Here is a 56,456-nt window from a genome sequence, read left to right as displayed (position 1 = left end):
TCTACGGCGCGCTCTACGGGGTGCTCCTTATTGCCGCCCTAGTGCCGGGCGTGGTGCCCGAATTCTTTCGGCAAGTAAGTAACTATCGGTTTTAAAATATTGATTATCAGAAACTTAATCTTAAAATCAGACTAATATTATTTCTTTTCGTAAAGGCTTGAACACCACACTCTTCACCACCGCCTTTATGCGATTCTTCACCACTCTCACCCGCCGCCTTTCACCGGTCGCTCTGCTTCCACTGCTGTTGCTGTTCGTCAGCAGCTGTAGCCGTTATAACAACAGCGGCTCGCTCAGCATTGCGGGAATTGTTTACCTCGTCCTGGCCATTTACGCCGTGGTTAGCTTACTGAAGCAGGATTGGTCGCTGACAAAGAAGCTTATTTGGGGCGCTATCATCTGGTTCTTCCCCATCGGCGGCTCTATCATCTACCTCCTTTTCTCAGGTCGCAGCAGCTAGCATCTACCTCAGCTTACCCCAACAAAAAACCCTGAGCCACTGGCTCAGGGTTTTTTGTTGGGGTAAGGGCCGGCACCCACTGACCTACTTCAGCGCTCGTTGCTTTTCCAGTCGGGCCACGCCCCGCACCAGTTCTCCGGCATTGGTAATCTGCTTGGCCTGCCAGTGGCCATCGGGCTGCTTGAGCAGCTTAACTTCTACTACCATGGTGGTGTCGTAGTGTGGCTGCGAAAATTCCAGCCCTACCAGCGCTTCCTGGCCCTTGTCGGTCGAGTATTTTATACCCTCAAATTTGCTGTCTGGCCCCACTACCCGGCCGGCTAATCCCAGCAATGAGATGTTCACCAGGTGCTTGGGTGCGGCGGCCTGGGCTTCTTCCAATGAGCCGGTAGCCACGAGGCGCTGCACCTCGGCACGGGCTGCGCGGGCCAGCTGCGGCTTTAGCAGCCCCAGGCTGCTGCGCAGCATCAGGCCGCCGCCCGGCACCAGCGCCGACAACACGCCGCCCTGGCTGGCTACGTCATCCACTAAGTGGCCCGTTAGCGCATCAACATCCACGTAGCGCTCAAAGGTGGCCAGGTCGTGCGTTTGGGTAGCCGCAGCTGCCTGCACCAGGGCATACTCCGGTCCTTTTTGCAAAGACTTGTAGTAGTAATAGCCGCCCGCTGCCAACGCCAGCACAAGCACGAATAGGAAGAGTCGTTTCATAAAAAGGGAAAGGAAATGCCCGGCTTTAGCCCAAAATTCGTGCGCAAAGCTACTGGTTGGGCGGCTGCCTACCCGCGCCCGCGCGTACAAGGGCGCATGTCTGCTTTTGCTTTTTCGCTCCCTACCCCCCTCCCACGGCCCGAAGTGCATGGCCACCGTGGTTGCCGGGGGCTGTACCCCGAAAACACCATCCCCGCCTTCCTGCATGCACTTCAGCTCGGAGTTGATGTGTTGGAGTTGGATGTAGTCATTTCGCTAGACCAGCAGGTAGTGGTTTCGCACGAGCCCTGGCTAGCCGCCCACTTAGGTACCGGCCCCGCCGGCGAGCTTATCGACCCCCAGCAGGAACAGAAGTTCAACCTTTACCAGCTGCCCTACCCCCTCATTCGCCGCTGCCTGGTAGGGCAGGAGCCTCACCCGGAATTTCCCCGGCAGCAGCCGGTGCCTAGCTATCGACCACTTCTTCGGGAGGTTTTGCAAGCCACCGAAGCGGCGTGCCGGCAGGCTGGCCGCGCAGCCGTGGGCTACTCCGTAGAGTTGAAAAGCACGCCTGCTGGCGATGCGATTTACCACCCGCAGCCTACTCGCTTTGTAGAGTTAGTGCTGGCCGAATTGGATGCCGCGGGCGTGCTCGCTCGCACCACACTACTAAGCTTCGACCAGCGCATCCTGCAAGCGACTCGCCGGCTATTACCCACCCAGCCCTTGTGCCTGCTGAGCGAGGAGCCGACGCTGGGGGCTTCTTTGTTCGGGCAGCTTGGCTTTGTACCCGAAACGTTTGGTCCAGACTTTCAGCTTTTATCTACCCGCTTGGTACAACAACTGGCCGCCCATTACCCCACCTTGCGCATCGTGCCCTGGACGGTCAATACCGTGCCCGACATCCAGCAAGCCATTACCTGGCGGGTAGCCGGTATAACCACCGACTATCCTGATGTGCTACTGTCATTGTTAGTGTAACGATTTTTTGTAATTACAGCGCATTCTGCTTTTATCCGTTACGTGTTACAGTAGGGTTATTACAGCTTTTTCTTAATGTTACATCTTATCTTTACGCATCACTGTTAGCACGACGTATTTTACGCTAGACAATTTGGTTTACAATAATACGTTTTTGATATTTGTATTTTCATTCCGTAACGCTCTCACTCGATGCTCCACCAAGGTGAAATACTGCAAGAAGCCATAAAAAACAGCGGTATCTCCATTACGCGCATAGTAGAGGAACTGGGCATTACACGTCCGACTATCTACCGTAAATTCAAGGACGATACACTAGATGCCAATTTTGTAAAAAAAATCGGTCAAATTATCGGACATAATTTTTCTTCAGACTTTACAACTGCTGAACAATCATCTTTACCATTTGTAACATTAACGCCTCGGCTAAGTGTTACACCACGTGTAACACCTCTGCAAGCCCCCGATTCTGACCCAGTTAAGCAGCTTCTAGCTTTGCAAACTAAGTACATTGCCCTCCTAGAGGCGTACAACGAGCTTTTGCTGAAGGTGTATGGTCCGAAGTAACAAAAATGTTTCACGTGGAACATTTTTGATGTGTTTACAAGCGGACTGATTTTACGGAGCTGGAAAGCGAAGGAATGATAGACCACCTCGCACCTCCACCCAGGCTGCTTTGACGCAACATCACCTTATAGAGACGACCCTTCCTGTTAAAGCGGTACCCAATACGAGAGTGATGCGAAGATGCGCAGGTCTGCATCTTTACAAACACAAGCGCCGACCTCCGACTTACAGGAAAACTACCTCAGTCACGACTTGGCTGCCGACTTCGGTGTTCAGCATTTCCAGTACGCGGGTCTTGGCCATCACCAGCTCGTGCTTGAGCGGGGCCGAGGTGAGGCGCACGAATAGTTTACCCTTACTCACGTAAACCTCCTTGGTTTTGAGGGCGACGGCTTTGCCCATTACGCGCTCCCAGCTAGCTACTACCATCACCTCATTCAGCTTGCCGCCGAGGCGGTAGGCCCGTACCAGCGCTTCCAGGCCCTCCTTCAACGGAATGATGTCGGCCCGGCGCGCGGTGGGGGAGAGGCTAGATTTTTTCACGAGGAAAGGGTAAGATAGTGCGCGAGACTGCTCTTCAACTGGGCTGACCCTACCCCTCAAAAGTACGCCCGCGAAGGCGCGAAAAGAGCGGCAGGCATAGCTAAAGCGTAGTCACCGAGCCAGCCTGTACGCGGAAGCGCCGAATGTCGCTGCCCACCCCGGCCAGGGCTTGGTCAGTACGCGCCAAATTGGTGTCGGTCAGGAAAACCTGGCCGAAAGTGTGGTTGGCGACCAGCTGCAACAGGCGAGCAATCCGCTTGTCGTCGAGCCGGTCAAAAATGTCATCAAGTAGGAGTAGGGGCTTGGCGGGTGGCTCGCCGACAGGCTGCGGCCTGCCGGCAAGCAACTCAAACTGCGCGAGCTTGAGCGCGATGGCGAAGGATTTTTGCTGGCCTTGCGAGCCATAGCTTTTGACCGGTAAGCCATCCATCAGGAAAACGAAATCATCGCGGTGCGGCCCCGTGGTGCTGCGCTGCAAGGCCCGGTCGCGCCGCTCATTGGCGAGCAGCAGGTGTCGGAAGTTCTGACCGGGCAGCTGGCTTTTGTAGTCCAGCACTACGGCCTCGTGGCCATCAGCCAATTGGGCATAGTGCCGCTGAAAGACGGGGATGAACTGCGTTAGAAATTCGGCGCGGAGCTGCGATAATTGCTCGCCCAACGGTGCGAGTTGGTCGTCGAGAGTTTGCAGGTATAAGGCGTCGAAACCGCGACTACCGTCGCCCTGCTTGAGAGTGAAGTTACGCTGGCGCAGTAACCCATTATACTGGATGAGTAACTCCAGGAACTCGTGGTCGAGCTGCGATTGCAGGCTGTCGAAATAGCGGCGGCGCTCTTCACTTCCCTCCCGAATAAGGTCGGTATCATAGGGCGAGATGAGGACGGCGGGATAGCGACCAATGTGGTCGGCCAGCCGGAGGTATGGCTGCTTATCGTGGGTAATAATCTTCTTCTGACCCGCCCGTAGGCTTACTTGGATGGTTTCAGGCTTGGCCAGCGGGGCTGGCGTGAATTTGCCTTTCACCACGAAGAAGTCAGCCCCCTGCTTGACTGCTTGGGCGTCGGCGCTGGCGAAAGCACTCTTGGTAAGTGCCAGGTAATGAATAGCATCGAGCAAATTGGTTTTGCCGCTGCCATTGTCGCCTACGAAGCAATTGATGCCGGAGCTGAAAGTAAGGCTGGCTTCCTCGTAGTTTTTGAAAAACAACAGGTGCAACTGGTCGAGCGTCATTCGGAGCAGGGGGGTGGGAGTACGGACAGAATTACGTAATTTCGCCCTCCCAACGCGAAATTATACACCCCGAATTATGGCGGAGTCGAAAGTAAAGGATGCGCCGAAGGCTGGCGCGAACGGAAAATCAGCCAATGGCCAGACGCCAAAGACAGTAGATGCAGCTACGGGCGTAGTAACCGCGCCCCTGCCGGCCGTGGAAGAAATGCCTGATGCCCACCAGGGCGGTAACCCAAGCGGCGAGCCGATAGCCACTTCTCCCGCCAAGCCAGAGTTCTCAAAAGAAGTCTACCTGGCCTGGTATGCGCAAATGCAGCTCATGCGCAAGTTTGAGGAGAAAGCCGGTCAGTTGTACGGCCAGCAGAAGATAAAAGGTTTCTGCCACCTCTACATCGGCCAGGAAGCCTGCGTGGCCGGGGCCATATCGGCGCTGGAGCCGGGCGATAAATACATTACCGCTTACCGCGACCACGCGCACCCGCTGGCGCTCGGTACCTCGCCCAATGCCATCATGGCCGAGTTGTTTGCGAAGGCTACCGGCTGCTCGAAGGGCAAGGGCGGCTCGATGCACATGTTTGATAAGGAAGTCGGTTTCATGGGCGGGCACGGCATCGTGGGCGGCCAGATTCCGATGGGTGCGGGCATTGCCTTCGCCGAGAAGTATAACAAGACGGGCAAGCTCTGCATCTGCTACATGGGCGACGGCGCAGTGCGCCAGGGCGCTTTGCACGAAGCCTTCAACATGGCCATGCTCTGGAAGCTACCCGTGATTTTTGTGGTAGAGAATAATGGCTACGCGATGGGCACCTCGGTGCAGCGCACCTCCAACGTGACCGACCTGCACATCATCGCCGAAGGCTACCAGATGCCCAATGAGCCGGTGAACGCCATGAACGTGGAAGACGTGCACCACGCCGTGGCCCGCGCTGCCGAGCGTGCTCGCGCCGGCGAAGGCCCCACCTTCCTGGAGTTTAAAACCTATCGCTACAAGGGCCACTCGATGAGCGACCCGGCCAAGTACCGCACCAAGGAGGAAGTGGAGGAATACCGCCACCGCGATACCATCGAGTCCGTGCGCCACACCATCCTGACGCATCATATGGCCACGGAGGACGAGCTGAACGCGACCGACGAGCGTATCAAGGCCCGCGTGCAGGAGTCGGTAGATTTTGCCGAAAACTCGCCCTACCCCGATGCGGCGGAGCTGTACCACGACGTGTACGTTCAGAGTGACTATCCGTATATTCACGACTAACTCAAATTTAACCCGGCCCCTTGCCCGCGCGGCCGGGTGGCCTCCCGCGGCGCGGCCTACCTTCGCGCTTCGCCGCCGAGCTACCTACTATAATGTCTAAGATTCCATATACCGGCAAAACGCCGGGTGCCCGTCAGCCCGTTCGCCCCGTATCGGCCGACCCGCTGGCACCGGCCCAAGAAAGCTACGCGACCGAAAATCCGTTGCTCGAAGACCCCGACGCCCTCGCTGCCCGCCTGGCCGAATCGGAAGACTTCGTGCGCCGCAACCGCAATGTGCTGCTGGGGATTCTGGTGGTAGTGGTGGCAGCGATAGCGGGCGCTTTCGGCTACAACTACTGGCGCACCGAGCAAAATACGCAGGCCGAGAACGCCATGTTTAAAGCCGTGGACTATTGGGAAGCCGACTCGCTGAACAAGGCGATGAAGGGCGACGGCAAGCACCCCGGCCTGGCCAAAGTGGTAACGGAGTATAGCAGCACCAAAACCGGCAACCTGGCCAGCTTTTACGCGGGCGTGGCCGCCCTCAAAGAAGGTAAGTTCCAGGAAGCCTACAACTACCTCGACAAGTTCAGCTCGAACGACTACTTGGTGCAGTCGCGGGCGTACTCGCTGATGGGCGACGCCAAGCTGGAGCTGAATCAGCCCAAGGAAGCCGCCGAGCTATATGCCAAAGCCGCCGACCACAATGCGAATGACTACTTCTCGCCCGGCTACGTGCTGAAGGAAGGGGTAGCCCTCGAAGCCGCCAAGGATAACGCCGGGGCCCTGAAAGCCTACGACCGCATCCTGAACGACTACGCCACCTCGCAGGAAGCCGCCGAAGCCCGCCAGCGCAAAGCTGCCCTCGGGCAGTAAGCGCGAACCTTACCTTAAAGTCGCAACGGCGCTTTCCTGCCACGGAAAGCGCCGTTACCTTTTAGCGAGCCCTACCCCTCTCGAACCCGGCCAACACGAAAACGGCGCACGCCCTACCCCCAGGTCCGCGCCGGTCGCATCCACGACATCTGCTTCAACTGCAACATCTGTGATTTATGGCAACCGCCCTCCAAAACCTAAGTACCTACGACAGCAGCAGCTTCGTAGACATCAGCGACAAACGCTTCGGCCTGGTGGTAGCCGAGTGGAACCGCGAGCTGACCGACACGCTCAGCAATGGTGCGTATGAGACGCTGCTCAAGCACGGGGCGAAGCCCGAAAATATCTTCCGCAACACCGTGCCCGGCAGCTTTGAGCTGACACTGGGCGCGCAGCTGCTGGCACAGCACGACGAGATAGATGCCGTGGTGTGCCTGGGGGTAGTGATTAAGGGCGATACGAAGCACGACGACTATATCTGCCACGCCGTGGCGCAGGGCCTGACTACGGTGGGGCTAAAGTATAATAAGCCCGTGATTTTTGGCTTAGTCACGACTAACACTCTGGAGCAAGCCTGGGACAGGGCGGGCGGGCGGCACGGCAACAAGGGCGTCGATGCCGCCGTGGCCGCCATCCAGATGCTGGGCTTCTGAGGCAATGCGGAAGCCGGTGAAATAAAGCCGCAAAAAACCAGTACCTTTGCCCCGCGAAAGCCTTACTGATGAGATTCTGACCAGAATCGAGGATGAAGCAACTGCCAAACTTTTTGGCTTAGCTGGACGTTGAGCAAGCCACGCATTCGTATTTCTACTTATTTTACCTGCTTTTCGATGACTGAGGAAAACCTCCGCTATTCGCGGGAAGACTTAGCTGAGTTTGACCGGATTATTCAGGATAAGCTAACGGCTGCTCGCAAAGAGCTTTCCTTTATCAAGGAAACGCTGACCCGCAACAATGAGTCGGGCACCGACACTACGGCTGCCTCGCTGAAAGTGCTGGAAGACGGCGCGGAAACTGCCGAGAAAGAAAGCCTGAATCAGCTGGCCTCGCGCCAGATGAAATTTATTCAGCAGCTCGAAAACGCGCAGTTGCGCATCAAAAACGGTACCTACGGCGTGTGCATCGGCACGGGTAAGCTCATCCCAAAAGAGCGCCTGCGGGCGGTGCCTCACACGCAGCACTCTATTGAGGCCAAGCTAGCCCGGCGCGACTAAGCCCGGCGACGTACACTGGCCCGGACCCGCACCCGGCGCTTCGGCGGCGGTGGGCGGGTCCGGGTCTTTTTTACCGCCTACCCCCCCCGGTAGGCGGCAGCCCTTACCAGCGCCGGCGGCGCGGGACTATAAGCCAGCATTCGATAACCCTATCAGCGATTACTAACATGGGTAAGCAACATTCTTCAGACGATAAGCCCGGTCGGCGCGGCCCCGGCCGGCCCGGCGGCGATGCCCGCGGGGGTGCGCCCCGCAGCGGCGGCAACTATAAAGGCAGCCGGCCCGATGGCCGCAGCGAGGGCTACTCGCCGGCCCGGCCCACGTTTGGGCAGGGGGGCGGCAAGTCTGGCGGCCGGCCAGCCGGAGGTGGTAGCTCATCGTTTGGAGAAAAACGCAGCTTCGGCGGCGACCGGCCCGAGCGTGGAAGCTACAGTGACCGGCGCGGCGCGGTCAGCGGCGACCGGCCCGAGCGGGGCAATAGCAGCTCTGGCGAAAAGCGGAGCTTCGGTGGCGACCGCGGTGGCTCTGGCGAAAAGCGCAGCTTCGGCGGCGACCGGCCCGAGCGCGGCGGCTATGGGGAGAAGCGCAGCTTTAGTAGTGGACGGCCCGAGCGGGGCAATAGTAGCTACGGCGAGAAACGCAGCTTTAACGGCGACCGGCCGGCGCGCAGCTTCGGCGACCGTGACCGCGAGGCCCGCCCGCTGCGCCCCGAGCAGGCGGAGCGCGGCGAGCGCCCGGCCTACCCCCCCAAACCCATCTGGCAGGGCCAGCCGGTGCGCTACGAAGGCAAGCCGACCGTACCGCGCGGCACCCAGGGTGAGCGTAACCGCAAGTTTATTAAAACCAATCCCGACGGCACGCCCGTCGAAGGCCCGCAGCTTGGCAGTGAGCGCCCGGCCTATACCGGCCGTGACGAGCGCCGCTCGTTTGAGGAGCGCGACAATACCCGCCCTACCCCCCGGCCCCGGCCCGAAAGCAGCGACGAGCGTGCGCCTCGTCGCGAATACGGTGCGCGGGCCGGCGCTGATGACCGCCGCGGCGGCTATCCTGACCGCCGGCCCGCCAGCGGGCCAGCGAGCGAGCGCCGCAGCTTCGGCGGCGAGCGCGAGGGTAGGGAGCGTGGCGGCTACCAGAGCCGCGAGGACCGCCCGGCTAATGCAAGCCGCGATGACCGGCGCAGCGGCTCCGCCGACCGCGACCGAGCGGCTGGCAGCTTCGACAAGCCGCGCAGCTACGGCGAGCGGCCAGCCAGCGGCGGTAGCGGCACGTTTCGAGAGCGGCGCGAAGCGATGCGTGACGCGCAAAGCGGGCCGCGCCGGGGCACCGGCTACGGCAGCAAGAGCAGCACCGGCGACCAGGTAGGCCAGGCCCCCGACTACAAAAACCTTTCGCACTACGAGCAGGATAAAAACCGGGGCAACAAGCGCCGCCGCGATGACGAGGACTTCGGCACCGAGGAGCTGCGTTTGAATCGCTACATCGCTAACGCGGGCATCTGCTCGCGCCGGGAGGCCGACGCGCTGATTGCGGCCGGCGAAATCCGTGTCAATGGCGAGGTTATTACTGAGATGGGCTACAAAGTGCAGCCCGCCGACACAGTGCAGTACGGCAAAACCAACCTCAACCGGGAGAAGCTGGTGTACGTGCTGCTGAATAAGCCTAAAGACTTTATCACGACTACTGACGACCCCGAAGGCCGCAAAACCGTGATGGACCTGGTGGCAAAGGCTTCGAAGGAGCGCATTTTCCCGGTGGGCCGGCTCGACCGCAATACGACGGGCCTGCTCCTCTTTACGAACGATGGCGAGGTGGCGCAGAAGCTCTCGCACCCGTCGCACAAGAACAAAAAAATTTACCAGGCGGAACTAGACAAGCCCCTCACGGCCGAGCACCTGGCCCAGATAACGGCCGGCGTGGAACTGGAAGATGGCAAAGCCGAGGTAGACGACGTGGCCGTGGTGGCTGGCAACCCGCACTTTGTGGGTATCGAGCTGCACGTAGGCCGCAACCGCATCGTGCGCCGCATCTTTGAGCACCTGGGCTATGACGTGGTGGCCCTCGACCGGGTGCAGTACGCCGGGCTCACCAAGAAGGAATTGTCGCGCGGTAACTGGCGCTTTTTGACTGAGCAGGAAGTCATTCGGCTGAAGTATTTTATGTAAATTCCTATGTTTCTGCTCTTTCAACTCCCTGGCTCCTAGTTGTCATTTAAACTAAGAACTAAAGAGTTGAAAAAGTCAGAAATCAGGAGCCCAACATGACAGTGCTGGCTTTCGACCTTGGCAATACGGCCCTGAAATATGGTGCGTTTGGGCCGGCCGGGCTGCTGGAAAGTGGCGTGCTGGCAGCCCCGGCTCAATTGAATGAGCTGTGGCAGCGGGTGCGGCCGGCGCGGGCCATCCTCTCGTCGGTGGCCGACGAGGCCACTGCGCAGCCTTGGCTGGCAGAGCTGGCGGCCGTGGGCGGCCTGGGGCAGGTGCTACCCTTCCGGCCGGGCTTCACGCCGGTACCGCTACGCAATAGCTACGCCACGCCCCACACGCTGGGCCCCGACCGGCTGGCCGCCGCCGTAGGCGCGGCCTACCTGCGGCCGGGCCATGATACGCTGGTGCTGGACGCGGGCACGGCCCTCAAGTTTGACTTCGTAGCGGCTGATAATACGTTTCATGGTGGCAGCATCGCGCCCGGTCTGCAGATGCGCCTGCGAGCCCTGCACGCATTCACGGGTCGGTTACCGCTGCTCGATTTGCCGGCGGCTAGTGCCCCGGTGCAACTAATTGGCGACAGCACGGCCTCTTCCATACTGAGTGGGGTAGTGCGCGGGACGGCCGCCGAGGTGCGCGGCCTGGTGGCCGAATACCAGCGGCGCTACCCTGGCTTGGGGCTTCTGCTGACGGGCGGCGACGCCCCGTATCTGCTCGTGGCCCTTGCCCCGCTGGCAGACCGTATCTTTGCCGTGCCAGAACTGGTGCTGCTGGGCCTGGATAAGATTTTACGCTATAATGTTGACATCTAAAAAATTATCTGGAGCGCTGCTGACGGCCGCCGCCACCTTGCTAACCAGCGCGGCCTGGGGGCAAGGCCTGGGCAATTCGCCCTACTCGCGCCTAGGCCTGGGCGACTACATGGGCAACTACGGTGGCGTGCGCCAGCTGGGCATGGGCGGTGCCGGCCTGGCCGCGCCCAATACCGGCAACGTCAACGAGCTAAACCCGGCCTTGCTGGCCTACACGCCCCGCACCACCTGGGAGGCCGCCTTCACGGGGCAGTCGAAAACCGTGAGCACGGCCACTACCTCCAGTAGCAATGGCTCGGGCACGCTGGGCTACCTGGCGCTGGCCGTGCCGCTCAATAAGCGCTGGGCCGCCGCTATTGGCCTGAAGCCTTATAGCGCGGTAGACTACTCGACCAATACAATTGGGGCCGTCAACGGCGACCCTACCTCGGTGGCCCTGCGGCAGTACCGGGGTACCGGCGGCTTATCGGAGGCGTATTTTGCCCACGGCATTCACGTGCTGCGCGACTTCAACATCGGGGGAAGCGCTTCGTATTTGTTCGGTACCATCGACCAGACGACGGGCACGGCCATCGCTACCCCCACCAGCGCGGCTCAGCAGCTGGTGGTGAATGATGAGGCCCTGCGCTATTCGGACTTCCTGTTTCGGGCTGCGGCGCACTACCGCCACAAGATTGGCAAGACGCTGAACGTGAACCTGGGCGCGGTGCAGACTTTTCAGGGCAACCTGAAGGCCGGGCGCATTCGTACCACTCAGCAGCAGGACCCCAACGGCGCGCTACTGGCCGGTACGGGTATCGTGCAACTCTCCGACGACCAGGGCAGCGTTATCGTGCCGGCGCTCACGCAGGCGGGCTTTACCCTGGATAATGGCACCAACTGGACGGCCAGCATAGATGCCTCGCGGCAGGAGTGGTCAAAGTTTCAAACCTTCAGCCTGCTTTCTACCGCCGGCCTGCGCAACACGTTGCGCGTGGCCGCCGGGGGCGAGTTTACCCCTGACCCTGGCTCAGTGGAGCATTATTTCCAGCGCGTGACCTACCGCGCGGGCCTAAGCGTAGCGCAGCTGCCCTACTCCCCGCTGGGCCAGCGGCTCTACGACCGGGCCGTGCACTGGGGCTTCGCCTTTCCGCTGCCCACGGCTACTCCCCTCGAATCGACGGTTATCAGCATGGCCTTTGTGTATGGCGTGCGAGGGAATACGGGGTACGTCAACGGTAACAATGGCGACAGCAACGTGCGCGAAAACTACCTGCGCGTGCAGGTGGGTGCCACCCTCAGCAACCGCTGGTTTATCAAGCGGCGGCTGCAATAATGCGGGGGGGTAGGGGTAGGCTGGCGGCCTGCCTGGTATTGGTGGGGCTGCTGGCGGGCGGCTGCCAGAAGAAAGAGGATGCGCCCAAAAAAGTCATTTATACTGGCCCGCTGCTCGAAACGGAAAACGTGGTGGAGCTGCTCAGCGATTCAGCGCGGCTGCACATTCGCCTAACGGCCCCGCTGGCCCAGCGCTTCGAGAATGGCGACTTGCTCTACCCCAAGAGCGCGGCCATCACGTTCTACGATAAGAAAGGTAAGCACGTAGTCAATACTATAAATGCTAGGTGGATAAAGTTTGACAACGCTAAGCAGCTCTACATTCTGCGCGGGGCAGTGAAGGTGACCAACGTGCCGCAGCAGCAAAAACTCAACACCGAGGAGCTGTTTTATAACCGCAGCCAGCAAAAAATATATACCGACAGCGCCATGTTCGTGCGCGTGCAAACGCCCGCCGAAGTGCTCACCGGCTACGGCCTCACCGCCAACCAGGATTTCTCGCGCTACGGAATTCACCGCCCTACCGGCACGTTTACCCTGAACCAGGCCCAGAGCTTGGGGAAGTAAATAAAAATGAGAAAGACCGTCATGCTGATGAAGGAAGCCTCTCGCCCGCGTGAGTAATCTTAACGGTTGAGGTCAGTTACGCGGGCGAGAGGCTTCCTTCATCAGCGTGACTATCTTATTTAATTCAACCAACCCATGAAATTCGATAAGTCCCTCTTGCGCACGGTGCTGTTTGCCCTGGGCGTGGTATCGTTCGTCATCGGGGTGTACCAGACCATCCTGCAAAACAGCGTGGGAAAAAATTACTGGATATTCATGATTTCCTTGGTTTGCTGGCTGCCTCTCAACTACTGGCGGCAAATGGATGCCCGCGCCGCCAAGGAAAGGGAGGTAGCTAAAAAAGTAGCCGAGTTGAACCGCCCCGTCATCAAGGGCCCGAAAAATAAGAAGCGCCGCTAGGGCCGCTGGGGCCGCTTCGGGGCCGGCCGGAGGGGTAGGAGCTTGATAGTTCGGGCGTTTTATGATTATTTTGCGCCTCTTTTTGACTAGCTGTTGCTTGTTGGTTGCTGATTGTTAATCCTTTATTAGGGCCTCATGAACTTATAAAAACCCACAAGCAACAACTAACAAGCAACAATCAGCAAGCAACGTAAATGGCATTAATTAACACAATACGGGAAAAATCGGGGGTCGCTGTGGGCGCGGTCGCCATCGGGATGCTGCTCTTTATAGTCGGCGGCGACCTGGTGGGGGGCAAGAGCCGGCTTTTTGGCCGCGATGGCAACGTGGTGGGCGAAGTGAACGGCAGCAAGATTGAGCTGCCCGAATTTACCGCTGCCCTGGAGCAGGCCAAGCAGAACTTCGCCAACCAGCAGGGCCGCCCGGCCGACGAGCAAGCCACCGGCTACCTGCGCGACCAAACTTGGAACCAGCTGCTGTACCGCCGCGCTTTCCAGCCCGAAATTGACAAGCTCGGCCTGACCGTGGGCGACGACGAGGCCGTGGATATGGTGCAGGGTGCTGACCCCAATCCGGCCATCAAGCAGGCGTTTACCGACCCTAAGACGGGGCAGTTTGACCGCGCCCGGCTCATCGACTACCTCAAAAACCTGGACAAGCTGCCGCCCGAGGCCCAGGCCGCGTTTCATAATTTTGAAGCCAGCCTGCGCGACTTCGACCGGCCAGTGAACAAGTTTAATGCGCTGCTCAAGAACTCGGTGTACGTAACTACGGCCGAGGCCAAAGCTTTTGACCAGGCCCAAAACGCCAAGGCTAGCTTCCGCTACCTGTTTGTGCCTTACACCAGCTTGTCAGACTCGGCCTTTAAGCCCACCGACACGCAGCTGCAAGACTACCTCGACCGCCACAAGGCTCGCTTCCAGGTGCAGGATGGCCGCAGCATCGAATATATTGTGGTGCCCGAAGTAGCGACCAAGGCCGACAGCGCCGCCCTGCGCCAAAGCGTGGCTGGCCTGGCTCAGCAATTCCGCACCGCGCCCAACGACTCGTTGTTCGCGCGCGCCAACTCTGACCAGCCTTACAGCCACGCCTACCTCTCGCCCGGCGACCCGGCCTTTCCGGAGAAGCTGCGTGCGCAATTGCCTTTGAAAACGGGCGAAGTATACGGCCCCTACGTAGAGAATAATGCGCTGGCTCTCTACAAAGTAACCGGCGAGAAGGCAGGCATCAAGCCCGCCGCCCGCGCCAGCCACATTCTCATCAAGGCCGATGCCCAGATGAGCCCCGAGGCCAAGGCCGCCGCTAAGAAGCAGGCCCAGGATATTCTGAATAAAATTAAGGGCGGGGCCGATTTCGCGGCGATGGCCCGGCAATTCGGTACCGACGGCACCAAGGACCAGGGCGGCGACCTGGGCTGGTTTGAGGAAGGCCGCATGGTGCCGGCCTTCAGCAAGGCCGTGTTCGCGGCCACTGCCGTCGGCGTGCTGCCCAACCTGGTAGAAACCAGCTTTGGCTACCACATTATTAAGGTAACGGCTCTCAAAACCAGCCAGACCTACCAGCTGGCGGCCGTGGTGAAAAACGTGCAGCCCAGCGACGCCACCCGCGAGGCCGCCTACTCCAAAGCCGAGCAGTTGGTGGCCGAAGCCAACAGCCTCGCTGCCTTCCGCGCCCTGCCCACCAAAGATAAGACCCTGCAAAAGCAGGAGGCCAAGTTCGTGGCCCGTGATGCCCAGGGCGTGAACAACCTGCCCGGCTCGCGCGAAATCGTGCGCTGGGCTTTCGGCTTCAACCCCGACGGTGGCTCCGAAACGAAGGTGGGCGACGTGCACAAGTTTGACATCGGCGACCAGCACATCATCGCGGCCGTGACCGCCACCCGCGACAAGGGCCTGGCTACCGTCGAGAGCGTGCGGCCCGAGCTGACCGCCGCCGTGCGCAGCGAGCTGAAAGCCAAGCAACTCATGGAGAAATTGCAGGGCAAAACCGGCTCGCTCGAAGACCTGGCCAAGCTGGCCGGCACCGGCGCGGTGGTGCAAACGGCGGAGGGCGTAGCCCAGGGCCAAGGTACCATTCCGGGGGTAGGCTACGAGCCCGACGCGGTGGGTCGCGCTTTCGCCCTGAAAGCGGGTCAGAAGTCGGGGCCCATCCAGGGCGAGCAGGGCGTACTGGTAGTAGAAGGCACCAGCATAACGCCCGCCGCCGCTGGCGACCTTAAACTCGTGCGCCAGCAACTAACTCAGCAGCGCCAGCAGCGCCAGGATGGGCTCATCTACGAAGCCATTAAGGGCCAGGCTAAAGTGAAAGACAACCGCTCGAAATTCTTTTAAGCTCGCGGCCAAGTACTGGGGTAGGGGCGACTATCTGGCATAAAATTCAAAAAAAGCTCAACGGCCTGTTTTGCAAGCGCTTGCTTGCGAAGCAGGCCGTTGGGCTTTTGCGTCGGCCAGGGGCACGGGTAGTATTTGGGAAAGAAAAATTGTGTGGCCGCTGACTCAGAGTACCAGCCACCCCGGAATTAATACTACTTTAGGCGCTATATTAACGACCTGATTTCACTCTTTACCCATTTTACATGAAGCACTTGTTGACTCTGTTGGGGATTGGCCTGGCTACTACGCCCTTGTTGGCGCAGCAGCCGTTGCTGCGCCCCAATTTACACCGTTCCGGCGTGGTGGTTACCAATAGCCAGGCCGTGGCGGCGGCCGCGGCGCTGCCCACCAATCCTGCTTCCCACCTCAGCCGCGAGCTTCAGCAGCTCTACGGCTATGCGGGGGGGGTAGGGCCGGCCGGCCGCAGCACCACCCCGCTGGCAACGACTGCCGTGCGCGAAGCTTTTCCGCTGCTGCTGCTGGGTAGCAACCAAGGCCCGGCCTCCGTACTGGTGCGCGTGACGGCCCGCGACGTAGCCGCCCTGCGGCCGCAGCTCGAAGCGCGCGGCTTCACCACGGTTTCGGCCCGGCCGCAGCTGCACTTTATCGAGGGCCGGCTGCCGGTGAGCCAGCTGGTGCCCGGCAAGGCGGGCGTGGAAAGCCTGGTGGCCCAGGGCCTGCTGGGCGTGCGCGCCGTGTGGCAGCCCGCCACCAGCACCGGCCGCTATTCAAACCAAGCCGATTATGGCTTACAGGCCAACCGCGTGCGGGCGGCCAAGCCTACCGGCTACGATGGCACCGGAATGCGCATCGGCGTAATGAGCGACTCGTATAACTCACTGGGTACCGCCGCCGCGGGCGTGGCTTCCGGCGACTTGCCTAACAACGTGCAGGTGCTGCAAGACCTGGCCGCTGGCACGGGCACCGACGAGGGCCGGGGCATGATTGAGCTGATTCACGATATCGCCCCAGGGGCGGGTAAGGCGTTTAGCTCGGTGTATAACGGCGAGGCCGACTTTGCCGACCAGGCCCTGCGCCTGGCCGACCCCACGGTGGGCAACTGCAAGATTCTGGTGGATGACATTAGCTATTTTGAGGAGCCCATGTTTCAGGATGGCGTGGTCGCGCAGGCCGTGAACGAGGTCAGCTCGCGGCTGGGGGTAGCCTTTTTCAGTTCGGCTGGCAACAATGCCGATGCCTCGTGCGAATATGTGGGCAACCCGTTTGTGGCCGTGGCAGGGGGTAGCGGCAACGCCGACCTGAACTTCAACCCCACCGGCCCGGCCGATACGCGCCAGCATTTCAGCATTCCGAAGGGCAATAAACTATTCCTGATTTTGCAGTGGAGCGACCCGTTTTATACAACCAACGGCGTGAAATCGGACCTGGATATGTACCTGATTAAGACCCGCCCTGGCGGCCCAATGAAGGGCGATACGATAGCTATCAGCAACGATAACAACCTGGCGAGCCAGACGCCGGTCGAAGGGCTTTCGTACACGAACAACAACGATACCGACACCGAATTTGACCTGGTCATCAGCCGCCGCACGGGCACGGCCGACCCGACGCGGGTGAAATACATTTCGTATGGCGACGACATCACCGACGTGGCCACTGCGGCGGGTATTCACCTGGAGTACTTTACTCGCAGCAGCACCGTAACGGGCCACCACGCCGCCGCAGGCGGCAACTCGGTGGCCGCCGCGCCGTCCTACCTGCGCCTGGTGCCCGAAAGCTTTACTTCCAAAGGCAACCCTACCTTCCTTTTTAACCCCGATGGCAGCCCGCTGGCCGCGCCCGTAGTGCGCGCCAAGCCCGACTTCACGTCGATTGACGGGGTCACCACATCGTTTTTTGGGCAGCAATTTCCGGGTCAAGACCCCAAGGATGGCTTCTTGTTCTTCGGCACCTCGGCGGCCGCGCCCAACGCGGCGGCCGTAGCGGCGCTGCTCTTGCAGGCTAATCCTAACTTCACTCCGGCCCAGGTCAATGCCCGACTCATCGCCACGGCTCTCGATATTAATACGCAGGGTCCCGATGCCCTCACCGGGGCGGGCCTGATTAACGCCTACGATGCCGTGTTTGGCCCGCAAACCTCGGCCCCGGCTCCCTTCGTGGAAACCTTCGACAGCCAGACCCTTTCGCGGGCCTGGAACCTGCAAGGCGGCTCCTACGGCCGCATTCTGGTGCGCACCGGCTATGGCCCCGCCTCTGCCCCCGGCCAGCTCGTGCTAGACGGTATTCTGGCCGCGGTGGGCGTAACCAACCGCCGCAACATCGCCGAGCTGCACCTCGACCTGAGCACAGCGACTCCCGGCGGCTGGGTGCTGACGTTCAAGCACAAGAAGTTTGGCGGCGAAACGGATGAGCCGATGCCCACCACCTTCACCACTAACTCTAATACCGATGGGGTAGCGCTAAGCATAGATGGTACCAGCTGGTACCGGCTGGCCGACATCACGGGTACCAACGTCAGTACCGACTACAAGACGGTGACGGTCAATCTGAATACGTTTGCCACGGCCAACTCCCTGACCCTGGGTAGCACCGTGCGTATCCGCTTCCAGGGCATTAACAGCGGGGAAGTTGATTCGACCATTCCGCAGTTCGTTGGGGGCCGGGCCTTCGACGACGTGACGGTGGTAGGGGCCAACGCGGCCCAGGCCCCAGTGGCGCAGTTTGGCTCATCGGCCACTACGGCGGCCATCTGCCCCGGCAGCACGGTGCAGTTTACCGACGCCTCGCTGTTTGCGCCTACCAGCTACGCTTGGTCGTTCCCCGGTGGCACGCCGGCCACCAGCACCGTGGCCAACCCGGTGGTGACTTATAACACGGCCGGCACCTACGACGCGACGCTGACCGTAACCAACGCCAGCGGTACCTCGACCCGCACTACCCAGGCCGTCGTCACAGTTTCCAGCGTGCAGCCCACGGCTGACTTCACGGCCCGCCAGGCTCCAATTTGCCCCGGTGGCCGCCTCACGTTCACTAACCTTTCTACCAACTGCCCCACCAGCTACGCCTGGACCTTCCCAGGGGGCACGCCGGCCACCAGCACCGATGCCAGCCCGACCGTGACCTTCGCCACGGCCGGCACCTACACCGTGAGCCTGGTCGCCAGCAACAGCAACGGGGCCAGCACCGCTAAGAGCTTCACCGTGCAGGTGCAGGGCGCGGCCTTGGCCGTGCCCTACGCCGAGGCGTTTGCCTCCGGCATCCCGGCCGCTTGGGGCGTGCTCAATCCCGACAACAGCCTGACCTGGACTTCGGCCCCGAACACGCTGCTCAAGGATGGTACCCGCGGCACGGCCGTGGTGATGCCCTTTGCGCCCTACGCCGCCGTGGGCCAGCGCGATTCGCTGCAATCGCCGGCTTTCAACCTGGTCGCCGGGCAGGCGAATATCTCCCTGCGGTTCGACCTGGCCTACGCGCCGATTGACCAGCTGGGCACGGCCAACGACTCGCTGGCCGTCTTCGTTTACACGGCCTGCACCAACACCAGCCTGGGCCAGGTATACCTGAAATCGGCCAAAGCCGGCCTGGGCACCACGCTGCCCCGTAGCGGCACCATCTACTCGCCCTCGTCGCCCAGCCAGTGGCGGCAGGAAAACGTGAACCTGAGCACCTTCGCGGGCCAGCAGGTGTACCTGCGTTTCGTGGCCTACAACCAGTACGGCAACAACCTCTACCTGAGCAATGTGCGAGTGGACAACAACGCCCTGCTGGCCACCCGCGCCCAGGTTGATTCGCCGCTGCTACAAGCTTACCCCAGTCCCGTGGCCGGCGGCCAGACCCTTACCCTGACGCTACCCGCCGTGGCGGGCACGGCCGCGGTGAGCCTCATCGATGCCGTGGGCCGCGTGGCCTGGCGCGCCACCGTGCCCCTGAGCCCGGCCGCCGCTACTCACCGCACCCTCGACGCCCCGCTGGCCTCGGGCCTCTACACCGTGCTCTGCCAAACGGCCGATGGCCAGCGCTACGCCCGCCGCGTAGTGGTGGAGTAAAGTTTGCTTAGCCATTAGCGCTTAGCTACGAGCTTTTAGCTTTTTGAAAACCCGGTCGGCTACCTAGCCGACCGGGTTTTTTTGTGGGGGTAGGGGGCCGATTTTGGTAAGAGCAGCAAATTTGCTTGATTGCGTAGTGCCCACTGCTCGCCACCGCGAGGGCACTACTTCCGGGATAGTCTTGTATCTTGGGCAGCTTAAAAACCAGAAATTATGCCTACCCTCGAACCCGCCGTGCGCCCGCCGCGCCGCGCCGTTGCCGCCCGCCGCGCCCTGCTGCGTGAGCGCCTCGTGCGCGAAACTCTGGACGGGCGGCCCCTTTACTACGCAGGTTACCAAGCCGTGCTGGCTGGCCGTAAAACGGCCGAGGAAATTAGGGGTTCAAGCTCATTGCAGCGGGTGCTGGTGGGGTATTTCATGCGTGTAATGCTGCGCCAGTTGGATGAAAATAAATACTGGTTCGCCACCAACGAGGCAGGCGTGCACCTCGACCACCGTGATAATATGTCGCACGACGTGGCCATTTATGAAAAAGCCACCCTGCCGCCCGACCAGATAAACACTCGCTACGTGACGGTGCCGGCCAAAGTGGTAGTCGAAATCGACGTGTGCATCGACATGCAGGACCCGGCCGACAGCAACTACGTGAACCGCAAAATCCGTAAGCTGCTGGACTTTGGCACCGAGCGCGTCATCTGGGTGTTCACCGATTCGCGGCAGGTGCTGGTGGCCGAGCGCGGGGCCGACGCCTGGCTCACGATGGACTGGCACCGCGACCTGGAGCTGCTCAACGGCCAGCTTTTCAACATCGGCCAGTATTTGCAAGAGCAAGGAATTGCGTAAAAGCACCTTAGTACGTTAAAAAGTATGCGTTTTCTACTGCTTTTACCAATAGGCTATTTGCTGCTGGCCGCTCCCGCGGCGGCTCAGATGCCCGGCCAGGGCGGCCCGGCCCGCGCCGGCAGCTGGGGACCCATCGACGCGCCCACGCTGGCCCGCGAGTATGCCCACCGGGGTGAGTATGACAAAGCCGCGTTTCTCTTTGAAAAGCTGAAGGGCGACGAGCAAACCAGCGCCGCCGTGCTGCCCGACTACCTCGCCACCCTGCAAGCCTTGAAGCGCTATAAAGACGCCGAAAAACTGGTTAAAAAAGCCATCAAGCAGCACCCCGAAGAGGGCACCTACGGCGTGGCGCTGGGCGCGCTCTACGCCACCACCGGCGACAGCGCGGCGGCCCAGAAGCAGTACCAACGCGTGATTACCCAGCTCAAGCCCGCCCAGGTAGCGCCGGTAGCCACCGACTTTAGCCGGCGCGAGCTGCCCGCCTGGGCCGAGCGCGCCTACCTGCGCGGCCGTGAGCTGGCTCAGAACAACACCGAGTACGCCCCGCAGCTCATCCAGCTCTACACCCAAACCCAGCAGCAGCCCCAGCTGCTGGCCGAGACCTTGCGCCTAGTGGAGCGCGACCCGCAGCAACTGCCCTTCGTGCGCAACATGCTCCAGAATGCCCTACGCGACGAAAAGGACTTCGACGCGCTCGAAAAAATATTGCTCGCCAAGGTGCAGGCCGAGCCCGAACAAACCAGCTACGCCGAGCTGCTGCTGTGGCTGCAAGTGCAGCGCCACGACTTCGTGGGCGCGCTGGTGCAGGCCCGCGCCCTCGACCGCCGCGCCAACGCCCAGGGCAGCCGCGTGCTGAGCCTGGCCGGCATTGCGCAGCGCAACCGCGACTACGCCACCGCCATTGCGGCCTGCGATTACGTGGTGCGCGAGTACCGCACCGGCCCCTACTACGCCATTGCCCGCCAGCTGCTGTTGCAAGCCCGCGAGGCCCAGGTGCGCGATGCCTATCCCGTGGACCCCGCCCAGGTGCAAGCCCTGGCTACCGATTATCAGCAGCTTATCACGGAGCTGGGCCCTACCCCCGATGCCGCCCCGGTGATGCGCCAGCTGGCCAACCTCTACGCCTTTCAGCTCGATGATAAAGCCAAGGCCATGAGCTTGTTGCAGCAGATAATTGCCATGCCCCGCGCCGAAACCGACGTGGTGGACGAAGCCAAAACTACCCTCGGCGACTTGTATTTACTGAAGGGCGAGCCTTGGGAGGCCACGCTGCTTTATTCGCAGGTGGAAAAGGCCCACCCCGAAGCGCCGCTGGGCTACGAGGCCAAGTTGCGCAACGCCCGGCTGAGCTACTTCGCCGGCGATTTTAAGCTGGCCCAGAGCCACCTAGATATTCTGAAAGAAGCCACGACCCGCGAAATTGCCAACGATGCCATGCAGTTGTCGCTGCTCATTCAGGAAAATACCGCCGAGGATACGTTGGGCCTGGCCCTGAAGGATTACGCCGCCGTGGAAGAACTGGTATTTCAGAATAAAATCCCGCAGGCCGAGGCCGGCCTCGACGCGCTGCTGCGCAAGTATCCTGGCCATGCCCTCACCGACGACGCCCTGTTTTTGAAGGCCCAGCTGCAGCGCCGCACCGGCGACTACGCCGCCGCCGTAGCCACCCTGGGCTTCATTACCAGCAACCCCAAGTACGACGTGCTGAGCGATGACGCGCTGTTTCTGACCGCCGAAATTCAGGATGAAAACCTCAAGGACAAAGCCCAGGCCCAGGCCCTGTACCAGCAGGTGCTGACTAAATACCCCGGCAGCATCTACGTGGCCGAGGCCCGCAAGCGCTTCCGGCGGCTGCGCGGCGATGCCGTGCAGTAGGGGGGGTAGGGCTACCCCGCGCGAAATCTCACTGCAAAGCCCTGACCGGGTAACCACAGCCCCGTTTTGGTATCAGTAAAAAGCTAGCCGCCAGCTGTGGGCGGTTTTTCTACTTGCCGTCTAATGCCGTTTCTGCGTCTGCTGCCAAGAGTTTGTTTGCTTTTTGGCAGGGTTGACCAAAGCCCAAAGCCGGCCTTTCGTTACGGGACGCAGGTTGGCGGGGCGGCCATGCTACGCAAGAGTAGCTTAGAGGCTTGGAAGCGCGAGCCAGGCGCGTCGCTGGCCGCTTATGTTACCGTGAAGCAGTAGCTAGCAGTACGTTTTGTGAATAATTTATTCCTAATAAGATACTGGTTTATAAGTATTTTGCTGGCCGTTGGGCAGCGGGCCGCGGCGCAGGCTGCCGGCCCGCCGGTCCTGCTGCGCATAAGCGGCAGCGTGAGCGACGCGGGCAGCCAGCGGCCGCTGCCGGGCGCTACCGTGCGGGTGCAGCGCACCCGGCGCGGCACGGCTGCCGATGCGCAGGGCAATTTTTTGCTCACTGCCCGGCCCACCGACACGCTGCTGGTGCGGGCCCTGGGCTATAAGCCGCAGCAGGTGCTGCTGCGAACCGCAGTGCGGGCGCAACTAGGGCTGCAAGTGCGCCTGCAGCCCGATTCGGTGCGTCTCGACGAGGTGAAGGTAACGGCCGACCGCACCGACCACGCCAGTATTGACCGGGCGTTGCGCAACCTGCGGCGGCCGCCCGTAGTGCAGCCCAAGGTAGCCGTGCGCCCCAAGCTTACGCCGATGTTTCCCGTCGATTCGACTCCGCCGCCACCCCCGTCGACCGGCTCCATTGCCATTGACTGGGCCTACAAAAAGCTTTCCCAGGAAGGCAAAGAGCGCCGTAAGCTGCAAGCCGCGAAGGCGGCCGATGCCAAAGAAAAGGCTCATCAGCGGCAGTTGCAGTACAACAAGGCGTTCAAGGATAACCGGGGGTACGAGTAATCGGCGCTACGCGAAAACCAGGTATTACCGAAAGAAGATGAACAGCACGGCCAGCACCAGGATGAATACCACGTACATCAGCCCATCGGATAGAATATATTGACGGTAGCGCTGATAAAACTCGCGGAGGCGGTGCATGGGGGTAGGGGAGAAGCGCGAAAGTACGCCGGGTAAATTTTGCGTACTTTTGAGGCTATCTCTGTCTGAACTATTAATGGCTGTTATTCCTCTTAAGCGCTGGATTTTTGCGCCCGACCCCGACCCCGCGACGGTAGCCGGCCTGGTGCAAGCGCTGGGTATCAGCCCGCTACTGGCCCGGCTGCTGGGGCAGCGCGGCATTAGCACGCCCGCCGCGGCCCGCGATTTCTTCGAGCCCGACCTGAACAAACTGGTATCGCCCTGGCTGATGTGCGACATGGACCTGGCCGTGGCCCGCGTGCGCCGGGCCCTCGACGGCGGCGAGCGCATTCTGGTGCTGGGCGATTACGACGTGGACGGCATCACGTCGGTGGCACTGGTAGTGAGCTACCTGCGGCCGCTGGCCGATGCGCCCGGCACGCCCGACGAGGCCAGCCGCCTGCAACCCTACATCCCGGACCGCCACCGTGAGGGCTACGGCATCTCGATGCAGGCTGTGGATTTTGCCAAGGCCAATGGCTTTGGCCTGGTCATCGCCCTCGACTGCGGCGTGAAGGCCGTGGAGCAGGTGGCCTACGCCAAGTTGCGGGGCCTGGACTTCGTGATTTGTGACCACCACCTGCCCGGCGACGAGCTGCCGCCCGCCGTGGCCGTGCTCGACCCCAAGCGCCCCGACTGCGACTATCCCTACCCCGAGCTTTCGGGCTGCGGCGTGGGCTTCAAGCTCCTGCAAGCCTTTACCGAGCAGCTAGGCCTACCGCTGGCCCCACTCTACGCCCAGCTCGACCTCGTGACGGTAAGCATCGCGGCCGACGTGGTGCCCGTGACTGGCGAAAACCGCATCCTGGCCGCCCACGGCCTGCGCCGCTTCAACGTGACGCAGGCGGCGGCTTTTGCCGTGCCCCAGCCCTCGGCTCTGGCCGCCGCCGATACCCTCGACGGCCCCGCGCCGCTGGCCGCGCCGGCCGCTGTGCCGAGCGCCGATGGCCTGCGCCCCGGTCTGGCCGCGCTGCACGAGCTGGCTACTCCCCGGCCGGGACCGCTGAGCCTCAGCTCATTGGTGTTCGGCTTCGCGCCGCGCATCAACGCGGCCGGGCGCATGGGCGACGCCCACCGCGCCGTGAACATGCTGCTGGCCTCGACCCAGCAGGAGGCCCGCTACACCGCCGAGGTAGTGGACCACATGAACCAGGAGCGCCGCCTCTCTGACACGCGCACCACCCAGGAGGCGCTGGCCCTCATCGCCGAAGACCCCGAAGGCGCGACCGCGCCGGCCACCGTGCTCTACCAGGCGCACTGGCCGCAGGGCGTGCTCGGCATCGTAGCCTCGCGCTGCCTCGACCAATACTACCGCCCCACCGTCATCCTGACCGAGCGCGATGGGCTGGCCACCGGCTCGGCCCGTTCGGTGGCTGGCTTCGACGTGCACGAGGTGCTGGAAGCCTGCGCCCCGCTGCTGCGCCAGTTTGGCGGCCACAAGGCGGCGGCCGGCTTGGCCCTACCCGTTGAAAACGTGCCGGCCTTCCGGGCGCAGTTTATGCGTGAGGTGACCGCCCGGCTGCCCGCCGGCCAGCTGCCGGTGCGCCCCGTAGACATTGATGCCGAGTTGGATTTCACCCAGCTCACCGAGGAATTCTTGCAGCAGCTCAGCCGCCTGGAGCCCTTTGGGCCAGGTAACCCTGCGCCCATATTTGCCAGCCGGGGCGTGCGGGCCGTGCCGGGCTCGGTGCGGCCGGTGGGCCAGGCGGGCCACCTCAAAATCCGGCTCATGCAGCCCGAGCGCGCCCCTGGCGTTCTTCTCGAAGGCATCGGCTTCGGCCTGGGCCACTACCTGCCCCGCTTGCTCGAAAATCCCGACGTGGATTTTAACGCCTGCTACGCTTTGGAAATGAACGAGTTCCGGGGTAGCCGCACCTTGCAGCTCCGGCTACTTGATTTGCACTGGGAGTAATTCAGTGATTAATGTCGTTTAATGTGCTAGAACGGTATTATCATTAAACACTAACCGTTAATCACTAAAAACGTGCGTTACGTTTCCCTTGACCTCGAAATGAGCGGGCCGGACCCGTTGCGGCACCAGGTGTTAGAGCTGGCCGCCGTGGTGGAAGATACCCGCCGTGCCGCCGACACGCCGCTGGCGGCGCTACCAGCCTTCCGCCGGGCGCTGCGCCACCCCGAAATCTGCGGTACGGCCGGGGCGCTGGCCCTCAACGCGGGCTTGCTGCACGAGCTGGCCGATAAAACCAAGGCCGACGCGCCCGACATCTGCCGGCCCGAGGAGGTGCTGCCGCAACTGCGTGAATTTCTGCTGGCCAATGGCTTTCGGCCCGATAAAAAAGACCGCGTGAGCGTGACGATAGCTGGCAAGAATGTGGCCACCTTCGACCTGCTCTTTCTGCGCCAATTGCCCGGCTGGGGTACGCTCATCAAGGCCGAGCCGGCCACCCTGGACCCGGCCGCCTTTTACCTCAACTGGCACAAAGACAGCCGCTTGCCCACCATGCTCATCTGCCAGGCCCGCGCCGGCGACGCCGAGCCCCACGTAGCCCACCAGGCCTTGGCCGATGCGCTGGAAGTCGTGCGCCTGCTGCGGCCGTTTTATGAGCACCCGGTTTATAAAATAAATAATGAGTAATAGGCAATGGGTGATGTCGTTCAGCCCATTAGAGCAACATTGCCGATTACTCATTTTACCAGGACCCGCTGGCCCCACCGCCGCCGCTGTCGCCACCGCCCCACGAGTCGCCAGACGAGGACGAGGAGCTACTATCGCTGTCAGAAGACGACCCGGACGAACTGAAGCCAACGCCCGTACCGGCGAGAGCCGTCCAGCCCCAGAGCGCTTCGCTGCCTAACGCGCGAAATAACAGCGCCAGCAACAGACCCATAATGAGCAGTACGAGGCCCCAGGAGAGGGTAGTGTCGGCCGGGGGCGCGAAGGAAGCGGTTTCGCCCTGCGCCAGCTGAATAAGTTGGGTAGTAACGGCATCCAACCCGTCATAGTACTGCTGATTCTTGAAAGCGGGCTCCAAGACATTGGTAATGAGGCGTTCGCAAGTGGCATCGGGAATAGCGCCTTCGAGGCCGTAGCCGGTCTGGATGCGGAGGCCGTGCTCCTGCATGGCTACTAGCACCAGCAGGCCATTGTTGTTGTGGCGCTGCCCGATGCCCCAGCTGTGGTAGAGCTGCTGAGCATAGTCGGCCAACTCGTTACCGTTTAGGCTCGGTACCGTCACCACCACCAGTTGGGTAGTGGAAGCGTGCTCAAATTCCTGAAGCTTCGTGCTTAGCGCGCGCAGCTCATTTGTGGTTAGAATACCCGCCGCATCCACTACGGGCGTGTACACCGCGGGCCGCACGGGCATCCCGCTGCTGGTAGCGGCCGGGTGCGGGGCACCCAGGTGCGCCAGCCCGGCACTAGCCCAATTCCACAAAAGCGTACTAAATATCGCAATGAAAACGCTGGCAATCAGCAGTATCCCCAGGCAGCCCAGGCTCCTAAAAATTTTGCCCACCATCGATATTGAGGGCTCATCGGTCGGAAGGGCCGCTGGAATCGGACTGTTGCGGGGCTTTTTGCTCATAAACGAGGAAGCAGATGCCAGCTCTATCGGGACATTAGAAACCGCCTGGCTTTTGCTAAAGCCCGCCTTATGACTTTGAAGCTACCAACTGCCGCTGGCCCCGCCGCCGCCGCTGCTACCCCCCCCGAAGCCCCCGAAGCCGCCCCCACCACCGCCGCCGAAGCCACCGCCCCCGCCGCCAAATACGCCCCTACCCCCCGCAAAATCGCCGAAGAGGATGGGCCCCATGAGGCCGCCGCCGATGCCGCCGCGCCCGCCGCCACCGCCGCGCGAGCGCAGCAGGAAAATGAGGATGAGTGCCCCGATGATAACCCAGAACCCAATGCCGGAACCCGACGAATCGCCCTGGTTTTGCGCGTCGTTGGGGTCGGCTTTGTACTCGCCTTTAGCCAGGGAAATGAGCTGGTCGGTGGCCCGGTCGAGGCCCGCGTAGTAGTCGTTTTGCTTGAAAGCTGGTACCAGCGTATTGCTGATAATGCGCTTGGCCAAGGCGTCGGGCACGGCACCTTCCAGGCCGTAGCCGGTCTGGATGCGGGCCTCGTGCTCCTTGGCCGCCACCAGCACTAAAATACCGTTGTCCTTGCCCTTGCGGCCGATGCCCCAGCTTTCGTACAGCTTCTGGGCGTAGTCGGCCATGTCGTTGCCGTCAAGGCTGGGTATCGTCACCACCGCAATCTGCGACGATGTGCTATCGTTATATGTCACTAGCTTTTGCTCCAGTGCGGCCACCTGTTGTGGCTGCATCAAGCCGGCCAGGTCGTTGACAAGGCGCGGCGGATTGGGCCGCGGTGGCACGGTCTGGGCGCGGGCAGCTAGGCCGAGTACCAAGCTCAGGCAGAGTAGCAGCAACCCGGTCCAAGCCGCTGGGCGCGGGGCCCTACTCCTCGGAATAAGCGTTAGCAGGGTCTTCATTGGCCGGCGGGGGGGGTAGGGGCATCGTCGCCGTAAGAGATGTCGTCGGGCAGCTCGTTCACGTCGGTAGCCGCGTCGTAGGGGAAGAGCTGGCGCAGCTGCTCGCCCACCAGCCGAATGCCGCGCTCCAGCCCGGCCACGTATTTTTCCTGCCGGAAATGGCCCACCACTTCCTCCTTCACGGCCTCCCAAAAGTCGTCGGGCACCGCGGAGTTAATGGCCGCGTCGCCCACCACGGCAAACTGCCGCGTCTGCCAAGCCAGGTAAAACAGCACGCCATTGCGCAGCTTGGTATGGTGCATTTTCAGCTCCGCGAATACCTGCGCCGCGCGGTCGAGCGGCTCCGGGGTCGGGCATTTATCTTCCAAATGCAGCCGGATTTCGCCTGAAGTGCGCAGCTCCGCCGCCTTGATGGCGGCCACGAGCCCGGCTTCTTGGGCAGGCGTAAGGGGATGAGTCATAGTAAATCAGAGATGAAATAAAATTGTTTGTCAGTGTGAGGAGGAACGACGGAGCAACCTTTCCTTCCGTTAGCGAACGAATAGGAAGAATTGCTCCGTCGTTCCTCCTCGCACTGGCAGACAATTACTTGTTCGGCAGCCCGGCGACTACTTGCTGCCCGCTGGCGTGTTGCCGCCGCCCATGTCGCCAAAGTCCACTTTTGGCGCTTCTTTAGCGCCGGCATCGGCCTCGAAGTAGCCTTTGGGTGGGAAGCCGAACATGCCCGCGAAGAGGTTGTTGGGGAAGGAGCGGGTGAAGGTGTTGTAGTCGTTCACGCTCTCGTTGAACTTATTGCGCTCCACGTTGATGCGGTTCTCGGTGCCCTCAATCTGAGCTTGCAGCTCCTGGAAGTTGGCATTGGCCTTCAGCTCGGGGTAATTTTCGCTCACGGCCAGCAGCCGGCCCAGCCCGGCCGAGAGCTGGCTCTGGGCAGCCTGAAATTTTTGGATGTTTTCGGGCGTCAGCTGGTCGGCATTTAGCTGCACGCTGGTCGCCTTGGCGCGGGCTTCGATGACACCTTCGAGGGTAGATTTCTCGAAATTGGCCGCGCCCTTCACCGTATTCACGAGGTTCGGAATCAGGTCGGAGCGGCGCTGGTAGGAGCTTTGCACGTTGGCCCACTGGCTTTTAACGGCCTGGTCGCGCTGCACCATGCCGTTGTAGCCGCACGACGACTGCGTGAGCATCAGCAGCAGTCCGGCGAAGTAGAGAAGAAGGCGTTTCATAAGGTTGGAGGATTTCTAAGTGCCGGGCGCTAGCTTTGAGGCCCTGCGGTGGGAAAGAATTAAACCTGGCCGCGCAACCTCCACCGGGCGGTGACGGTTGTGGAGCCTGACCGGCGCAAAGTACGCAGCCGCTCGGCAACGGTTGTAGGGTGGTGCTTTTCCGCCTTTGCCTTCTTCGTCCATGAAAGCTATTATTCCCGTGGCCGGCATCGGCTCGCGCCTGCGCCCGCACACCCACACCCAGCCCAAAAGCCTGGTGCCGGTGGCTGGCAATACCATCCTGGGCCACATCATCGACCGGCTGCGCGGGGCCGGCCTCACCGAGTTTGTCTTCATCATTGGCTACCTGGGCGAGAAGATTGAGCAGTATGTGCGCCGCTACTACCCGGAGCTTGATGCCACCTTCGTGGTGCAGGAGCCGCGCGAGGGCTTGGGCCACGCCCTGTGGGTAGCCCGCGATACCTTCCGCCACGACCCCGACGGCGTGCTGATTCTGCTCGGCGATACCATCGTGGACGTGGACCTGACCGCCCTGTTGCGCCAGCCCGGCTCGGTACTGGCCGTGAAGGAAGTCAAAACCCCCAGTCTCTTTGGCCTGGTCGAAACCGACGAAACCGGCCTAGTGAGCCGGGTAGTCGAGAAGCCCCGCATCCCGAAGTCGAACTACGCGCTGGTGGGCCTATACAAAATCGCCAACGCCGAGGCCCTGGCCCAGGCGCTGGAATGGCTCATCGCCACCGGCCGCCGCACCCACGAGGAGTACCAGCTCACCGACGCGCTCATGCACCTTATCGAAGAGGGCGAAGTGATGCACACCGCCGCCGTGGATAACTGGTTTGACTGCGGCCGCAAAGAAACCCTGCTCGAAGCCAACGCCCGCCTGCTCGACCGCCCCGAGTTTCGCGAAGTACGTGATTACCCCGAGTTTCCGAACACGGTCGTCATTCCGCCGGTCAGCATCGGGGTAGGGTGCCGCATCGAGCACGCCATCATTGGCCCCAACGTGGCCATCGGCGACCGCACCATTATCCGCCACACCATCGTCAGCGACAGCATCATCGGCTCCTACTCCGAGCTAAGCTCAGCTGTAATGAGCGACTGCATTGTGGGCTCCGACGCCTCCTTCAAAGGACTGAACCACAGCCTGAACCTGGGCGACAACACGGAGATTGACTACGGCCAGGCGCGGGGCTAAAAACTAAATAAAACCGTCTGTCATTGCGAGCGCAATGAAGTGGAGCGCGGCAATGACAGACGTGGGCTGATTACTCAATTACCACATTATCAATCAGCCGCACACCGTCCAAATGCGCGGCTACGCACAAGGCTAGCGGCTGGCCGATAGTATACTGCGCCACCGGCTGCAAGCTGTGCGCATTCACCAGTTCGAAGTATTCGGGGGTAAACTCGGGAGCCTTAGCCAGGTAGCCCAGGGCCTGGGCTTGGACCTGGGCGGGGGGTAGGCCCTGGCGCACCTGCGCGGCGGCCGCGGTCAGTACCTGGTACAAGAGCGGGGCCGCGGCTCGCGCCGCCGGCGAAAGCCGGCGGTTGCGCGACGACATGGCCAGGCCATCGGCCTCGCGTACGGTGGGGTACACCACCAGCTCTAAATCAAAGGATAAGTCGGCCACTAGCTGCCGCACCACGGCTACTTGCTGGAAGTCCTTCTGCCCGAAGTACGCTACGTGGGGCCGGGCGAAGTGAAAAAGCTTGCTTACCACCGTGGCTACCCCATTGAAGTGGCCGGGCCGGTGCGCGCCCTCCATCACCTGCTCCAAGGCCCCGAAGTCGAAGCGCAACATGGTGGGCTGCGGGTATACCTCGGCTACGGGGGGTAGGAAAAGGGCCGTGCAACCGGCCGGAGCCAGCAGGGCGGCATCCTGCTCGGGCACGCGGGGGTAGAGGCGCAGGTCGTCGGGGTTATTGAACTGGGTAGGATTAACGAATACGCTGGCAATCACTTCGTCGCACTGCGTGGCGGCGGCCTGCACTAGTTGCAGATGCCCTTCGTGCAAGGCACCCATCGTGGGTACCAGGCCGAGGCGGCGGCCGGCCGCACGCTGGGTTTCGGTGTAGGCGCGCAGTTCGGCGGCGTTAGTAAAAATGTGCATTAAGCTGAACGAGAAAATAGCGAGGCTGAGCGAATTTTATTGCAAATTCGAGAAAAAATGCGTAATTTTGAGGAGCCAATCTATGGCCCGTTCCCAAATCCTTTAGCTCCTCCCACATGTCGAAGTTGCGAATTCTATACGCGGCCACCGAAATAGACCCCTTCCTCCAGACTACGAAAGTAGCGGAGCTGCTGCGCCGCCTGCCGGCCGGAATGCAGGAGTCGGGAGCCGAGATTCGGATTTTCGTGCCCCGCTTCGGCATCATTAACGAGCGCAAAAACCGACTGCACGAGGTGGTGCGCCTCTCAGGCATTAACATCGCGGTGGGCGACGACGAAAAGCCGCTGGTTATTAAGGTAGCCTCCATTCCGACCGCGAAGCTACAGGTTTATTTCATCGACAACGAGGACTACTTCCACCGCAAGTCGGCGCTAGTGGACAAAAACGACAAGTTTTACCTCGACAACGACGAGCGCGCCATCTTCTTCTGCAAGGGCGTGCTCGAAACGGTGAAGAAGCTTGGCTGGTCGCCCGACATCGTGCATTGCAACGACTGGATGACTTCGCTCATCCCGCTTTACCTGAAAACGACCTACAAGAAAGACCCGGTTTTCAAGGATGCCAAGTCGGTATTCACGGTCTACAATAACGAATTTCTAGATAAATTCGAAGGCAACCTAATTGAAAAAGCCAAGATGCTCGACATCGACGACGATATGCTGACGTCGCTCAAGTCGGCTGACTTCTCGGGCTTCGTGAAGCTGGGCATGCAGTACGCCGACACGGTAGTGCGCTCAGACGAAGACTTTTCGGACAACCTCAACGGCCTGTTCAAAGAGTATGCCTCGCGCAAGACCCTGAGCCAGGTAGCGACCGACGAGAATCTGCTCTCCTCGTACCAGGCTCTTTACGACGAGCTGGCCAACTAATTCCTACCCCCGCAGGCAAGCGAATGCCCGCTTCCCGGTCGCGGTAAAAAGCGTAACTTTGCATTTCCTAAGCTGGCCGCTGGCCTCGCTGCAAGCGGGCCGGCGGCCAGCTTTTTGTATTAAAAAGGAGCGGCTGGCCACAAAATTGCTTATCGGCCGGCCTCAGCTTCTGGCTAAATGTGTCTTGATTTTCTTCATCTATTAGATATTTATCGCCATGTGTGGCATCGTAGCGTATCTGGGCCATCGGGAAGCCTGCCCCATTATCCTCAAAGGTTTGCATCGCCTCGAATACCGCGGCTATGATTCGGCCGGCGTGGCCCTGCTCAACGGCACGCTGAGCGTGTATAAGAAAAAGGGCAAAGTCGCGGAGCTCGAAAAATTCCTGGCTGACAAGGATACCCACGCCACGGTGGGCATGGGCCACACCCGCTGGGCTACCCACGGCGAGCCCAATGACGTGAATGCCCACCCGCACTTCTCGACTTCGGAGCGCATCGCCATTATTCACAACGGCATTATTGAGAACTACGCGTCCCTCAAAACTCACCTGGAGCAGCAGGGCCACGTCTTCCACTCCGATACCGACACCGAGGTATTCGTCAATCTGATTGAGGAGATTCAGCAGCAAAACCACTGCTCGCTCGAAGAAGCCGTGCGCCTGGCGCTGCACGAAGTCATCGGGGCCTATGCCATCGTGGTGCTCAGCAAGGATGCGCCCGACCAGCTCATCGCGGCCCGCAAGGGCTCGCCGCTGGTGATTGGCATTGGAGAGGGCGAGTTTTTCGTGGCCTCCGACGCTACCCCCATCATCGAGTACACCAACGAGGTAGTCTATGTGAACGACTACGAGCTGGTCGTTATTAAAGACGGGCAACTGGCCATTCGTTCGCGCGAGGACGTGGTGCAGACGCCCTACATTCAGCGCCTGGAGCTGGAGCTAGACAGCATCGAAAAAGGTGGCTACGAGCATTTTATGCTCAAGGAGATTTTCGAGCAGCCGCGTTCCATCCTGGATTCCATGCGCGGCCGGCTGGAGCTGGGCGGCAGCCACTTGAACATGGCCGGCTTCCGGGCCTACGAGCAGAAGTTTGTGAATGCCCAGCGCATCATCATTGTCGCCTGTGGCACTTCCTGGCACGCCGGCCTGGTAGCCGAATACCTGATTGAGGACCTGGCCCGCATTCCGGTAGAAGTGGAGTACGCCTCGGAATTCCGCTACCGCAACCCCGTTATCTCGGAGCGCGACATCGTAATTGCCATCTCGCAGAGCGGCGAAACCGCCGACACGCTGGCCGCCCTGGAGCTGGCCAAGAGCAAGGGCGCGACCATCTTTGGCATCTGCAACGTGGTGGGCAGCAGCATTGCCCGCGCCACCGACGCAGGCGCTTACACCCACGCCGGCCCCGAAATCGGGGTAGCCTCCACCAAGGCGTTCACGGCCCAAGTAACGGTGCTGACGCTGCTGGCTATGTGCATCGGCCAGCGTAAAGGCACCCTCTCGGATACCCGCCTGCGCGAGTTGACGGCGGAGCTGCACAACATTCCAGCTAAAGTAGAGAAGGCCCTCAAGCTCGACACCGAGATTCAGGAGATTGCCGAGACGTTCAAGGACGTGCCCAATTTCCTCTACCTGGGCCGGGGCTATAACTTCCCGGTAGCGCTGGAAGGTGCGCTTAAGCTGAAAGAAATCAGCTACATCCATGCCGAGGGCTACCCCGCCGCCGAAATGAAGCACGGCCCCATCGCCCTTATTGACGAGAACATGCCGGTGGTCGTCATCGCCACCAAGGACAGCTCTTACGAGAAGGTAGTGAGCAATATTCAGGAGGTGAAAGCTCGCAAGGGCCGTATTATCGCGGTGGTAACGGAAGGCGACACAATTATCCCGGCAATGGCTGAGTTTGTGATTGAAGTGCCCGCGACCTCCGAGGTGCTCATGCCGCTGGTGTCGGTTATCCCCTTGCAGCTGTTGAGCTACCACATTGCCGTGTTGCGCGGCTGCAACGTGGACCAGCCCCGCAACTTGGCCAAGTCGGTGACGGTGGAGTAAGTCCACTAATCAATCAAGAGTAAGACAAGCAAGAAATCGGCCCTTAATCAGGTAGATTTCTTGCTTATTTTTTACGAATGAATAGCCTATATGCTACGTTTGTCTAACGTTCTCTGTCTGGTTGTATTAGCGCTAAGTTGCGTATTTCCCTTCTTAGTCTTAGCACTTTACAGTCACCCAACTCTCGATGACTTTACCATTGCTACTATTCTGCGCACGACGAATATCTTTAGTTACTGCTGGGATATTTATAACACCCATTCAGGTCGGTTTGCTTCATCGCTTTTCAGTTTTTTCCAGGGATTACTCGGAGAACATTTTTCGTGGTATCCATACTTTATTTTTGGCTTTATTAGTGCTTTCGCTATTAGCTTGTATACTGCTGGTGCTACTTTGGTAGCAGGCTCGCATAGCGATAAGTTACTGATTGGCAGCGTAATACTGATACTGACATTTAGTGCCTTTCCTTGGCCAGCCGAAGGACTCTTTTGGTTAACCGGAGTTCAATCTTACTTAACACCGCTTATTTTTACCTGCTGGCTGTTGGTCTTGCTGGCCAGATGCTACGCTGCTTCCGAGGAGAGAACCCAGCTTAGCCGGTGGCTGCTAAGTGGAGTACTCGGGTTTCTAATTGCCGGATTTTCCGAAATCGGGGCGTTGCTGCTGCTGTTGGTGGGCGGTGCGCTGTGGGTGCTGCCCAGCCTACGGCCGGCTCGCCGGGAAGCTCACTGGGTAGGAGTTGCTATTACAATTGGCTGCCTACTGACACTTGTCGCACCAGGTAATTTTCATCGCCTGCACGCCCGGCCGGGCTACCACATGCAGATTGTGCATTCGGGCGTGCTGGCAATGGTGGGTACGGCTTACCTCCTCCTCAATTGGACTGGTAATGCCTTATTGCTAGCCCTCACGGTAGTGCTGCTGCCAGTGAGCCAGGCCACTACCCGCTATGCTGGCCGTAGCCTGCTCAACCGCCTCACAACGGGACCGGTTTGGTTGTGGCCGCTATTGCTATTGATAGGACTATTCGGCTCCATGTGGTTTTGCTACCTAGTACAGGGTATCGGGCCGGCTTTGCGGGTTAAAAATATCTTGTACTTCTACTTTTTAATTTGCTGGTTCTTGAGCGTGCACGCGGGGGTAGGGCGCTACGCCTTGGCCTGGCCGCTCCGCTACCCGGCGGCGTGGCCGCTCCGCGCAGCCGCGGGGGTAATTATCCTCTGCCTGTTCTTTACCGACCACAATCAGAATCTGGTGCACGAAGGCATTGGCAAGGCCCCTAATACCGTGGTGCAGGCGTACCACGACTGGCTTAGCGGCGATGCGGCTCGCTACAGCTCGGCGGAGTATGCTCGCTATCAGCAGATACGCACCAGCCGACTAGACAGCATACAACTACCCGAACTCCCGGTGCGCCCCGTCACGCTGGTTTACGTTGATATTTCGTACAACCCCGCCTTGTGGGGCAACCAGGTATACGCACGGTTCTTTCACAAGTCGGCCATCTGGGTGAAGCCCAACCCAGCGGCATTGTCTGAATGGCAAGCCGCCCACAAGCCCTAACTTATTCCTACCCCCCCACTCGTCATCATGCCCCACCAGATTATCCTCACCGACCAGGCACCCGCGCCCATTGGTCCTTACTCGCAGGCCGTGCGGGCTGGCAATACCGTGTACGTTTCGGGCCAGATACCGCTGAGCGCCGCCGGCCAGCTGGTGGGTGCCGGCGACGTGACCGCCCAAACGCACCAGGTGCTGCAAAACCTGACCGCCGTGCTGGCCGCCGCCGGACTCCAGCTCACCGACGTGGTGAAGTGCTCTATCTTCGTGAAGGACCTGGGCAACTTCGCCACTATCAACCAGATATACGGCACCTATTTCGATGAAGCTACCGCCCCGGCCCGCGAAACGGTGGAGGTAGCACGCTTGCCCCGCGACGTGGAGGTGGAAATTTCCTGCATCGCGGTGGATAATGGGTGAATGACTCGGGTGGGTATTTATCCATTCGCCCCCTCACTCATTCACCCATTGCCAAACCGTACCTTTGCGGCATTATGACTGAGAGACCTGTTCGAGTGCGCTTTGCACCCTCGCCTACCGGGCCGTTGCACATTGGCGGTGTGCGCACGGCACTTTATAATTACTTGCTGGCCCGTAAGTTGGGCGGCACCATGATACTGCGCATTGAGGACACCGACCAGAACCGGTTTGTGCCGGGTGCGGAAGACTACATCCGCCAGAGCCTCGAATGGGTCGGCATTGAGCTGGACGAAAGCCCCTGGAAGGGTGGCCCGCACGCGCCCTACCGCCAGAGCGAGCGCAAGCCCATGTACCGCGCCTATGCCGACCAGCTCATCCGCGATGGCTACGCCTACTACGCCTTCGACACGCCCGAGGAGCTGGATGTCATGCGCGAGCGCCTGCAAGCCGCCAAGGTGCCCAACCCGCAGTACAATAGCATCACCCGCGCCCAAATGCGCAACTCGCTTACCTTACCCGAGGATGAGGTGAAGCAATTATTGGAAAGTGATACCCCCTACGTCATTCGCCTCAAGGTGCCGCGCAAGGAGGAAGTGCGCTTTCAGGATATGATTCGGGGCTGGGTAGTGGTGCATTCGAGTGCCATCGACGACAAGGTGCTGATGAAGTCGGACGGGATGCCGACCTACCACTTGGCTAACATCGTGGACGACCACCTGATGGAAATCTCGCACGTTATTCGGGGCGAAGAGTGGCTGCCTTCGGCCCCGCTGCATGTGCTGCTGTACCGCTATTTGGGCTGGGAGAAGACTATGCCGCAGTTTGCCCACCTACCCCTGTTGCTGAAGCCCGACGGCACTGGCAAGCTTAGCAAGCGCGACGGCGACCGGCTGGGCTTTCCGGTTTTTGCCCTCGAATGGCGCGGTACCGACCCCGAAACGGGTGAGCCAACTTTGAGCCGCGGCTACCGTGAAGAGGGCTACTTGCCCGAAGCGCTGGTCAATTTCCTGGCTTTCTTGGGCTGGAACCCCGGTACCAGCCAGGAGATTTTCTCGATGCCCGAGCTGATTGAAGCCTTCACAATTGACCGGGTGAGCAAGTCGCCCGCTAAGTTTGACGTGGCCAAGGCCAAGTGGTATAACGAGCACTACCTGCGCGCCAAGTCCGATGCCGAGCTGGCCCCCTACCTGCTCGCGGCCTTGGCTGCGCACGGCTTGGAATGCACCGAGGCCAAGGCCGAGCAAATCGTGGGGGTGATGAAAGAGCGCGTGAGCTTCCCGCAGGATTTCTGGCAGGAAGCGAAGTATTTCTTTCAAGCGCCGACGGAGTATGATGAGCAGGTAGTGACCAAGAAATGGAACGCGCCGGTGAGCGCCGCCCTGGCCGCCTACGCCGAGGCCCTACCCGCCAGCTCGGAGCCCAGTGCCAACGCCGAAGTGCTGAAAGCCATCTTCAACCAGACGATGGAAACCCAGGGCCTGAAGCCGGGCCAGGTGTTGCAAATGCTGCGCGTGGCCATAACGGGTGGTGCCGCCGGCCCCGATTTATTCGAGACGCTGGCCATTCTGGGTACCGGCGAAGTGGCCCAGCGCCTGCGGGCCGCGGTAGAAAAGCTAGGGTAACAGCTAACAAAGCAAGGAGTGGGGAGCAATTGACCACTTCATGCGAGGGGTAAAAAGCCGTTCTGGAAACACTCAGGAACGGCTTTTTGCGTATGCGAAGTAAGCGCTCAGTATTCATCCCTAATTGCTCACCACTCCCCACTGGTCATGGCTAAGAAACCCGTTAAACCCAAAAAGACTACCCCCGACCCCGAGAAGAAGGCCCGCGTGCACAAAGAACTGGAAGGCTTCGAAATCGGGGTGAATCCGCTGGGCGAAATCACGTCCAACTACTCCATCGAGCAGATAAATCAGTTTCTGGGCCGGCACGTGCGCGACAAGAAAATTGTGCATCGTGAGGGACAGTTTGGCGAAGAAGCCCAAGCCAGTGCTGCCGCCGAAGTAGCCCGCTTAGCCCAAGAAGATGAAGACGCTTTCGCCGAAGCCGAAGGTGCGGATGAGCCCGAAGAATCGGATGAGGACTTTATGAAGCGCACCAGCCGCGAGGCCAAGCGCAAGAAAGAGGACGAGGACTAAAGTCTGCCCCTACAGGTGTTGCACTACGCTGGTGGCACCTAATCTGCCATTATCGTAAGTGTCGATTTTTTGCAAAACGCCGGCCTATAAATACGATTGCCACTGCCCAAACCAGTAGAAGTGCAGGCCGCCGGGCTCGTCGGCCACGCGGGCCTGGCCGCGGCGAGCTACTTGGCCGCTGGGGTAGTAGTAGATAAGGTCGCTGAGGCCGTGGCGGCGGTAGCGCTCTTGCCACACCAGGCTGCCCGTGGCCGCGTAGTAACGCCAACGCCCACTGGCCGGCCGTAGCGGTAGCACCCGCGCGTGGTAAGGTTGGGTGTTAGCATCGTCGCTGTATATTCTCCAGCGGCCCTGGTGGTCGCCGTGGTGGTCCACGCGGTTGGGGTGCCAGAAGCCGCGCGGGCCGCTCGATAACCGGGGCCAGCAGCAGGCCGTGGCCAGCGCGCTCAGTAGGGTAAGCAGCAGGATGCGCATCAGCTCTCAGAAAGACAAGAATAGCGGTTGAAAACCCTGTAACGCGAAGCCGACCCGCGCCGCTACAGGGGGGGTAGGGCTGCCTTGGGGCCGCCGCTTACCTTTGCCACTCACCTTTTTTTTCGCTGCGTATGCGCTCCCACGACGTTGATTACCGCATTCTGGGCTCCGATATTCAGGTGCTCGAAATAGAGCTGGACCCTCAGGAAACCGTGATTGCCGAAGCCGGTGCGATGGTGTACATGGATGAGGCCATCGCGTTTGAAACCAAGATGGGCGACGGCTCGGCTCCCGACCAGGGCCTGCTGGGCAAGCTGTTTTCGGCCGGCACGCGGCTGCTCGTGGGCGAAAGCCTGTTTCTGACCCACTTCACGCACCGCGGCAGCGCGGGCAAGAGTCGGGTGGCATTTTCCGCGCCCTACCCCGGCACCATCATCCCCATTGACCTGGGCACCATGCCCCAGGGCCTCATCGTGCAGAAGGATGGCTTCCTGGCCGCCGCGCGGGGCACCCAAATCAGCCTGCACTTCAACCAGAAATTTGGGGCCGGGCTATTTGGCGGTGAAGGCTTTATCCTGCAAAAGCTCACCGGCGACGGCAAGGCATTCGTGCACGCTGGCGGCACCATCATCGAAAAGCGTCTGAACAACGAGCTGCTGCGCGTAGACACGGGCTGCGTGGTGGCTTTTGAACCGAGTATCGACTTCAGCGTGGCCCGCGCCGGGGGGCTCAAGTCGATGATATTTGGGGGCGAGGGGTTGCTGCTGGCTACGCTGCGCGGCACCGGCCGCGTCTGGATTCAGTCAATGCCCATCAAGAAGCTCATCCGGGCGCTGGCCCCCAACGGTGGTAATGCCGGCAAAGAAAGCGGCACCGTGCTGGGCGGGGCGTTGGGGAGCCTGTTTGACGAATAAAACTGGTGTGCCGACTACTTGGGGCTGGTGGCCAACGCGTAGGCCACCACAGCCAACGTGCCAACCAGCGCCGCTACCAGCAGCCCAACTACTACTAATATTCGGTAGGTAGGCGCGCTAGCCGCTTTCAATTGCTTGGCACCATTGAAGGAGGAGCGGCGGTACTGCCGCGCTACGGAGGAGGACAAATGCGGGGAAGCCATAAAAATAAAAGAGTGGGGAAGGGTAGGGCTGCGTGTAAAGTATAACTTCTCAAAATAGCGAGGAAAGGTACGTTGCGTTTGCCAATGCGGATTGTTTCGGCCGGCTAATTGGCTAAGCAGCCGACGTATACTTCCAAAATAGTGCCGAAATAGTACGGCGCTTTTTGGTAGCCGTTTAACAGTGGCTGTTCCTTCTTTCGTTTCATTTTAGCCGCGCCGACGACTGCTTGCATGAATATCGCATTTGCCCCCAATTATGTGCTGCCTCTACCGCCTGGCCACCGCTTCCCGATGCTGAAATATGAGTTGCTGCCCGAGCAGCTGTTGCACGAGGGCACGGCCACGGCCAGCGATTTTTTCATCCCTACCCCTCCGCCGCTGGCCGACGTGCTGCTAACTCACGAGGCCGACTACCTGCACCGCCTGCTGCACGGCCAGCTCACGCGCCCCGAGGAGCGGGCCAGCGGCTTTCCGTGGAGCCCGGCGCTGGCCGCCCGCGAGATGACTTTGCTGGGCGGCACCATTGGCTGTGCGCAGCGGGTGCTGGCGGGCGGAGGGGTAGCGCTCAACATCGCCGGGGGTACACACCATGCCTTCGCGGGCCGGCCCGAGGGCTTTTGCCTGCTCAATGACCAAGCGGTGGCGGCCAATTGGTTGCTGGCCCACGAGCCGGCGCGGGTGCGCCAGATTTTAATTATCGACCTCGATGTGCACCAGGGCAATGGCACGGCAGCCATTTTCCGGCACGAGCCGCGGGTATTCACGTTTTCGATGCATGGCGCGCGCAACTTTCCGGGCCGCAAGGAGGTATCGGACCTCGACTTGGCGCTGCCCGACGGCCTCGGCGATGCTGAGTACCTGGCGCAACTGGCCGACGTGCTGCCGCGCCTGCTCGACGAGCAGGTGCGGCCCGATTTTGTATTTTACCTCAGCGGCGTAGACGTACTGGCCACCGATAAGCTCGGCCACCTGGCTTTGACCCGCGCCGGCTGCCGCCGCCGCGACGAGCTAGTGCTCAGGTCCTGCCACCAGCGCGGCCTACCCGTGGTGATATGCATGGGCGGCGGCTATTCCGCCAATATCATTGACATTGTGGAGGCCCACGCCAACACCTATCGCGTGGCCGCCAGCCTCTGGGACTGAGCCGGTTGGCGAGGGGTAGGGCCGCCCCGGCGCGGCCAACAAAAAGCCCCGCTCCAGGGTAGGAGCGGGGGCTTTAAGTAAAAAACAAAAGCTGTAATTAGCTCTGGTTCGAGGGGCGGTTAGGGTCGTTGCTCGTGCCGCTAAAGGTTTTCGAGAACCAGTCCTTGATGTCGTCGATGGCGTGGCCAGTCTTCTTCTGGATGTTGCCAAAAAACTCGTCCTGCTTGCCTTCGTCGTAGGTCATGTCATCATCGGTGAGCTGGCCCCACTTCTGCTTGGCAGCCCCTTTAATTTGGTTCCAGTCGCCGCGAGCGCGCAGCTCGGTTTGGTCGTTGACGTTATTATCGTTGATATCCATACGTGAAAAACGTGAAAGGGTGGGTGATGGCAGTTGTACGAGGGAGGCGGCCGGCAGGTTAGGCAATTTATAGGCCGCCAGTCAGCGTAATGGCGAGAAAAGCAAAAAAAGCCAGGTAGGCCGCCGACCCCACGCTATAGCCCGCCCAGGCGCGGCCGGCTTTTCTGCGGTTGGCCTGGCGCTGGTAGCCGCTGGCATACGCCGGGTCGTGGAGCAGCTGGGGCTGCGGAGCCATCAGGTTGCGCCCCGCCACGTGCTTGAGGCTGATGCAGGTAGTGGGCACTACGCCATAAATAGGCGAGATAGCAACCACTAAAGCAAACGCGCCCCAAAAGGGCCCGCTCTGGTGATAGTAGCGCCGGGCATGTTGCGCGCCTAGCTGTCGGCGCTGCTCAGCATTCAGGCCGAGCAAGGATGACTGGGCCGTATCGCGGACCGGCGCGGCTGGCGGGAGTACCGCATGGGTGCCATTGGCGTAGCGCACCAAAAAAACGCTGTTTACCGGCAGCCGCAGTGTGTCGGGCTGCTCAGCCGGGGTAGCCGAATCGGCGGCTGGCGGCGGGGGGGTAGGGGCCAGTGCGGTGCCCAGCTGGCCGGGGGTGGGCAAGGCCGCGCCGGGCGCGAGCGGAGTCAGGATTTCCTGCTTCCCATTGGCGTATTTGAGGCGAATTACCTCAGCCTTGCGCACGCTGATGAGCGGCCCATCGGGGTTGTCGAAGCGGTGGTATTTCACTAGTTCCGGCGTGATTTCTAGGACCTTAACCAGCATCTCGGTGCCCTCGCGGCGGGTAAGCAGGTCCTGGGCGGCGGCTGGGCGGGCCAGCGGGGAACAGGGTGGCGGTGAGTAGCAAGCGTTTCATAAGCAGGCAGATAAAAGAGTGAAGGGTAGGCCGAAGCTACCGGCCCTACCCCCGCTTCCGCCAGGCGACTTTGCCACGAATGGGACTTTGCGTTAGCAATTACCTTTGAAGTAAAGCATTGATAGAAAGAGGATTAATTCACACTTCATCGGATTTTAATAAAATATTTTCGGGAGTATCTTTGGGCGGGTAGCGCGGCCAAAAAAAGGCTGTCATACTCCCCTACCCCTCAATGGACGACCTGCGCCTGACCCTGCAAACCCTCTCGCCCGACGACCGCCGCGAACTGGTACAATTCATTCAGTGGCAGCGCCGCCGGGCCGCTGGCCGCCAGGATTTGCGCCTGCTCGGCCTGCTGCTGCACGCCAAGGAATACAGGCCGGAGGAATTGATTCGCAAGCTCTACCCCGACGAGCCTAACGCTGGGGCGTACTACGCCTTGCGCAAGCGGCTCTTCAAGCACCTCACTGATTTTCTGCTGCTGCGCCAGCGCCAGCACGATGCCACGGCTACCACCTCGGTGCGCGGGCAGCTCACGCTGGCGCAGTACCTGTTTGGGGCCGGCGTGCCGCGCCTGGCCTGGACGGTATTGCGCAAGGCCGAAAAGCTGGCCCTCGACAATGAGCAGTACGAGCCGCTGAACGCCGTGTACAACGTGCAGATTGAGTACGCCAGCTCGCCCCACGCCGAGCCGCTGGCCGCCATCATCGAGCGCCGCCACCGCAACAAAAAGGCCGCCGACGAGGAAGAGCGCGCTGGCATTGCCGATGCCCTGCTGCGCCAGCGCCTGCGCCAGGCGCGCCTGCACGGCCGCGGCGCGATACCCGTGGATGAGCTGGTGCGCAGCGTGCTCACCGAGTACGACTTGCAGGAGGCGTTTGCCCGCTCGCCCTCGCTGCTATGCCGGCTGCTGAGCATTACGCGGCACGCCATGCTGGCGCGGGGCGACTTTACCACGTTCGCGCCCTTCATCGAGCGCTGCTACCGGCTCATGGAGCGCCGCCACGGCTTTGCGCCGGCCCAGCGCGGCTACCAGTTGCGGCTGCTCTACATGCTGGCCCACGCCTTGTACCGGGCGCGGCGCTTCGCCGAATCGGTGGCCTACCTGGAGCAGGCGCTGGCCGTGCTGGCCGCCGCCCCCGCCCGGCAGTTTGTCGATGTGGGGCCCCGCCTCACGTTTTTGCTGGCCGCTAATTATGCCTTTTTGAATCGCAACCTGGAAAGCATCAGCTTATTAGAAAATGCGCTGAAAGCCAAGCCGCCCCTGCCGCCCGCCGCGCAGCTCACGGCCCGCTTGCAGCTTACGTTCCATTATTTTGCCGAAGGCAAGTTTGCTAAAGCCAGCCAGACGCTCATCAGCCTCGACCGCACCGACCACTGGCTGGAGCAGAATATGGGCTTCGAATGGCTGCTGAACCACAACATCGGCGAACTGCTCATTCAGTTGGAACTGGGCAACCCCGACGTGGCCCTCGTGCGCCTGCGGGCCACCGAGCGGCGGCTGCATGAGCAGTTTCCGGCCGCCGAGGCCACCGCCGAACAGCCCCCTACCCCCCTCGGCGGCCCCTACCACGCGGTGGTGCGCTACCTGGAGTTGGTGCACGAAATTATCAACGACCCGGCCGTGGCGACTACCCCCGCCTTTACCGGCCGCGTAGCTACTATACCAGCTTTCCTGTCCGAGGAACGCGAAGATTTACAGGTAATTAGCTTCTACGCCTGGCTGCGGGCGCGGGTGCTGGGGCGGCCCTATTATGAGGTGCTGCTGCAAGTGGCGGGGTAGGGGGTTGACTTTAGAATAAGGAATCATTCCATTCTTTATTCTAAACTTTAAATTCAACTCATAGCTCCTTGCGTAGCCGCGCCACCGGAATATTCAGCTGCTCGCGGTACTTGGCCACGGTGCGGCGCGCGATGTTGTAACCCCTGGCGTTCAGCATTTTCTCCAGCTTGTCGTCGCTGAGCGGGTGGTCTTTTTTCTCGTTGCCGATGAGGTCGCGCAGGATGCTTTTGACCTCGCGGCTGCTGGCATCCTCGCCCGAGTCGGTGGCGATACCTTCGGAGAAAAAGAATTTGAGGGGGTAGATGCCGTGCTCGGTCTGCACCGATTTTGAGTTGGCAACCCGGCTCACGGTGGAGATGTCCATGCTAATCTGCTGGGCGATGTCCTTGAGAATCATGGGCCGGAGCTTCGATTCGTCGCCGGTAAGGAAGAACTCGCGCTGCAAGTCCACGATGGACGACATGGTGCGCAGCAGCGTGTTCTGGCGCTGCCGGATGGCGTCGATAAACCACTTGGCCGAGTCGAGCTTCTGCTTCACGAAGCTCACGGCCTCCTTCATTTTCTGGTCCCTCTTGGCGGCCTTGTCGTAGGTCTGGAGCATTTCGCGGTAGTCGCGGCTCACGCGCAGTTCGGGGGCGTTGCGGGCATTAAGGGTCAGGTTCAGCTCGCCGTTGTCGTTGGTGAGGATGAAGTCGGGCATCAGGTACTGCGCCCCGCCGCCGCTGCCACGGCCGCCGTTCACGGGGCCGTTGCCGCCCGGCTTGGGGTTCAGCTTGAGAATTACGGCCACCGCGGCTTTTAGCTCATCATCTTCTAAATCAAGCTTTTGCTGAATGCGCTGGTAGTGTTTTTTGGTAAATTCCTCAAACGTTTCGGTCAGGATGCGCTCGGCGTTCAGCGTGTCCTCGTCCTGGGGCCGGCGCTCCAGTTGCAGAAGCAGGCACTCGGGCAGGTCGCGGGCGGCGATGCCCGGCGGGTCGAACTGCTGGATAACGTGCAGTACAATTTCAATCTCGGCCTCGCTTACCTCCACGTTCTGGCTGAACGCCAGGTCGTTGGCAATAGCCGCTAGGTCGCGCCGGATGTAGCCATCGCCATCAATCGAGCCGATTAGCTGCTCGCCGATGGCCTGTTGCTGCGCGCTGAGTCGGGCAAAGTTCAACTGGTCGAGCAACGAGTCCTGAAGCGAGCCGCTAGTATCGGCCAGGGGCATTTCGCGCTCCTCTTCTTCGCCAGGGCCGTCGCCCTGCATTTTGTAGCCCGCTATCTCATCGTCGTTGACGTAATCGCTGATGTCAATTTCGTGATTGTCGTTGTCGATGCCCAGGGCCTCGGGCTCAGCGGCGGGCTCGGGGCGCTCGTCGGCGTAGTCGTCGGGGCCGGCCCCGTCGTTAGCTGGCTCGCCCATGCTGAAATCCTCATCCAGCGTCGTATCGTCGCTGTCGAGCGAGTCGTTGGGGTCGTCGGCTTCGGGAGCCTCGTCGGCGTCGTCGCGGTCATCGGTCTCCTCCCCATCGCCTTCTTCCAGGGCCGGGTTAATCTCCATTTCCTCCTTGATGCGGGTTTCCAGCTCGGCCGTCGGAATTTGCAGCAGCTTGATAAACTGGATTTGCTGCGGCGACAGACGTTGGGATAGAAGTTGTTTAAAATCAAGGCGTTGCATAAAGTAGGGCGGGCGTGAAACAAAGGCAGGAGCAGCGCGCTGGAGGCAGACTTACGCAAGAACGCACCAAAAAGTCGTAGGCTAATACTCTCAACTTCCCGCCGGGGTTAGTGCGCGGGGCATAGGGCCGGGCTTTACCTTTGCTTCAATCATCCTTCACGGGCGGTCGCTCCCTTCTTCCCATGTTATCAATCGAGCTTACCCGGCTATTCAACTGGGCTACGCTGCCCACTATCGATGCCGAGGAACTGTTTGACGAGCCAGAGATAAATGAGGTAATGCGGTGGGCTAATAACCAGCCATTACCTGAGCAAGAGGAATTGCTTCGCGCGTTGCCGAAGCGCCTACCTGCGCTGGACCCAACCAAAGCCTCGGTCGTCCTGGTGTTGGCGGGCGGGCTTGTCGAAAATGGCGCATCTCCCCACGTACTAATTGCGGCTGGCATCGCTCACTTGGCGCGTTTGCGAGCCTTACTCGCGGAAGGTCTGGCGCTGCCTCCCGCCGCGTGGCGCTTCGCCATTATCGGCTTGATGGCAATGCTTTGCCGTTCGGCCGAGGGGCGGGCTTTATTCAAGCAACAAACCGAATTATTAGCCTGGCTGGAGGAGGAGGAAGAAACTTCCAGCCATTTTTTTTATTTGCTGCGAATAGCTGAGGTAAGCGATGAGGAGGTACTGTGGGTGGTATTTCCAGACTACGGTACGGGTCTGGAGTTATCGGCCTTACAAGTAAATAATACCTTTCATCTCCTAACGCTCATGCAGCCGCTGATGCTGAGCCAAGCGGCCGCGCTACGGCTGCGAAGCCAGCCCAAGCCAACTGACCCGGCCATTCTCCGCTACGCCCTCCACGATTCGCTAACCCCCCCGGAGGCCAGCGATTACAATCGCTTTGAATGGCTAAACGCGCTGGCGTATCAAGGCGGCTCTCTCGACCGGCTGGCCTCGGCCTGGGGCGAAGCCCCTGTATCGTCACTGCCACGGGTGCTAGAACGGGTTGTGCTGCTAGCTACCGAAAATGAAAACCGGCTGGTGCGTAGCTGGGATGCGACCTATCTAAGCGCGCTGCACAGTGCAAACCGCCCGGAAGTGACTATCCGGCGCTTGCTGTCGCCGGAAGAAGTGAGCAGCTTGCTTCAGGCTATCCATCCTCCGGTAGCCACTCCCGTTGCCGAGTCCCCCGCCAAGCGCAGTCTGTGATATCGCTTCAGCGGAAAATAGCGGCCTACCCCCACGCTCACGCAAAAAAGTTACCTTTGCTGCCTCCATTATGAGTTATTCCATGCCCGCCGACCAGCCCCGCCGCACCCGCATTCAAGACTTGCTCACGAGTACCGACCTCCCCCGCGACGTGCTGGTGAAGGGCTGGGTGCGCACCCGGCGGGGCAATAAATACGTGCAATTTATCGCCCTCAACGACGGCTCGGGCCTCGCTACCCTCCAAATAGTGGCCGACGCCACTAAGTTTTCGGACGAAAGCCTGAAGGAAATCACGACCGGCGCGTGCATTGCCGTGCGCGGCCAGCTGGTGGCCAGCCAAGGTAAAGGGCAGGCCGTGGAAGTGCAGGCCGCCGAAATAACCGTGCTCGGCCCCGCCGACCCCGAGGCCTACCCCCTCCAAAAGAAGGCCACCTCGCTGGAACACCTGCGTGAAATTGCGCACCTGCGGCCGCGTACCAATACCTTCGGGGCGGTACTGCGCATTCGGCACGCGCTGGCGTTCGCCATTCACCAGTATTTCAACGACCACGGGTTTTACTACGTGCACACGCCCATCATCACGGGCTCTGATGCCGAGGGCGCGGGCCAGATGTTCCGGGTTACCACCCTACCCCCCGAGCACCCGCCGCGCACCGCTGATGGCTCAGTAGATTATAGCCAGGATTTTTTTGGCAAGCAAACCAACCTCACCGTGAGCGGGCAGCTCGAAGGTGAGCTGGCGGCGCTGGCGCTGGGCCAGGTCTACACCTTCGGCCCCACCTTCCGGGCCGAAAACTCGAACACCCCGCGCCACCTGGCCGAGTTCTGGATGATAGAGCCCGAAGTGGCCTTCAACGACCTCACCGACAATATGGACCTGGCCGAGGATTTTCTGCAAAGCCTGGTCAAATATGCCTTAGCGCATTGCGCCGATGACCTGCAATTTCTCAATGACACCTACGACAAGGAGCTGCTGGCGCGGCTCAACTCCGTGACCGAGAACGCCTTTCAGCGCCTCACCTACACCGAGGCGGTGGAAATATTGAAGGCGGCGAAGCAGAAATTCGAGTTTCCCGTGGACTGGGGCACCGACTTGCAGAGCGAGCATGAGCGCTACCTGGTAGAAAAGCACTTTCAGAAGCCGGTTATCCTGACCAACTACCCCAAGGACATCAAGGCGTTCTACATGAAGCTAGACGACGACGGCCGCACCGTGCGGGCGATGGATGTGCTCTTTCCCGGCATTGGCGAAATCATTGGCGGCTCGCAGCGCGAGGAAAACCTGGCCCGCCTCGAAGCCCGCATGGCCGAGATGCACGTGCCCGCCGAGGAGCTGTGGTGGTACCTCGACACGCGCCGCTTTGGCAGCGCGCCGCACGCGGGCTTCGGCCTGGGCTTCGAGCGCCTGGTGCTATTCGTGACAGGCATGACCAACATTCGCGATGTGATTCCGTTTCCGCGCTTTCCCAAGAACGCGGAGTTTTAGGTCTAGCCGCTGGCTAAATCGCTGCTAGTCGCGGCGGGGTCGTCGGTTCTTTTGCGGCCTATCAGGGTTTCGTAGTGGAGGTAACCCCAGTCGCTCATGGCCTGCACCACGCTTAGCAGCGACTGGCTGTGCGGGGTGCTCTCGTACTCGACCGTGATGGGCCGGGTATCGCAGACGGTGCGCTTCACGAGTTGGTGCACCTCCAGCTCCTGCAACTCTTTGGAGAGAATGCGGGGCGAGATGCCGATTTCGCGGCTCAGCTCTTTGAAGCGGTACTTGCGGGCCAGTAGTGCCGCGAGGATAACGAGCTTCCACTTACCGCTGATGACCTCCAGCGTGTCGCGCACGGCCTGGGGTTGGCTTTTGGCCGCGGAGCCGGGGCAGACGAGCATATGGGTATTGTTTTGGTAACTGGTATCCTTTCGGTAATTGATAACAAAGAACCTGTTTAGGAAGGAGGTAGCGGCGAGCAAAACGCAAAAACTCCCACAAAAGCGAGAAATTTGAGGTGCGACCCATCTCCTTTCTCTCCTTCATGGAAGTCCTGACCAAAGATATGATTATCCGCTGGATACTGCCTCATTTGCCCACCCGCACGGGTGGCCGGCGGCCGGCTGCTGACCCGGCCGAGGTCGTTGGAGCCATCTGCTACAAGCTCAAAACTGGCTGCCAGTGGCGGTGGCTGCCCGTCAGAAGCCTGTTCACGGGGCCGCCATTAAGCTGGCAGGGGGTGTACTACCACTTTAACGCCTGGGGCAAGCAAGGAGCCTGGAAAAATCTGTGGCTCACCAGCTTGCGCCTGCATCGACGCCGCCTCGACTTATCCAGCGTCCAACTCGATGGCAGCCATACGCTGGCCAAGAATGGCGGGGCCGCTATCGGCTACCAAGGCCGCAAGGCGGGCCGCACCACCAACGCCCTGTTCCTGGCCGACAACCAGGGCCTGCCGCTGGCTGTGGCCACGCCCCAGGCCGGTAACCAGCACGATACGTTCGAGTTGGAACGGGTGTTTGCCGAGTTGTGCGACTTACTCGAAGCCGCCGAGCTGCGCTTGGAAGGCTTGTTTTTGAATGCCGACAAAGCCTTTGATGTCAGTAGCTTGCGCCAAGCCTGTGCGCGGCGCGGCATCGAAGCCAACATCCCACGCAACCGGCGCTCAGCCGACTGGCAGACCGATGACGACACCCCCCTGGACCCGGAACTCTACCGCCGCCGCCTGGTCATTGAACGCCTCAACGCCTGGCTCGACGGCTTTAAGGCCCTGCTTGTGCGCTACGAAACCAGCTTGCAAAACTGGCTGGCTCTGCACTGGCTAGCCTTTACCGTACTACTACTGCGCAAAATTGCCCCGCCTACTTCCTAAACAGCTTCAAAGCTACCAACTACAGGAGGCAATTTTGCCTTCGTAACCGGTAGTTTAAAGGCCGGCCAATTAACCAACCTATCCTCAGGTTTTATGAAACGCATTCTGCTTTATGGGGCTACGGGCCGCACGGGCGAGCTGATTGTCGCCTACGCCTTGCAGCAGGGCTATGCCGTGACGGCCCTGGTTCGCAACCCGGATAAGCTGACTCAAAAATCTGACCAGCTGACCGTTATCCAAGGCCTGCCCACGAGCCTGGCCGATGTGCGCCTGGCAATGCGGGGCTGCGATGCGATTATCAGCGCGCTCAGCGCTCTGAGCGATTCCGAGGCTGTCTCGTTTAAGAAAATCGCGCCGCGCCACACCCTGGAAACGACGATGCGCCACACCATCACGGCGATGGAGGAACTGGGCATCAAGCGCATCGTTACGCTGTCTTCCATCGGGGTCGGTGACTCGTGGCCGTATGCGCCGTGGTATATGCGCCTGGCAATCAAGCTGACCAACTTTAAGCTGACCTTTGCCGACCACAACGCCCAGGAAACCCTCCTCCGGCAGTCCGGCCTGGACTGGACCATTGCCCGCCCCGTGGCCCTCAACAATCACAAAACCACGGGTCAGCTGGTCATGGAATATGATAAAACGCCTTCGCCCTTCGCCAGTAGTCGCCAGCGGCTCGCCCAATTCATGGTGGATTGCCTAGCGGGTAGTAAATTTCTGCGCAAAGCCCCGCTGCTGGCCGAGAAAAATAGCCGGCCCAGCCTTTGAGCGAGTTAATAATAAAAATAAGTATTATTAATACTATTAGAGTAAAAACCTTTCCGCCGGTTGGCCCCGTCGCCGACCCATCGGCTTCGGCTGCTTGGCGCTGTTCGTGATAAGCATGAGTACTATCTGCGGCATACTTCTGTTTCCGCACTTCCTCAAGAACGCGGAGTTTTAGAAAGAACAAGGTACTTTGGTAAAAAAGCGGCCTCTATTGCTTGCTTTTTCGCTGCGCTTTAACCCGGACTGCCGGCCTTGCGTTGAGTCAGCGTATCCTTTTCCCATCGCTCATGCCCGTCGAAACCAACCTTGCCGCCACCGCCGACCTGCCCGAAGGTGCGCTTAAAACCTTCCCTACCCCCCCCGATGGCTCCCAAGTGCTGCTGACCCGGCAGCAGGGCCAAGTGTACGCCTTTGCGCCTAACTGCCCGCACTACGGCGCGCCATTGGAAAAAGGTAAAGTCGTGAGCGGTAAGCTTATCTGTCCCTGGCACCACGCCTGCTTCCGGCTCAATAGCGGCCACCTCTGCGAGCCGCCGGCCCTCGACGACCTGCCCGCCTACCCCGTGCGCGAGGCCGAAGGGCGCATTCTGGTGCAGGTGCCCCCGAGTCCGCTGGCCAGCACCGACAAGCCCGACGCTACCTCCACCGCCGAGCTGGGCGGTACCCCACCACCCACCGCCCAGGTGCCCACGGATACCCGCACCTTCGTGATTGTGGGCGGGGGCGCGGCCGGCGAGTACGCTGCCCAAACATTGCGCCGCGAGGGCTTTGCGGGCCGGATAGTGGTGGTGTCGGCCGATGCGGAAGCGCCCTACGACCGCACCAAGCTTAGCAAAGCTTACCTGGCCGGCAAAGCCAAGCCGGCCGGGCTGCCGCTGCGCGAAAAGGCTTTTTACGTCGCCCAGAAAATCGAGCTACTGACTGGCACTCGCGCCACGGGCCTTGATGTGAAAAAACAGGAAATCAGCCTGGAAGGCCAGCCGGCCCTGCGCTACGACCAGCTGCTGCTAGCGCTGGGCGGCACGCCCAACTTGCTGCCCAAGCTGCCGGGCCACGACCTGAAGGGTGTGCTACCCCTACGCACCCAGGCCGATGCCGACGCGCTGCTGGCTGCCACGCAAGATGCTAAGCAAGTGGTAATTATTGGTTCGAGCTTCATTGGGATGGAGGCCGCTAGTAGCTTGGTGGGTGCGGGCCGGCAAGTGACGGTTATCGCCCAGGAGCGAGTACCCTTTGAGCGGGTGCTGGGCCCGGAAATCGGGGCCATGTTCCAAAAACTGCACGAGGAAAAGGGCGTAACATTCGAAGTGGGAGCCGAAGTGACGGAACTGCTGGGCGAGGCTGGCCAGGTAACCGGCGTGCGCCTGAAAACGGGCCAAACGCTGCCCGCCGAAGCCGTGGTGCTGGGCGTGGGCGTGCGCCCGGCCACTGATTTTCTGAGGGACATCTTCCCCCTCGAAAAAGACGGTGGCTTGCCCGCAGATGAGTACCTGCGCGTGGCCGAGAATGTGTACGCGGCCGGCGACATTGCCCATTTTCCGCTGGCGGCCACGGGGCAGCCGGCGCGTATCGAGCACTGGCGCGTGGCGCAGCAGCACGGCCGCACGGCCGCCCATAATATGCTGGGTAGGCGGGAAAAATTCGCGGCCGCGCCCTTCTTCTGGACGCAGCAATACGGCAAGAGCCTGCGCTACGCGGGCCACGCCGCAAAGTGGGACGATATCCTTTACCACGGCCAAGTGGCCCAGCAAGATTTTCTGGCGCTCTATGTGCGGGAGGGCCACCTCGTAGCCGCTGCCGGCATGGGCCGCGACGCCGACATGCTCTACATTACCGAGCTACTGGAGCGCGGCCAGCTGCCGCCCCCGGCCGCCGTGCACGAAGGGATGAGCTGGGCCGCGCTGTGCACCGGGCTCCCTGCCCACGACTAAAGCTAAGCGGACCCCTACCCCCTAGGTCGTAACAAAAGCGCTGACATCTGCTTAGATGTCAGCGCTTTTGTTACGACCTAGGAAATGATTAACGCCGCCCTCGATTTCCGCCGCCGCCGCCGCCGTGGTCGCCTCCCCCGCCGCCGTGGTCGCCTCCCCCGCCGCGCTGACCCTCACTCCTCGGCTGGCTGCCACCAAAGTTGCCGCCGCGCCCAGGGGTAGGCTGGCTGCCGGGGCTACCCCCGTTAAAACCGCCTCGGCTGGGTTGATTTCCACCAAAATTACCCCCACCAAAACCGCCCCGGCTGGGTTGATTTCCACCAACATTGCCCCGGCCGTCGCGGTCGCCGCCCCGGCCCGGCTCCACGCGGGGCGAGCCCCCGTAGTTACCTTGGCCGCCGTAGCCAGCGCGGTTGTATCCTTGGTTGTTGTAGCCACCACCCCGGTTGCCGTAGCCATAGCCGCTGTGGTCGTAGCCATATACCCGGCCCGCACCGTATTCCTGGCCGTAGTAGCGGCCACCATTGCCGTAGCCGCCGCCGCGGTATACCGTCACGTATTGGGGGTAGCGATTGCGATAGCTCCCAATGTAGAGCCAAGGCTGCGCTCCTCGGTAGCTGACGGGTACGGGGTGGAAGTAATACGGGTCGTAGCCGTCGAGGTAAGGCTGCGTAATCCACTGCGCCCCGTCAAATACCAAGTACACGCCGTTATAAATGTCGTAGTACCCGTCAATCTCCGGGATGTAGTAGTACTGCGTACCCTGCGGCGCGGCGGGCCCCCAAGGTGGCAGGCCAACATTAACCCCCACGCTTACCTGCGCCTGCGCGGCGATGGGGGCGGCAAAAGCCAGGCCAGTGCCCAGCGCGAAAGCAAGAAAACGAAGGCGGAGTTTCATGAGTGAAAAAAGAAAAGAAGCAGAAGTGCTGCGTAGGGTAAGTGCAAGGAGAGTGCCGGATTTATGTTTTTTCTACGAACCCTTCTATTGTGCGGCTCAACCAGGTGTCCGCATCGACCGGCCGCTCCGGCTCGCTCGCCAATAAGAAAGCCTCACCTACGAGGCGAGGCTTTCTTATTGGCGAGCGAGCGGCTAGCGAACCCGGCGCTCTACCACCTGGCCCCGCCTGTTGACGCGCTCTACCAGCACGGGGCGGTTTACCTGGCGCACCACTACCGGGCGGTAGTAGCGGGCGTGGTGGTCACGGTACTGCGCCCAAGGCTGGCGGCCCCGGTAGTTTACCACTACCGGGTGGAAGGTGGCCGGGTTATAGCCAGGCAAAGTGGCCATCGGCACCCATTGGCCGTTGCGCTGCACAATGTAATTGCGGGCTGCCAGGTCATAATAACCGTCAATTTCGGGCACGTAGTAGTACTGGGCACCGGCCGGCACAGCGGGCCCCCAGGCCGGGTGGCCCAACTGGATATTGATACCGACTTGGGCGTGGGCGGCGGTAGGGACGGTGGCTCCGGCCAGGGCCAGGCCGGCGGCCAGTAGCAGGGCTTTGGGTTGCAAGTTCATGGTTGAAAAGAAAGAAGAGTAAGGGGAATACTCCTAAGCGGACAAGTTGGATGCCGCCTTTCAACGCAGATGTAGCAGGCCCAGCACTTTGCGGACCAACGGGCCATTTGTGCCGACTAAGTGGCCGGGCTCAGGGCCGGGCCTTGCGAAACAGGTAGCGAGTAGTGAACAGGTTTGGTATCGAAGTGAAGGGGTAAGCCTGCACCAGTTCCCAGCCCGCCGCCGTTAGGTCGGAGAGCTGCTGGTTAACGAGTTCGGTATTGTACTGAAGTTTAGCCAGGTTTTTTCAGCGGAAAAACCACTAAAATCTTCCAGCTGAATTCCGTTTTTCCTTGAAAAGCCGGCGTAATCAGAATTTTAGCCACGGATTTAGCGGAAGACTCCCTGCTGGTAAGGGTCAAAAAATCATAGCCGTGCGGTGCCGGCACCTGCGCAAATACAGGCGGAGTGCCTAGCAGCAAAAAAGCACTTAGTGCTACGCGACACAGGGGAATGGGGAAAAGCGGCGAAGCCATGCGGAGCGGGGGTTAAAATAGAAAAGGGTACGGAGAGCAATTGGCCCAGCAAAGAAAAGGGGAAATGCGCTGCACCATTCACCGCCTAAGCTTGTTAGCTTCGGTCGGCCCGTTACCAGGGAATAGAGCGAAAGACTCCGCGTTTTCCCTACCCCCGCCGGCCCGTACCCGTACCTTTGCTCGTTCCTCCGATTCTGCCCGCATGGCTAAAAAAACGGCTACCGTCCCCGTTGCTCCCGCTCCTAAAAAACCGAAGGCTGCTCCCAAAAAAGCCGCTCACCCCACTGCCCACGCGGCCGAAATCCTGACCGCCGCCCCTGTCGGCGAGTTCGTGGAAGTAGTTGAGCGGCATGCCCCTGACCTGCATCACGACCTGCCCGTGGGCCGCCAGCCCACCCCGGCTGGCCTGGCTGTAGCTCAGGCGCACCAAACGCCCGATTCCCTACCCCCCCTGGCCACAGGGACCAGGCCCCAGGTACCCGACACGCCTTTCATCGAGGTGTATGGAGCCCGCGAGCACAACCTAAAGAACGTGAGCGTGCGGATTCCCAGGGGTAAACTGGTGGTGTTTACGGGCATCTCGGGCTCGGGCAAAAGCAGCCTGGCCTTCGATACCATTTACGCCGAGGGGCAGCGGCGCTACATGGAAACGTTTTCGGCCTATGCCCGCTCGTTTATGGGCGGGCTGGAGCGGCCCAACGTGGATAAAATCGAGGGCTTGTCGCCCGTAATCTCTATCGAGCAGAAGACGACCTCGCGCAACCCACGCTCCACGGTAGGCACTATTACTGAGATATACGACTTCCTGCGTTTACTCTACGCCCGCACGGCCGAAGCTTTCAGCTACGCCACCGGCAAGAAGATGATTCGGCAGAGCGACGACCAGATTATCAACTACATCCTGCGGCACTACGACAGCAAAAAGCTAGTGGTACTCGCGCCCGTGGTGAAGGGTAGGAAGGGCCACTACCGCGAAGATTTTCAGAAGATTGCGAAGCTCGGCTTCGCCAAAGTGCGGGTGGATGGCGAAATCCTGGACATCACGCCCAAGATGCAGGTGGACCGCTACAAAATCCACGACATCGAGATTGTCATTGACCGGCTCGTGGTAAAGGAGGAGGACCGGTTTCGCCTCTCGGGCTCGGTACAAAATGCGCTGACCCACGGCAAGGGTACCATGCTGGTGCTCGAACCCGACGCCAAAAAGGCCGCGCCGCAATTTTTCTCGCGCTTTTTGATGGACCCCGAAACCGGTATCGCCTACGACGACCCGGCCCCGAACACGTTCAGCTTCAACTCGCCCTACGGTGCGTGCCCGCACTGCGCCGGCCTAGGCGAAGTGCAGCAGATAACCGAGGAAACGGTTATTCCCGACCCTAAGCTGAGCATCAGCCGCGGCGGTATCGCGCCGCTGGGAGAATACCGAGACATCTGGATTTTCCAGCAGCTCCAGCTTATTCTCAAAAAGAATAAGGCCGGCCTGAACACGAGCATCGACAAGCTGGACCCAGAACTGCTGCGCCGCCTGTTGCATGGCATCACGCAGGACGAGGCCGACGACGCAAAAGCTGCTTACACTGAGCCGTTTGAGGGTATTATTCCATTCCTGCGCCGCCAGATGGAATCGGACTCCGATAACATCCGGGAGTGGATTCAGCAATACACCCAGGCCCAGACCTGCCCCGAGTGCGAGGGCTACCGCTTGAAGAAAGAGAGCCTGCACTTCAGGCTGGCCGACCGGCACATCGGCGAGCTGTCGGTGCTGGATATCAACGACTTGGCGGCTTGGTTCGTAGGCCTGGAAGACCGCCTGAGCGAGCGCCAGAACCTCATTGCCCGCGAGCTACTGAAGGAAATTCGCAAGCGTATCGGGTTTTTACTCGAAGTGGGTCTCGACTACCTCAGCCTGCACCGCTCGGTGCGCACGCTGAGCGGCGGCGAAAGCCAGCGCATCCGCCTCGCCACCCAGATTGGTACCCAGCTCGTGGGCGTGCTCTACATCATGGACGAGCCCAGCATTGGGCTGCACCA

At 60.7% G+C, this 56,456-nt stretch carries 53 protein-coding genes (2 of these 53 running past the window's edge); 36 read left to right on the top strand and 17 right to left on the bottom strand.

Annotated elements, in window-relative coordinates:
- Both LC531_RS18320 and LC531_RS18315 read left to right on the top strand, forming a co-directional pair.
- Positions 1 to 95, top strand: partial view of a rhomboid family intramembrane serine protease gene (locus tag LC531_RS18320; protein ID WP_223652855.1) — the 3' end only. 550 nt of this gene lie to the left of the window's left edge; only the last 95 of its 645 coding nucleotides appear in the window; its start codon lies off the left edge, out of view; the stop codon is at positions 93 to 95.
- Positions 96 to 157: 62 nt separating this feature from the next.
- The gene (locus tag LC531_RS18315; protein ID WP_223652854.1) at positions 158 to 460 is read left to right on the top strand and encodes a PLD nuclease N-terminal domain-containing protein; all 303 of its coding nucleotides are present in this window, start codon (positions 158 to 160) and stop codon (positions 458 to 460) included.
- An 84-nt stretch (positions 461 to 544) separates the two neighbouring features.
- On the opposite strand, the gene LC531_RS18310 is transcribed toward LC531_RS18315, so the two are convergent.
- Complete coding sequence (locus LC531_RS18310) at positions 545 to 1,168, bottom strand: DUF2939 domain-containing protein (RefSeq protein ID WP_223652853.1); 624 nt, start codon at positions 1,166 to 1,168, stop codon at positions 545 to 547.
- A gap of 96 nt (positions 1,169 to 1,264) precedes the next feature.
- Here LC531_RS18310 and LC531_RS18305 point away from each other — a divergent pair, with 96 nt between their 5' ends.
- Positions 1,265 to 2,128, top strand: coding sequence for a glycerophosphodiester phosphodiesterase family protein (locus LC531_RS18305; RefSeq protein WP_223652852.1), 864 nt, complete (start codon positions 1,265 to 1,267; stop codon positions 2,126 to 2,128).
- Positions 2,129 to 2,320: 192 nt separating this feature from the next.
- Positions 2,321 to 2,695, top strand: a complete 375-nt coding sequence (locus LC531_RS18300; protein WP_223652851.1) for a transcriptional regulator — start codon at positions 2,321 to 2,323, stop codon at positions 2,693 to 2,695.
- A 225-nt stretch (positions 2,696 to 2,920) separates the two neighbouring features.
- Here the strand turns inward: LC531_RS18300 and LC531_RS18295 are convergent, their stop codons facing one another.
- Together LC531_RS18295 and recF are read right to left on the bottom strand one after the other, a co-directional pair.
- Positions 2,921 to 3,238, bottom strand: coding sequence for a DciA family protein (locus LC531_RS18295; RefSeq protein ID WP_223652850.1), 318 nt, complete (start codon positions 3,236 to 3,238; stop codon positions 2,921 to 2,923).
- A gap of 100 nt (positions 3,239 to 3,338) precedes the next feature.
- Positions 3,339 to 4,466 carry a DNA replication/repair protein RecF gene (recF, locus tag LC531_RS18290; RefSeq protein ID WP_223652849.1) on the bottom strand — a complete coding sequence of 376 codons (1,128 nt, stop codon included), beginning with the start codon at positions 4,464 to 4,466 and terminating at the stop codon, positions 3,339 to 3,341.
- A gap of 205 nt (positions 4,467 to 4,671) precedes the next feature.
- Between recF and pdhA the strand changes: the two genes are divergently transcribed.
- The 16 genes from pdhA to LC531_RS18210 all read left to right on the top strand — a co-directional run bounded on the left by pdhA (position 4,672) and on the right by LC531_RS18210 (position 25,948).
- Positions 4,672 to 5,721, top strand: a complete 1,050-nt coding sequence (pdhA, locus tag LC531_RS18285) for a pyruvate dehydrogenase (acetyl-transferring) E1 component subunit alpha (protein WP_223654001.1) — start codon at positions 4,672 to 4,674, stop codon at positions 5,719 to 5,721.
- Positions 5,722 to 5,813: 92 nt separating this feature from the next.
- Entirely contained in the window at positions 5,814 to 6,578 is a 765-nt protein-coding gene (locus LC531_RS18280) for a tetratricopeptide repeat protein (protein ID WP_223652848.1), read from the top strand.
- A 176-nt stretch (positions 6,579 to 6,754) separates the two neighbouring features.
- Positions 6,755 to 7,231 (top strand): 6,7-dimethyl-8-ribityllumazine synthase, encoded by a 477-nt coding sequence (gene ribH / locus LC531_RS18275; RefSeq protein WP_223652847.1) that lies wholly within the window; start codon positions 6,755 to 6,757, stop codon positions 7,229 to 7,231.
- 177 nt (positions 7,232 to 7,408) lie between these two features.
- A complete protein-coding gene (locus LC531_RS18270) occupies positions 7,409 to 7,792 on the top strand; it encodes a TraR/DksA family transcriptional regulator (protein ID WP_223652846.1) in 384 nt (127 codons plus the stop codon).
- 167 nt (positions 7,793 to 7,959) lie between these two features.
- On the top strand, positions 7,960 to 9,954 hold the full coding sequence (locus LC531_RS18265) for a pseudouridine synthase (protein ID WP_223652845.1): 1,995 nt from the start codon (positions 7,960 to 7,962) through the stop codon (positions 9,952 to 9,954).
- A gap of 95 nt (positions 9,955 to 10,049) precedes the next feature.
- Positions 10,050 to 10,808, top strand: coding sequence for a type III pantothenate kinase (locus tag LC531_RS18260; protein WP_223652844.1), 759 nt, complete (start codon positions 10,050 to 10,052; stop codon positions 10,806 to 10,808).
- Complete coding sequence (locus LC531_RS18255) at positions 10,795 to 12,123, top strand: hypothetical protein (protein WP_223652843.1); 1,329 nt, start codon at positions 10,795 to 10,797, stop codon at positions 12,121 to 12,123. The genes LC531_RS18260 and LC531_RS18255 overlap by 14 nt, the downstream gene beginning before the upstream one ends.
- Positions 12,123 to 12,689: an LPS export ABC transporter periplasmic protein LptC gene (gene lptC, locus LC531_RS18250; protein WP_223652842.1), complete on the top strand. Its 567-nt coding sequence runs from the start codon at positions 12,123 to 12,125 to the stop codon at positions 12,687 to 12,689. Before LC531_RS18255 ends, lptC begins: the two co-directional genes overlap by 1 nt.
- Positions 12,690 to 12,824: 135 nt before the next feature.
- Positions 12,825 to 13,088, top strand: coding sequence for a hypothetical protein (locus LC531_RS18245; RefSeq protein WP_223652841.1), 264 nt, complete (start codon positions 12,825 to 12,827; stop codon positions 13,086 to 13,088).
- Between the two features lie 194 nt (positions 13,089 to 13,282).
- The gene (locus LC531_RS18240) at positions 13,283 to 15,418 is read left to right on the top strand and encodes a peptidylprolyl isomerase (RefSeq protein WP_223652839.1); all 2,136 of its coding nucleotides are present in this window, start codon (positions 13,283 to 13,285) and stop codon (positions 15,416 to 15,418) included.
- Positions 15,419 to 15,663: 245 nt separating this feature from the next.
- Positions 15,664 to 19,467 carry a PKD domain-containing protein gene (locus LC531_RS18235; protein WP_223652837.1) on the top strand — a complete coding sequence of 1,268 codons (3,804 nt, stop codon included), beginning with the start codon at positions 15,664 to 15,666 and terminating at the stop codon, positions 19,465 to 19,467.
- A gap of 213 nt (positions 19,468 to 19,680) precedes the next feature.
- Complete coding sequence (locus tag LC531_RS18230) at positions 19,681 to 20,310, top strand: Uma2 family endonuclease (protein ID WP_223652835.1); 630 nt, start codon at positions 19,681 to 19,683, stop codon at positions 20,308 to 20,310.
- A 24-nt stretch (positions 20,311 to 20,334) separates the two neighbouring features.
- Positions 20,335 to 22,185, top strand: coding sequence for a tetratricopeptide repeat protein (locus LC531_RS18225; RefSeq protein WP_223652833.1), 1,851 nt, complete (start codon positions 20,335 to 20,337; stop codon positions 22,183 to 22,185).
- Positions 22,186 to 22,509: 324 nt separating this feature from the next.
- A complete protein-coding gene (locus tag LC531_RS18220) occupies positions 22,510 to 23,175 on the top strand; it encodes a carboxypeptidase-like regulatory domain-containing protein (protein ID WP_223652831.1) in 666 nt (221 codons plus the stop codon).
- 214 nt (positions 23,176 to 23,389) lie between these two features.
- Complete coding sequence (recJ, locus tag LC531_RS18215) at positions 23,390 to 25,264, top strand: single-stranded-DNA-specific exonuclease RecJ (RefSeq protein ID WP_223652829.1); 1,875 nt, start codon at positions 23,390 to 23,392, stop codon at positions 25,262 to 25,264.
- 72 nt (positions 25,265 to 25,336) lie between these two features.
- Complete coding sequence (locus tag LC531_RS18210) at positions 25,337 to 25,948, top strand: 3'-5' exonuclease family protein (protein WP_223652827.1); 612 nt, start codon at positions 25,337 to 25,339, stop codon at positions 25,946 to 25,948.
- Positions 25,949 to 26,003: 55 nt separating this feature from the next.
- Here the strand turns inward: LC531_RS18210 and LC531_RS18205 are convergent, their stop codons facing one another.
- From LC531_RS18205 to LC531_RS18190, 4 genes are all read right to left on the bottom strand, one after another.
- Positions 26,004 to 26,897, bottom strand: coding sequence for a TPM domain-containing protein (locus tag LC531_RS18205; protein ID WP_223652825.1), 894 nt, complete (start codon positions 26,895 to 26,897; stop codon positions 26,004 to 26,006).
- 81 nt (positions 26,898 to 26,978) lie between these two features.
- A complete protein-coding gene (locus LC531_RS18200) occupies positions 26,979 to 27,809 on the bottom strand; it encodes a TPM domain-containing protein (RefSeq protein ID WP_223652823.1) in 831 nt (276 codons plus the stop codon).
- Positions 27,806 to 28,270 (bottom strand): TPM domain-containing protein, encoded by a 465-nt coding sequence (locus LC531_RS18195; RefSeq protein WP_223652814.1) that lies wholly within the window; start codon positions 28,268 to 28,270, stop codon positions 27,806 to 27,808. The genes LC531_RS18200 and LC531_RS18195 overlap by 4 nt, the downstream gene beginning before the upstream one ends.
- Before the next feature lie 147 nt (positions 28,271 to 28,417).
- On the bottom strand, positions 28,418 to 29,035 hold the full coding sequence (locus tag LC531_RS18190) for a LemA family protein (RefSeq protein WP_416138562.1): 618 nt from the start codon (positions 29,033 to 29,035) through the stop codon (positions 28,418 to 28,420).
- A 181-nt stretch (positions 29,036 to 29,216) separates the two neighbouring features.
- Here LC531_RS18190 and LC531_RS18185 point away from each other — a divergent pair, with 181 nt between their 5' ends.
- Positions 29,217 to 30,230 (top strand): sugar phosphate nucleotidyltransferase, encoded by a 1,014-nt coding sequence (locus LC531_RS18185; protein WP_223652812.1) that lies wholly within the window; start codon positions 29,217 to 29,219, stop codon positions 30,228 to 30,230.
- A gap of 70 nt (positions 30,231 to 30,300) precedes the next feature.
- Here LC531_RS18185 and panC read toward each other — a convergent pair whose 3' ends face one another.
- Complete coding sequence (gene panC / locus LC531_RS18180; protein ID WP_223652811.1) at positions 30,301 to 31,146, bottom strand: pantoate--beta-alanine ligase; 846 nt, start codon at positions 31,144 to 31,146, stop codon at positions 30,301 to 30,303.
- A 116-nt stretch (positions 31,147 to 31,262) separates the two neighbouring features.
- Between panC and LC531_RS18175 the strand changes: the two genes are divergently transcribed.
- The 6 genes from LC531_RS18175 (at position 31,263) to LC531_RS18150 (ending at position 38,246) form a co-directional block, all read left to right on the top strand.
- Positions 31,263 to 32,075 (top strand): glycogen/starch synthase, encoded by an 813-nt coding sequence (locus LC531_RS18175; protein ID WP_223652810.1) that lies wholly within the window; start codon positions 31,263 to 31,265, stop codon positions 32,073 to 32,075.
- A 217-nt stretch (positions 32,076 to 32,292) separates the two neighbouring features.
- Entirely contained in the window at positions 32,293 to 34,128 is a 1,836-nt protein-coding gene (gene glmS / locus LC531_RS18170; protein ID WP_223652809.1) for a glutamine--fructose-6-phosphate transaminase (isomerizing), read from the top strand.
- Positions 34,129 to 34,218: 90 nt separating this feature from the next.
- A complete protein-coding gene (locus tag LC531_RS18165; RefSeq protein WP_223652808.1) occupies positions 34,219 to 35,691 on the top strand; it encodes a DUF6056 family protein in 1,473 nt (490 codons plus the stop codon).
- 27 nt (positions 35,692 to 35,718) lie between these two features.
- Positions 35,719 to 36,108, top strand: a complete 390-nt coding sequence (locus tag LC531_RS18160) for a RidA family protein (RefSeq protein WP_223652807.1) — start codon at positions 35,719 to 35,721, stop codon at positions 36,106 to 36,108.
- Positions 36,109 to 36,182: 74 nt separating this feature from the next.
- A complete protein-coding gene (gltX, locus tag LC531_RS18155) occupies positions 36,183 to 37,730 on the top strand; it encodes a glutamate--tRNA ligase (protein WP_223652806.1) in 1,548 nt (515 codons plus the stop codon).
- A 147-nt stretch (positions 37,731 to 37,877) separates the two neighbouring features.
- Positions 37,878 to 38,246, top strand: a complete 369-nt coding sequence (locus tag LC531_RS18150; protein ID WP_223652805.1) for a hypothetical protein — start codon at positions 37,878 to 37,880, stop codon at positions 38,244 to 38,246.
- An 84-nt stretch (positions 38,247 to 38,330) separates the two neighbouring features.
- Here LC531_RS18150 and LC531_RS18145 read toward each other — a convergent pair whose 3' ends face one another.
- On the bottom strand, positions 38,331 to 38,720 hold the full coding sequence (locus LC531_RS18145; protein ID WP_223652804.1) for a toxin-antitoxin system YwqK family antitoxin: 390 nt from the start codon (positions 38,718 to 38,720) through the stop codon (positions 38,331 to 38,333).
- A 131-nt stretch (positions 38,721 to 38,851) separates the two neighbouring features.
- Between LC531_RS18145 and LC531_RS18140 the strand changes: the two genes are divergently transcribed.
- A complete protein-coding gene (locus LC531_RS18140; RefSeq protein WP_223652803.1) occupies positions 38,852 to 39,634 on the top strand; it encodes a TIGR00266 family protein in 783 nt (260 codons plus the stop codon).
- Between the two features lie 14 nt (positions 39,635 to 39,648).
- Here the strand turns inward: LC531_RS18140 and LC531_RS18135 are convergent, their stop codons facing one another.
- Complete coding sequence (locus LC531_RS18135) at positions 39,649 to 39,837, bottom strand: hypothetical protein (protein WP_223652802.1); 189 nt, start codon at positions 39,835 to 39,837, stop codon at positions 39,649 to 39,651.
- A gap of 258 nt (positions 39,838 to 40,095) precedes the next feature.
- Between LC531_RS18135 and LC531_RS18130 the strand changes: the two genes are divergently transcribed.
- A complete protein-coding gene (locus tag LC531_RS18130; RefSeq protein ID WP_332874864.1) occupies positions 40,096 to 40,980 on the top strand; it encodes a histone deacetylase family protein in 885 nt (294 codons plus the stop codon).
- Positions 40,981 to 41,077: 97 nt separating this feature from the next.
- Here the strand turns inward: LC531_RS18130 and LC531_RS18125 are convergent, their stop codons facing one another.
- Positions 41,078 to 41,338, bottom strand: a complete 261-nt coding sequence (locus LC531_RS18125; RefSeq protein ID WP_223652800.1) for a CsbD family protein — start codon at positions 41,336 to 41,338, stop codon at positions 41,078 to 41,080.
- A gap of 67 nt (positions 41,339 to 41,405) precedes the next feature.
- A complete protein-coding gene (locus LC531_RS18120; RefSeq protein ID WP_223652799.1) occupies positions 41,406 to 42,107 on the bottom strand; it encodes a hypothetical protein in 702 nt (233 codons plus the stop codon).
- 323 nt (positions 42,108 to 42,430) lie between these two features.
- On the opposite strand from LC531_RS18120, the gene LC531_RS18115 reads away from it, so the two are divergent.
- On the top strand, positions 42,431 to 43,981 hold the full coding sequence (locus tag LC531_RS18115) for a hypothetical protein (RefSeq protein WP_223652797.1): 1,551 nt from the start codon (positions 42,431 to 42,433) through the stop codon (positions 43,979 to 43,981).
- Between the two features lie 58 nt (positions 43,982 to 44,039).
- Here the strand turns inward: LC531_RS18115 and rpoN are convergent, their stop codons facing one another.
- Positions 44,040 to 45,644, bottom strand: coding sequence for an RNA polymerase factor sigma-54 (rpoN, locus tag LC531_RS18110; protein ID WP_223652795.1), 1,605 nt, complete (start codon positions 45,642 to 45,644; stop codon positions 44,040 to 44,042).
- A gap of 182 nt (positions 45,645 to 45,826) precedes the next feature.
- Here rpoN and LC531_RS18105 point away from each other — a divergent pair, with 182 nt between their 5' ends.
- On the top strand, positions 45,827 to 46,843 hold the full coding sequence (locus LC531_RS18105) for a hypothetical protein (RefSeq protein WP_223652792.1): 1,017 nt from the start codon (positions 45,827 to 45,829) through the stop codon (positions 46,841 to 46,843).
- Positions 46,844 to 46,925: 82 nt separating this feature from the next.
- The gene (gene asnS / locus LC531_RS18100; RefSeq protein ID WP_223653997.1) at positions 46,926 to 48,329 is read left to right on the top strand and encodes an asparagine--tRNA ligase; all 1,404 of its coding nucleotides are present in this window, start codon (positions 46,926 to 46,928) and stop codon (positions 48,327 to 48,329) included.
- Positions 48,330 to 48,331: 2 nt separating this feature from the next.
- Here the strand turns inward: asnS and LC531_RS18095 are convergent, their stop codons facing one another.
- Positions 48,332 to 48,721: a winged helix-turn-helix transcriptional regulator gene (locus tag LC531_RS18095; RefSeq protein WP_223652790.1), complete on the bottom strand. Its 390-nt coding sequence runs from the start codon at positions 48,719 to 48,721 to the stop codon at positions 48,332 to 48,334.
- 143 nt (positions 48,722 to 48,864) lie between these two features.
- On the opposite strand from LC531_RS18095, the gene LC531_RS18090 reads away from it, so the two are divergent.
- The 3 genes from LC531_RS18090 (at position 48,865) to LC531_RS18080 (ending at position 52,391) form a co-directional block, all read left to right on the top strand.
- A complete protein-coding gene (locus tag LC531_RS18090; protein WP_223648922.1) occupies positions 48,865 to 49,692 on the top strand; it encodes an IS5 family transposase in 828 nt (275 codons plus the stop codon).
- A 93-nt stretch (positions 49,693 to 49,785) separates the two neighbouring features.
- A complete protein-coding gene (locus LC531_RS18085; RefSeq protein ID WP_223652788.1) occupies positions 49,786 to 50,460 on the top strand; it encodes an NAD(P)-dependent oxidoreductase in 675 nt (224 codons plus the stop codon).
- Between the two features lie 287 nt (positions 50,461 to 50,747).
- The gene (locus LC531_RS18080) at positions 50,748 to 52,391 is read left to right on the top strand and encodes an FAD-dependent oxidoreductase (RefSeq protein ID WP_223652786.1); all 1,644 of its coding nucleotides are present in this window, start codon (positions 50,748 to 50,750) and stop codon (positions 52,389 to 52,391) included.
- Positions 52,392 to 52,479: 88 nt separating this feature from the next.
- Here the strand turns inward: LC531_RS18080 and LC531_RS18075 are convergent, their stop codons facing one another.
- The 3 genes from LC531_RS18075 to LC531_RS18065 all read right to left on the bottom strand — a co-directional run bounded on the left by LC531_RS18075 (position 52,480) and on the right by LC531_RS18065 (position 54,425).
- Positions 52,480 to 53,289 carry a hypothetical protein gene (locus tag LC531_RS18075; RefSeq protein WP_223652785.1) on the bottom strand — a complete coding sequence of 270 codons (810 nt, stop codon included), beginning with the start codon at positions 53,287 to 53,289 and terminating at the stop codon, positions 52,480 to 52,482.
- 192 nt (positions 53,290 to 53,481) lie between these two features.
- The gene (locus tag LC531_RS18070; protein WP_223652784.1) at positions 53,482 to 53,910 is read right to left on the bottom strand and encodes a hypothetical protein; all 429 of its coding nucleotides are present in this window, start codon (positions 53,908 to 53,910) and stop codon (positions 53,482 to 53,484) included.
- A 272-nt stretch (positions 53,911 to 54,182) separates the two neighbouring features.
- Positions 54,183 to 54,425, bottom strand: a complete 243-nt coding sequence (locus LC531_RS18065; RefSeq protein WP_223652783.1) for a hypothetical protein — start codon at positions 54,423 to 54,425, stop codon at positions 54,183 to 54,185.
- Positions 54,426 to 54,627: 202 nt separating this feature from the next.
- Here LC531_RS18065 and uvrA point away from each other — a divergent pair, with 202 nt between their 5' ends.
- Positions 54,628 to 56,456, top strand: the 5' portion of a protein-coding gene (gene uvrA / locus LC531_RS18060; protein ID WP_223652782.1) for an excinuclease ABC subunit UvrA. Its footprint extends 1,270 nt past the window's final position; the window shows 1,829 of its 3,099 coding nt (coding positions 1-1,829); the start codon lies at positions 54,628 to 54,630; the stop codon falls past the right edge of the window.

Source organism: Hymenobacter psoromatis, from assembly GCF_020012125.1.
GTDB lineage: Bacteria > Bacteroidota > Bacteroidia > Cytophagales > Hymenobacteraceae > Hymenobacter > Hymenobacter psoromatis.
This window is presented reverse-complemented; position numbering and strand designations above follow the sequence as displayed.

What these genes read in the sequence shown, in the direction of transcription:
- LC531_RS18310 (WP_223652853.1), bottom strand. Translation starts at nt 1,168, where the DNA reads ATGAAACGACTCTTCCTATTCGTGCTTGTGCTGGCGTTGGCAGCGGGC.
- LC531_RS18305 (WP_223652852.1), top strand. Translation starts at nt 1,265, where the DNA reads ATGTCTGCTTTTGCTTTTTCGCTCCCTACCCCCCTCCCACGGCCCGAA.
- LC531_RS18300 (WP_223652851.1), top strand. Translation starts at nt 2,321, where the DNA reads ATGCTCCACCAAGGTGAAATACTGCAAGAAGCCATAAAAAACAGCGGT.
- recF (WP_223652849.1), bottom strand. Translation starts at nt 4,466, where the DNA reads ATGACGCTCGACCAGTTGCACCTGTTGTTTTTCAAAAACTACGAGGAA.
- pdhA (WP_223654001.1), top strand. Translation starts at nt 4,672, where the DNA reads ATGCCTGATGCCCACCAGGGCGGTAACCCAAGCGGCGAGCCGATAGCC.
- LC531_RS18280 (WP_223652848.1), top strand. Translation starts at nt 5,814, where the DNA reads ATGTCTAAGATTCCATATACCGGCAAAACGCCGGGTGCCCGTCAGCCC.
- ribH (WP_223652847.1), top strand. Translation starts at nt 6,755, where the DNA reads ATGGCAACCGCCCTCCAAAACCTAAGTACCTACGACAGCAGCAGCTTC.
- LC531_RS18270 (WP_223652846.1), top strand. Translation starts at nt 7,409, where the DNA reads ATGACTGAGGAAAACCTCCGCTATTCGCGGGAAGACTTAGCTGAGTTT.
- LC531_RS18265 (WP_223652845.1), top strand. Translation starts at nt 7,960, where the DNA reads ATGGGTAAGCAACATTCTTCAGACGATAAGCCCGGTCGGCGCGGCCCC.
- LC531_RS18260 (WP_223652844.1), top strand. Translation starts at nt 10,050, where the DNA reads ATGACAGTGCTGGCTTTCGACCTTGGCAATACGGCCCTGAAATATGGT.
- LC531_RS18255 (WP_223652843.1), top strand. Translation starts at nt 10,795, where the DNA reads ATGTTGACATCTAAAAAATTATCTGGAGCGCTGCTGACGGCCGCCGCC.
- lptC (WP_223652842.1), top strand. Translation starts at nt 12,123, where the DNA reads ATGCGGGGGGGTAGGGGTAGGCTGGCGGCCTGCCTGGTATTGGTGGGG.
- LC531_RS18245 (WP_223652841.1), top strand. Translation starts at nt 12,825, where the DNA reads ATGAAATTCGATAAGTCCCTCTTGCGCACGGTGCTGTTTGCCCTGGGC.
- LC531_RS18240 (WP_223652839.1), top strand. Translation starts at nt 13,283, where the DNA reads ATGGCATTAATTAACACAATACGGGAAAAATCGGGGGTCGCTGTGGGC.
- LC531_RS18235 (WP_223652837.1), top strand. Translation starts at nt 15,664, where the DNA reads ATGAAGCACTTGTTGACTCTGTTGGGGATTGGCCTGGCTACTACGCCC.
- LC531_RS18230 (WP_223652835.1), top strand. Translation starts at nt 19,681, where the DNA reads ATGCCTACCCTCGAACCCGCCGTGCGCCCGCCGCGCCGCGCCGTTGCC.
- LC531_RS18225 (WP_223652833.1), top strand. Translation starts at nt 20,335, where the DNA reads ATGCGTTTTCTACTGCTTTTACCAATAGGCTATTTGCTGCTGGCCGCT.
- recJ (WP_223652829.1), top strand. Translation starts at nt 23,390, where the DNA reads ATGGCTGTTATTCCTCTTAAGCGCTGGATTTTTGCGCCCGACCCCGAC.
- LC531_RS18205 (WP_223652825.1), bottom strand. Translation starts at nt 26,897, where the DNA reads ATGAGCAAAAAGCCCCGCAACAGTCCGATTCCAGCGGCCCTTCCGACC.
- LC531_RS18200 (WP_223652823.1), bottom strand. Translation starts at nt 27,809, where the DNA reads ATGAAGACCCTGCTAACGCTTATTCCGAGGAGTAGGGCCCCGCGCCCA.
- LC531_RS18195 (WP_223652814.1), bottom strand. Translation starts at nt 28,270, where the DNA reads ATGACTCATCCCCTTACGCCTGCCCAAGAAGCCGGGCTCGTGGCCGCC.
- LC531_RS18190 (WP_416138562.1), bottom strand. Translation starts at nt 29,035, where the DNA reads ATGAAACGCCTTCTTCTCTACTTCGCCGGACTGCTGCTGATGCTCACG.
- LC531_RS18185 (WP_223652812.1), top strand. Translation starts at nt 29,217, where the DNA reads ATGAAAGCTATTATTCCCGTGGCCGGCATCGGCTCGCGCCTGCGCCCG.
- panC (WP_223652811.1), bottom strand. Translation starts at nt 31,146, where the DNA reads ATGCACATTTTTACTAACGCCGCCGAACTGCGCGCCTACACCGAAACC.
- LC531_RS18175 (WP_223652810.1), top strand. Translation starts at nt 31,263, where the DNA reads ATGTCGAAGTTGCGAATTCTATACGCGGCCACCGAAATAGACCCCTTC.
- glmS (WP_223652809.1), top strand. Translation starts at nt 32,293, where the DNA reads ATGTGTGGCATCGTAGCGTATCTGGGCCATCGGGAAGCCTGCCCCATT.
- LC531_RS18165 (WP_223652808.1), top strand. Translation starts at nt 34,219, where the DNA reads ATGCTACGTTTGTCTAACGTTCTCTGTCTGGTTGTATTAGCGCTAAGT.
- LC531_RS18160 (WP_223652807.1), top strand. Translation starts at nt 35,719, where the DNA reads ATGCCCCACCAGATTATCCTCACCGACCAGGCACCCGCGCCCATTGGT.
- gltX (WP_223652806.1), top strand. Translation starts at nt 36,183, where the DNA reads ATGACTGAGAGACCTGTTCGAGTGCGCTTTGCACCCTCGCCTACCGGG.
- LC531_RS18150 (WP_223652805.1), top strand. Translation starts at nt 37,878, where the DNA reads ATGGCTAAGAAACCCGTTAAACCCAAAAAGACTACCCCCGACCCCGAG.
- LC531_RS18145 (WP_223652804.1), bottom strand. Translation starts at nt 38,720, where the DNA reads ATGCGCATCCTGCTGCTTACCCTACTGAGCGCGCTGGCCACGGCCTGC.
- LC531_RS18140 (WP_223652803.1), top strand. Translation starts at nt 38,852, where the DNA reads ATGCGCTCCCACGACGTTGATTACCGCATTCTGGGCTCCGATATTCAG.
- LC531_RS18135 (WP_223652802.1), bottom strand. Translation starts at nt 39,837, where the DNA reads ATGGCTTCCCCGCATTTGTCCTCCTCCGTAGCGCGGCAGTACCGCCGC.
- LC531_RS18125 (WP_223652800.1), bottom strand. Translation starts at nt 41,338, where the DNA reads ATGGATATCAACGATAATAACGTCAACGACCAAACCGAGCTGCGCGCT.
- LC531_RS18120 (WP_223652799.1), bottom strand. Translation starts at nt 42,107, where the DNA reads ATGCTGGTTAAGGTCCTAGAAATCACGCCGGAACTAGTGAAATACCAC.
- LC531_RS18115 (WP_223652797.1), top strand. Translation starts at nt 42,431, where the DNA reads ATGGACGACCTGCGCCTGACCCTGCAAACCCTCTCGCCCGACGACCGC.
- rpoN (WP_223652795.1), bottom strand. Translation starts at nt 45,644, where the DNA reads ATGCAACGCCTTGATTTTAAACAACTTCTATCCCAACGTCTGTCGCCG.
- LC531_RS18105 (WP_223652792.1), top strand. Translation starts at nt 45,827, where the DNA reads ATGTTATCAATCGAGCTTACCCGGCTATTCAACTGGGCTACGCTGCCC.
- asnS (WP_223653997.1), top strand. Translation starts at nt 46,926, where the DNA reads ATGCCCGCCGACCAGCCCCGCCGCACCCGCATTCAAGACTTGCTCACG.
- LC531_RS18095 (WP_223652790.1), bottom strand. Translation starts at nt 48,721, where the DNA reads ATGCTCGTCTGCCCCGGCTCCGCGGCCAAAAGCCAACCCCAGGCCGTG.
- LC531_RS18090 (WP_223648922.1), top strand. Translation starts at nt 48,865, where the DNA reads ATGGAAGTCCTGACCAAAGATATGATTATCCGCTGGATACTGCCTCAT.
- LC531_RS18085 (WP_223652788.1), top strand. Translation starts at nt 49,786, where the DNA reads ATGAAACGCATTCTGCTTTATGGGGCTACGGGCCGCACGGGCGAGCTG.
- LC531_RS18080 (WP_223652786.1), top strand. Translation starts at nt 50,748, where the DNA reads ATGCCCGTCGAAACCAACCTTGCCGCCACCGCCGACCTGCCCGAAGGT.
- LC531_RS18075 (WP_223652785.1), bottom strand. Translation starts at nt 53,289, where the DNA reads ATGAAACTCCGCCTTCGTTTTCTTGCTTTCGCGCTGGGCACTGGCCTG.
- LC531_RS18070 (WP_223652784.1), bottom strand. Translation starts at nt 53,910, where the DNA reads ATGAACTTGCAACCCAAAGCCCTGCTACTGGCCGCCGGCCTGGCCCTG.
- LC531_RS18065 (WP_223652783.1), bottom strand. Translation starts at nt 54,425, where the DNA reads ATGGCTTCGCCGCTTTTCCCCATTCCCCTGTGTCGCGTAGCACTAAGT.